Source organism: Candidatus Planktophila versatilis (assembly GCF_002288105.1).
GTDB classification, from domain to species: Bacteria; Actinomycetota; Actinomycetes; order Nanopelagicales; family Nanopelagicaceae; genus Planktophila; species Planktophila versatilis.
The window spans coordinates 572,200-629,870 of the sequence record NZ_CP016774.1 but is presented as its reverse complement, the minus strand read 5'-3'; the positions used below and the strand labels follow the sequence as shown (position 1 = coordinate 629,870).

General features: G+C 49.5%; 58 protein-coding genes and 3 rRNA genes (2 of these 61 only partly in view). 7 read left to right on the top strand and 54 right to left on the bottom strand.

Features of this window, described 5'->3' with window-relative positions; genetic code table 11:
- The 13 genes from gcvP to A1sIA79_RS03135 form a co-directional block, all read right to left on the bottom strand.
- Positions 1-1,929 carry the 5' portion of an aminomethyl-transferring glycine dehydrogenase gene (gene gcvP, locus A1sIA79_RS03195; protein ID WP_095674789.1) on the bottom strand. It extends 930 nt beyond the left edge of the window, so 1,929 of the gene's 2,859 nt are visible here — the first part of the coding sequence; it begins with the start codon at positions 1,927-1,929; the stop codon falls past the left edge of the window.
- Positions 1,930-1,983: 54 nt separating this feature from the next.
- Entirely contained in the window at positions 1,984-2,484 is a 501-nt protein-coding gene (locus A1sIA79_RS03190) for a MerR family transcriptional regulator (RefSeq protein ID WP_095674788.1), read from the bottom strand.
- A 110-nt stretch (positions 2,485-2,594) separates the two neighbouring features.
- Entirely contained in the window at positions 2,595-3,098 is a 504-nt protein-coding gene (locus A1sIA79_RS03185; RefSeq protein ID WP_095674787.1) for a bifunctional nuclease family protein, read from the bottom strand.
- Positions 3,099-3,118: 20 nt separating this feature from the next.
- Positions 3,119-3,841, bottom strand: a complete 723-nt coding sequence (ftsR, locus tag A1sIA79_RS03180; RefSeq protein WP_095674786.1) for a transcriptional regulator FtsR — start codon at positions 3,839-3,841, stop codon at positions 3,119-3,121.
- A gap of 44 nt (positions 3,842-3,885) precedes the next feature.
- Entirely contained in the window at positions 3,886-4,341 is a 456-nt protein-coding gene (locus tag A1sIA79_RS03175; RefSeq protein ID WP_095674785.1) for an FHA domain-containing protein, read from the bottom strand.
- Between the two features lie 70 nt (positions 4,342-4,411).
- Positions 4,412-4,792 carry a glycine cleavage system protein GcvH gene (gene gcvH, locus A1sIA79_RS03170; RefSeq protein ID WP_095674784.1) on the bottom strand — a complete coding sequence of 127 codons (381 nt, stop codon included), beginning with the start codon at positions 4,790-4,792 and terminating at the stop codon, positions 4,412-4,414.
- A gap of 19 nt (positions 4,793-4,811) precedes the next feature.
- On the bottom strand, positions 4,812-5,369 hold the full coding sequence (locus A1sIA79_RS03165; RefSeq protein WP_095674783.1) for a CDP-alcohol phosphatidyltransferase family protein: 558 nt from the start codon (positions 5,367-5,369) through the stop codon (positions 4,812-4,814).
- A 2-nt stretch (positions 5,370-5,371) separates the two neighbouring features.
- Positions 5,372-7,342: a ribosome biogenesis GTPase Der gene (gene der, locus A1sIA79_RS03160; protein ID WP_095674782.1), complete on the bottom strand. Its 1,971-nt coding sequence runs from the start codon at positions 7,340-7,342 to the stop codon at positions 5,372-5,374.
- 58 nt (positions 7,343-7,400) lie between these two features.
- Positions 7,401-8,471: a prephenate dehydrogenase gene (locus tag A1sIA79_RS03155; protein ID WP_095674781.1), complete on the bottom strand. Its 1,071-nt coding sequence runs from the start codon at positions 8,469-8,471 to the stop codon at positions 7,401-7,403.
- Between the two features lie 3 nt (positions 8,472-8,474).
- Positions 8,475-8,837: a chorismate mutase gene (aroH, locus tag A1sIA79_RS03150; protein WP_095674780.1), complete on the bottom strand. Its 363-nt coding sequence runs from the start codon at positions 8,835-8,837 to the stop codon at positions 8,475-8,477.
- Between the two features lie 264 nt (positions 8,838-9,101).
- A complete protein-coding gene (locus A1sIA79_RS03145; protein ID WP_095674779.1) occupies positions 9,102-9,821 on the bottom strand; it encodes a pseudouridine synthase in 720 nt (239 codons plus the stop codon).
- A 93-nt stretch (positions 9,822-9,914) separates the two neighbouring features.
- Positions 9,915-10,481: an SMC-Scp complex subunit ScpB gene (scpB, locus tag A1sIA79_RS03140; protein WP_095674778.1), complete on the bottom strand. Its 567-nt coding sequence runs from the start codon at positions 10,479-10,481 to the stop codon at positions 9,915-9,917.
- Positions 10,474-11,385: a segregation and condensation protein A gene (locus A1sIA79_RS03135; RefSeq protein ID WP_223298380.1), complete on the bottom strand. Its 912-nt coding sequence runs from the start codon at positions 11,383-11,385 to the stop codon at positions 10,474-10,476. The genes scpB and A1sIA79_RS03135 overlap by 8 nt, the downstream gene beginning before the upstream one ends.
- Positions 11,386-11,424: 39 nt before the next feature.
- Here A1sIA79_RS03135 and A1sIA79_RS03130 point away from each other — a divergent pair, with 39 nt between their 5' ends.
- Together A1sIA79_RS03130 and A1sIA79_RS03125 are read left to right on the top strand one after the other, a co-directional pair.
- On the top strand, positions 11,425-12,309 hold the full coding sequence (locus A1sIA79_RS03130) for a ParA family protein (RefSeq protein ID WP_095674777.1): 885 nt from the start codon (positions 11,425-11,427) through the stop codon (positions 12,307-12,309).
- Entirely contained in the window at positions 12,306-12,719 is a 414-nt protein-coding gene (locus A1sIA79_RS03125) for a hypothetical protein (protein WP_095674776.1), read from the top strand. Before A1sIA79_RS03130 ends, A1sIA79_RS03125 begins: the two co-directional genes overlap by 4 nt.
- Here A1sIA79_RS03125 and A1sIA79_RS03120 read toward each other — a convergent pair whose 3' ends face one another.
- The 26 genes from A1sIA79_RS03120 to fabG all read right to left on the bottom strand — a co-directional run bounded on the left by A1sIA79_RS03120 (position 12,720) and on the right by fabG (position 39,559).
- A complete protein-coding gene (locus A1sIA79_RS03120) occupies positions 12,720-13,637 on the bottom strand; it encodes a site-specific tyrosine recombinase (RefSeq protein ID WP_095674775.1) in 918 nt (305 codons plus the stop codon).
- Between the two features lie 18 nt (positions 13,638-13,655).
- Positions 13,656-15,290, bottom strand: coding sequence for a CTP synthase (locus tag A1sIA79_RS03115; RefSeq protein WP_095674774.1), 1,635 nt, complete (start codon positions 15,288-15,290; stop codon positions 13,656-13,658).
- Positions 15,291-15,319: 29 nt separating this feature from the next.
- Positions 15,320-17,041, bottom strand: a complete 1,722-nt coding sequence (gene recN, locus A1sIA79_RS03110) for a DNA repair protein RecN (protein WP_095674773.1) — start codon at positions 17,039-17,041, stop codon at positions 15,320-15,322.
- A complete protein-coding gene (locus tag A1sIA79_RS03105) occupies positions 17,034-17,891 on the bottom strand; it encodes an NAD kinase (protein ID WP_095674772.1) in 858 nt (285 codons plus the stop codon). The genes recN and A1sIA79_RS03105 overlap by 8 nt, the downstream gene beginning before the upstream one ends.
- Positions 17,891-18,679 carry a TlyA family RNA methyltransferase gene (locus A1sIA79_RS03100; protein WP_095674771.1) on the bottom strand — a complete coding sequence of 263 codons (789 nt, stop codon included), beginning with the start codon at positions 18,677-18,679 and terminating at the stop codon, positions 17,891-17,893. The genes A1sIA79_RS03105 and A1sIA79_RS03100 overlap by 1 nt, the downstream gene beginning before the upstream one ends.
- Positions 18,680-18,688: 9 nt before the next feature.
- Positions 18,689-18,835, bottom strand: a complete 147-nt coding sequence (locus A1sIA79_RS06940) for a hypothetical protein (RefSeq protein ID WP_190277083.1) — start codon at positions 18,833-18,835, stop codon at positions 18,689-18,691.
- A complete protein-coding gene (locus A1sIA79_RS03095; RefSeq protein WP_095674770.1) occupies positions 18,832-19,134 on the bottom strand; it encodes a hypothetical protein in 303 nt (100 codons plus the stop codon). The genes A1sIA79_RS06940 and A1sIA79_RS03095 overlap by 4 nt, the downstream gene beginning before the upstream one ends.
- 40 nt (positions 19,135-19,174) lie before the next feature.
- Positions 19,175-19,546 (bottom strand): single-stranded DNA-binding protein, encoded by a 372-nt coding sequence (locus A1sIA79_RS03090; protein WP_223298379.1) that lies wholly within the window; start codon positions 19,544-19,546, stop codon positions 19,175-19,177.
- Positions 19,547-19,632: 86 nt separating this feature from the next.
- Positions 19,633-20,478: a hypothetical protein gene (locus tag A1sIA79_RS03085; RefSeq protein ID WP_095674769.1), complete on the bottom strand. Its 846-nt coding sequence runs from the start codon at positions 20,476-20,478 to the stop codon at positions 19,633-19,635.
- Between the two features lie 91 nt (positions 20,479-20,569).
- A 5S ribosomal RNA gene (gene rrf, locus A1sIA79_RS03080) occupies positions 20,570-20,686 on the bottom strand.
- 122 nt (positions 20,687-20,808) lie between these two features.
- Positions 20,809-23,900: ribosomal RNA gene (locus tag A1sIA79_RS03075) — 23S ribosomal RNA — on the bottom strand.
- A 314-nt stretch (positions 23,901-24,214) separates the two neighbouring features.
- A 16S ribosomal RNA gene (locus A1sIA79_RS03070) occupies positions 24,215-25,727 on the bottom strand.
- Together the 16S, 23S and 5S rRNA genes form the textbook arrangement of a ribosomal RNA operon.
- Positions 25,728-26,208: 481 nt before the next feature.
- Positions 26,209-27,480: a tyrosine--tRNA ligase gene (gene tyrS / locus A1sIA79_RS03065; RefSeq protein WP_095674768.1), complete on the bottom strand. Its 1,272-nt coding sequence runs from the start codon at positions 27,478-27,480 to the stop codon at positions 26,209-26,211.
- A 5-nt stretch (positions 27,481-27,485) separates the two neighbouring features.
- Entirely contained in the window at positions 27,486-28,913 is a 1,428-nt protein-coding gene (gene argH, locus A1sIA79_RS03060; RefSeq protein ID WP_095674767.1) for an argininosuccinate lyase, read from the bottom strand.
- Positions 28,913-29,389, bottom strand: coding sequence for an arginine repressor (argR, locus tag A1sIA79_RS03055; RefSeq protein ID WP_095674766.1), 477 nt, complete (start codon positions 29,387-29,389; stop codon positions 28,913-28,915). The genes argH and argR overlap by 1 nt, the downstream gene beginning before the upstream one ends.
- Positions 29,382-30,539 carry an acetylornithine transaminase gene (locus A1sIA79_RS03050; RefSeq protein WP_095674765.1) on the bottom strand — a complete coding sequence of 386 codons (1,158 nt, stop codon included), beginning with the start codon at positions 30,537-30,539 and terminating at the stop codon, positions 29,382-29,384. Before A1sIA79_RS03050 ends, argR begins: the two co-directional genes overlap by 8 nt.
- Positions 30,536-31,321 carry an acetylglutamate kinase gene (gene argB / locus A1sIA79_RS03045; protein WP_095674764.1) on the bottom strand — a complete coding sequence of 262 codons (786 nt, stop codon included), beginning with the start codon at positions 31,319-31,321 and terminating at the stop codon, positions 30,536-30,538. The genes A1sIA79_RS03050 and argB overlap by 4 nt, the downstream gene beginning before the upstream one ends.
- Complete coding sequence (argC, locus tag A1sIA79_RS03040; protein ID WP_095674763.1) at positions 31,318-32,337, bottom strand: N-acetyl-gamma-glutamyl-phosphate reductase; 1,020 nt, start codon at positions 32,335-32,337, stop codon at positions 31,318-31,320. Before argC ends, argB begins: the two co-directional genes overlap by 4 nt.
- Positions 32,338-32,375: 38 nt before the next feature.
- Positions 32,376-34,832 carry a phenylalanine--tRNA ligase subunit beta gene (gene pheT / locus A1sIA79_RS03035; protein WP_095674762.1) on the bottom strand — a complete coding sequence of 819 codons (2,457 nt, stop codon included), beginning with the start codon at positions 34,830-34,832 and terminating at the stop codon, positions 32,376-32,378.
- On the bottom strand, positions 34,833-35,840 hold the full coding sequence (gene pheS / locus A1sIA79_RS03030; RefSeq protein ID WP_095674761.1) for a phenylalanine--tRNA ligase subunit alpha: 1,008 nt from the start codon (positions 35,838-35,840) through the stop codon (positions 34,833-34,835).
- Between the two features lie 10 nt (positions 35,841-35,850).
- Complete coding sequence (locus tag A1sIA79_RS03025; protein WP_095674760.1) at positions 35,851-36,636, bottom strand: TrmH family RNA methyltransferase; 786 nt, start codon at positions 36,634-36,636, stop codon at positions 35,851-35,853.
- A 28-nt stretch (positions 36,637-36,664) separates the two neighbouring features.
- Complete coding sequence (gene rplT / locus A1sIA79_RS03020) at positions 36,665-37,024, bottom strand: 50S ribosomal protein L20 (protein WP_095674759.1); 360 nt, start codon at positions 37,022-37,024, stop codon at positions 36,665-36,667.
- Positions 37,025-37,038: 14 nt separating this feature from the next.
- Positions 37,039-37,236, bottom strand: coding sequence for a 50S ribosomal protein L35 (gene rpmI / locus A1sIA79_RS03015; RefSeq protein WP_095674758.1), 198 nt, complete (start codon positions 37,234-37,236; stop codon positions 37,039-37,041).
- A gap of 33 nt (positions 37,237-37,269) precedes the next feature.
- A complete protein-coding gene (gene infC, locus A1sIA79_RS03010) occupies positions 37,270-37,899 on the bottom strand; it encodes a translation initiation factor IF-3 (RefSeq protein WP_223298193.1) in 630 nt (209 codons plus the stop codon).
- A gap of 180 nt (positions 37,900-38,079) precedes the next feature.
- Entirely contained in the window at positions 38,080-38,871 is a 792-nt protein-coding gene (gene fabI, locus A1sIA79_RS03005; RefSeq protein ID WP_095674757.1) for an enoyl-ACP reductase FabI, read from the bottom strand.
- The gene (gene fabG, locus A1sIA79_RS03000) at positions 38,846-39,559 is read right to left on the bottom strand and encodes a 3-oxoacyl-ACP reductase FabG (protein WP_095674756.1); all 714 of its coding nucleotides are present in this window, start codon (positions 39,557-39,559) and stop codon (positions 38,846-38,848) included. The genes fabI and fabG overlap by 26 nt, the downstream gene beginning before the upstream one ends.
- Before the next feature lie 27 nt (positions 39,560-39,586).
- Here fabG and A1sIA79_RS02995 point away from each other — a divergent pair, with 27 nt between their 5' ends.
- Entirely contained in the window at positions 39,587-39,859 is a 273-nt protein-coding gene (locus tag A1sIA79_RS02995; protein ID WP_095674755.1) for a DUF3099 domain-containing protein, read from the top strand.
- Entirely contained in the window at positions 39,852-40,568 is a 717-nt protein-coding gene (locus A1sIA79_RS02990; RefSeq protein ID WP_095674754.1) for an SURF1 family protein, read from the top strand. Before A1sIA79_RS02995 ends, A1sIA79_RS02990 begins: the two co-directional genes overlap by 8 nt.
- Here the strand turns inward: A1sIA79_RS02990 and A1sIA79_RS02985 are convergent.
- From A1sIA79_RS02985 to A1sIA79_RS02945, 9 genes are read right to left on the bottom strand one after another with little or no spacing between them, the layout of a single operon-like run.
- Positions 40,515-42,401, bottom strand: coding sequence for an ABC transporter ATP-binding protein (locus tag A1sIA79_RS02985; protein WP_095674753.1), 1,887 nt, complete (start codon positions 42,399-42,401; stop codon positions 40,515-40,517). The two genes, A1sIA79_RS02990 and A1sIA79_RS02985, sit on opposite strands and share 54 nt — an antisense overlap.
- A 6-nt stretch (positions 42,402-42,407) precedes the next feature.
- Positions 42,408-42,719, bottom strand: coding sequence for a metal-sulfur cluster assembly factor (locus A1sIA79_RS02980; RefSeq protein WP_095674752.1), 312 nt, complete (start codon positions 42,717-42,719; stop codon positions 42,408-42,410).
- A gap of 20 nt (positions 42,720-42,739) precedes the next feature.
- Positions 42,740-43,183, bottom strand: coding sequence for a Fe-S cluster assembly sulfur transfer protein SufU (gene sufU / locus A1sIA79_RS02975; protein WP_095674751.1), 444 nt, complete (start codon positions 43,181-43,183; stop codon positions 42,740-42,742).
- 2 nt (positions 43,184-43,185) lie between these two features.
- Positions 43,186-44,430 carry a cysteine desulfurase gene (locus A1sIA79_RS02970; RefSeq protein WP_095674750.1) on the bottom strand — a complete coding sequence of 415 codons (1,245 nt, stop codon included), beginning with the start codon at positions 44,428-44,430 and terminating at the stop codon, positions 43,186-43,188.
- A 1-nt stretch (position 44,431) separates the two neighbouring features.
- On the bottom strand, positions 44,432-45,184 hold the full coding sequence (gene sufC, locus A1sIA79_RS02965; protein WP_095674749.1) for a Fe-S cluster assembly ATPase SufC: 753 nt from the start codon (positions 45,182-45,184) through the stop codon (positions 44,432-44,434).
- Between the two features lie 11 nt (positions 45,185-45,195).
- Positions 45,196-45,492: a non-heme iron oxygenase ferredoxin subunit gene (locus tag A1sIA79_RS02960; protein WP_095674748.1), complete on the bottom strand. Its 297-nt coding sequence runs from the start codon at positions 45,490-45,492 to the stop codon at positions 45,196-45,198.
- Position 45,493: 1 nt separating this feature from the next.
- On the bottom strand, positions 45,494-46,585 hold the full coding sequence (sufD, locus tag A1sIA79_RS02955; RefSeq protein ID WP_095674747.1) for a Fe-S cluster assembly protein SufD: 1,092 nt from the start codon (positions 46,583-46,585) through the stop codon (positions 45,494-45,496).
- A complete protein-coding gene (gene sufB, locus A1sIA79_RS02950; RefSeq protein ID WP_095674746.1) occupies positions 46,585-47,994 on the bottom strand; it encodes a Fe-S cluster assembly protein SufB in 1,410 nt (469 codons plus the stop codon). The genes sufD and sufB overlap by 1 nt, the downstream gene beginning before the upstream one ends.
- On the bottom strand, positions 47,991-48,665 hold the full coding sequence (locus A1sIA79_RS02945) for a helix-turn-helix transcriptional regulator (RefSeq protein ID WP_223298378.1): 675 nt from the start codon (positions 48,663-48,665) through the stop codon (positions 47,991-47,993). The genes sufB and A1sIA79_RS02945 overlap by 4 nt, the downstream gene beginning before the upstream one ends.
- Before the next feature lie 82 nt (positions 48,666-48,747).
- Between A1sIA79_RS02945 and A1sIA79_RS02940 the strand changes: the two genes are divergently transcribed.
- From A1sIA79_RS02940 to A1sIA79_RS02930, 3 genes are read left to right on the top strand one after another with little or no spacing between them, the layout of a single operon-like run.
- Positions 48,748-49,626 (top strand): COX15/CtaA family protein, encoded by an 879-nt coding sequence (locus tag A1sIA79_RS02940; protein ID WP_223298377.1) that lies wholly within the window; start codon positions 48,748-48,750, stop codon positions 49,624-49,626.
- An 11-nt stretch (positions 49,627-49,637) separates the two neighbouring features.
- Positions 49,638-51,686, top strand: a complete 2,049-nt coding sequence (gene tkt, locus A1sIA79_RS02935; protein WP_095674744.1) for a transketolase — start codon at positions 49,638-49,640, stop codon at positions 51,684-51,686.
- Complete coding sequence (locus A1sIA79_RS02930; RefSeq protein ID WP_095674743.1) at positions 51,687-53,222, top strand: hypothetical protein; 1,536 nt, start codon at positions 51,687-51,689, stop codon at positions 53,220-53,222.
- A 9-nt stretch (positions 53,223-53,231) separates the two neighbouring features.
- Here A1sIA79_RS02930 and A1sIA79_RS02925 read toward each other — a convergent pair whose 3' ends face one another.
- The 6 genes from A1sIA79_RS02925 to whiA all read right to left on the bottom strand — a co-directional run.
- Positions 53,232-53,573 carry an RNA polymerase-binding protein RbpA gene (locus A1sIA79_RS02925; protein WP_095674742.1) on the bottom strand — a complete coding sequence of 114 codons (342 nt, stop codon included), beginning with the start codon at positions 53,571-53,573 and terminating at the stop codon, positions 53,232-53,234.
- A 3-nt stretch (positions 53,574-53,576) separates the two neighbouring features.
- On the bottom strand, positions 53,577-53,807 hold the full coding sequence (gene secG, locus A1sIA79_RS02920; RefSeq protein WP_095674741.1) for a preprotein translocase subunit SecG: 231 nt from the start codon (positions 53,805-53,807) through the stop codon (positions 53,577-53,579).
- Positions 53,808-53,866: 59 nt separating this feature from the next.
- Positions 53,867-54,640 carry a triose-phosphate isomerase gene (gene tpiA / locus A1sIA79_RS02915; RefSeq protein ID WP_095674740.1) on the bottom strand — a complete coding sequence of 258 codons (774 nt, stop codon included), beginning with the start codon at positions 54,638-54,640 and terminating at the stop codon, positions 53,867-53,869.
- Positions 54,641-54,664: 24 nt separating this feature from the next.
- Entirely contained in the window at positions 54,665-55,852 is a 1,188-nt protein-coding gene (locus A1sIA79_RS02910) for a phosphoglycerate kinase (RefSeq protein ID WP_095674739.1), read from the bottom strand.
- Positions 55,852-56,850, bottom strand: coding sequence for a type I glyceraldehyde-3-phosphate dehydrogenase (gene gap / locus A1sIA79_RS02905; protein ID WP_095674738.1), 999 nt, complete (start codon positions 56,848-56,850; stop codon positions 55,852-55,854). Before gap ends, A1sIA79_RS02910 begins: the two co-directional genes overlap by 1 nt.
- Positions 56,851-56,994: 144 nt before the next feature.
- On the bottom strand, positions 56,995-57,671 hold the 3' portion of the coding sequence (gene whiA, locus A1sIA79_RS02900; RefSeq protein WP_095674737.1) for a DNA-binding protein WhiA. 304 nt of this gene lie beyond the right edge of the window; the window shows 677 of its 981 coding nt (coding positions 305-981); the start codon falls outside the window, past its right edge — the gene reads right to left on this strand; it ends in the stop codon at positions 56,995-56,997.

Here is a 57,671-nt window from a genome sequence, read left to right as displayed (position 1 = left end):
GAAAACTCCGTGAGTTGATGGATAGGTGACCATGAGCGCCGCCAACTTTCCTGCGTGTTCGCTGATCTTTAACTTCAAATCATCAAGGCTCACATTGCCCGCTTCATCACAAGTGATGACTACGACCTTCATTCCAGCCATCACCGCACTGGCTGCATTCGTGCCATGAGCGCTGGAAGGAATTAAACAGATATCGCGTTCTTGTTCAGAGCGAGAATCGTGATAATTTCGAATAGCGAGCAGGCCAGCGAACTCCCCTTGGCTGCCAGCATTAGGCTGCAGCGAAACTGCGTCATAGCCAGTGATTTCAACAAGCCACTTGGAAAGTTGAGCAATCAGTTTGCGCGATCCCTTGCTCTGATCTGCTGGTGCGAAAGGATGCAGCGATGCAAACTCCGGCCAGGTGACAGCTTCCATCTCAGTGACGGAATTGAGCTTCATGGTGCAAGAACCCAACGGAATCATTGTTCTATCAAGTGCCAAATCGCGATCTGCAAGAGTGCGCAAGTAACGCATCATGGAAGTTTCTGAATGGTAGGTGTTAAAAACTGGGTGTTGTAAGAAGGTGGAGGTTCTCTTGATCGCTGGCGAGATGCCACTCCCCTGGGCTGAGACGACCTTCGCGCCAAAGATACTAACAATCTCGGCAAACTTACTTGCAGTGACAGTTTCATCTATAGAAATGCGAACATGCTTTGCATCAACTATCCCAAGATTGATTCGTAATGAAGCTGCCATTTTATGAACCACTGCTGCATCAGCCACCTTGATAGTTAAAGTGTCAAAGTAACTTTTGTTAACACTCTCCACGACCGTTGCCAGAGCTGCGGTGTATCCATGAACACGCTCGGCAATTTCAATCAAACCTTTTGGTCCGTGCCACATTGAATAGAATGCACTCATATTGGCAAGTAATACTTGAGCAGTACAGATATTACTTGTCGCCTTATCGCGTCTAATGTGTTGCTCACGCGTTTGAAGAGCTAAACGAAATGCTGGATTGCCGTGCGCATCAACACTCTGGCCAATCAGGCGACCAGGTAGTGCGCGCTCTAGCCCCGAACGTACCGCCATAAATCCTGCGTGTGGTCCGCCAAATCCCATCGGTACTCCGAAGCGTTGGGCTGAACCCACTGCAATATCGGCGCCCCACTCCCCTGGCGCTGTGATCAAGGTAAGTGCAAGCAGATCTGTAGCTGCGATTAATAGCGCGTCTTTGGAGTGTGCCTGCGTTGCCAAATCGCTGAAATCATCCATCGCACCAGTTGTATCCGGGTACTGAACCAAAACTCCAAAGAAATTCAGAAAAGGATCTACAGCGAGAACATCCACCTCAAGCACCTTGATTCCAAGTGGCTTCGCTCGAGTAATTACTACCGCTTTGGTTTGAGGATGCACATTGTGATCAATCAGAAATACCGCGTCATCACCGGCTTTAGAGGTGCGTCTAGCCAAGGTCATTGCTTCAGCAGCTGCTGTTGATTCATCGAGCATAGAAGCGTTAGAGATCGCAAGACCAGTCATATCGGTAATCACGGTTTGAAATGCAAAGAGTGCCTCCAGGCGACCTTGCGAAATCTCTGGTTGATATGGAGTGTATGCGGTATACCAAGCCGGATTTTCTAGAACATTTCGTTTGATAACCGGTGGTGTGATGGTGCCGTAATAGCCAGTGCCAATAAGTGAGGTAAAGATTTCGTTCTCTGAAGCTAAAGTGCGAAGTTCATCAATGACTTCAACTTCACTCTTCGCGTTATCCAGGACTTGCGCGAGTTTCTTTTCTATGACGATATTTTCAGGAACTACATCGGCGATAAAATCTTTGAGATTTGAGTATCCAAGGACAGAGAGCATCTCCTCTTCTTGTGCACCAGAGGGGCCGATATGTCGATCTTGAAAACCTTTACCGCCGCCCACGTGACCACCCATTCAACTCATCTATGGCCCTATCGCCCTAAATTAGATGAGCGAAATATATGAGTATTAGGCGCCTTTCGCCTTTCGACGCAGTGAGAGTTCATCACTATTTTGAGAAACGACAGTCTCACCGTTTACTTCACCCGCAAGGGTGGCAAGAGATCCCTCAACCTCAGACCAAACCTTGCCCACAGCGATTCCAAAAACTCCTTGACCGCCAGCAAGTAGATCGATAATTTCATCAGGGCTGGCACACTCATAGATAGATGCTCCATCGCTCATCAGAGTGATTCGCTCTAAATCTGTAACACCGCGTTCGCGCAAGTGAGTTACTGCGGTGCGAATATTCTGTAGAGAAACACCGGCATCAAGTAAACGTTTAACAATTTTCAGCACCAAGATGTCGCGGAAACCATATAGACGTGCACTACCCGAACCCGTAGCTGTGCGAATTGATGGTTCAACCAGACCAGTACGCGCCCAATAATCTAATTGGCGATATGAAATTCCAGCAGCGGAACAAGCTGTCGCACCGCGATAACCGATTTCGAATTCTTGCTCAGTCACGAGAGGGGGCTCGCTTTCGTCTAGGGGGTTGCCTCAAGGGTACGCTTGAGAATCCTAGAAAGTCAGTACCGACACGAAACAAACCTCTACTTGAGGTTGAGACTTCTGAGCTAGCCGGCAAAGTCCTCCGGATTGATCTGATCTAGGAATTCCCGGAATGCTTCAAGCTCCTGGTCCCCCGCAGCCGAAACCTCTGATGCCACCTGCTCTGGGATATCGATTCCCACCTGATCGAGCAAATCGTTATCCACCAAGATGTTTGACTTGGTACGTAGCGCAATTGCAATCGCATCTGATGGCCTGGCAGACAGTGCCGGCAGCGCGCCTTTGTCATTTCTTAGGTTTAACTCTGCGTAGAAGACCCCATCAACGATGGCGGTAATGTGGACAGATGCCAGTGAGATGTCTACTCGCTCTAATACATCTCGAATCAAATCATGTGTGAGCGGACGAGGCGCTGCCAACCCTTGTTGGGCAAAAGCTATGGAAGTTGCTTCCACTGCGCCCACCCAGATGGGAAGAAATCTGGAGCCTTCAATCTCTTTAAGCAAAACGATGGGTTGATTCGAGGGCATCTCAATTCGCACTCCCACGACTTCAACCGGAATAAACATCAAAGAAAATTCTTATGCGATTAACGAGGACGATTTAAGCCGCCACGTACCAAGGCAGCATGGAGTCGAACAGATAGGGATGCAATCTCTTTCTGAACTTCCTCGGCGCGAGCTTTTGCCTCCGTGCTCTTCTGCCTAGTAAAGGGAGTGATCACTTGTTCAATCAATCCAATCTCGCGATCAGCTGCTGACTTAAAGGAGCGAAGGTGGCGCGGTTCAATTCCAAATCCAGCCATCTCAGCAACTGCGCGGGCAACAGAGAGGGCATCTCCGTCATAGTGACGACCACGGATTTGAATAAGTCCATATGACTCGAGTTCGACCAACTGGGCATCATCTAACGCCGATGCCGCAAGCAGCTCCTCGCGAGATAAACGCATCTCGGATTGTTCGCCAAATGCTGCCGGTGCGAATTCACCATCGACTGTGGCAAGGCCAAGAGTTGGGCGTGGAGCGGGGATTCCTCCGGCTGGTGCTGGCTGCAGACCACGGTCTAGCGCGTCTAGATTTTCCTTAATAACTTTAAGTGGCAAGTACTGATCTCGTTGGGCTAGCAGGACGTAACGAAGTCGCTCTAGGTCAGTTGTCGTGAATTTACGGTATCCAGAGGGTGTTCGCTGGGGCTCAATCAGACCTTCCGACTCTAAAAAACGAATCTTTGAGATCGTGATGTCGGCAAAATCGCCGCGCAACTTAGTGAGTACTTCACCGATACTTAAGTAGGCCCGTGCTGGAACGCTCAACTGACTTCTCCCCTAGTAGATCTCGAATTGTCTTGTAAAACTATTCACTTTTGAGCTGTAATGAATAAAAGATGGAACTTGCCGACCTGAATCTCATCCCCCACAGATAACTGCTTCTCGGTGGTTGGCTCGTTATTGATATATGAGCCATTGAGACTTCCAGTATCTCTAAAGATGAACCCTGAATCTGATTTTTCAATTGCTGCGTGCTTTCTAGAGACTGTTACGTCATCTAGAAATATCGCACTTTCTTGTGACCTGCCAATAGTTGCTCCCTGGTCTGTCACCAGAAATCTGGCACCTCGTCCGGGACCGCGATGAATGAGAACCATTGCAGATTTACCATCACCAGCCAAAGTCGATTCAAGAACAGAACGCTCTTCCGCCGACGATGTTGCTAGATAATCCTTAATGAGCTCTGAGGAAGAGTCACCAACCACGGGACGAAGTCCCAGGTGGAGAGTGCTGGTTAGCTCAGGCTTTGAATCTGCCTCTGCCATGAACTCACCCCCTTCGATGTCAACTTAAGGGTGACACTAGAGAGTTGCGGCAGAGAAATCAAGCGGAGATTTATGCGGTAATTGCACCATATTGCGCTGCCGAAAGCAGTCCTGCTGGCTCTGCTCCTACTTCAATTTCAACCAACCATCCCAAACCGTAGGGATCGGAGTTAATCAGCTCTGGTGTGGCGCTAAGGGTTTCATTAATTGCAACAACGGTTCCAGTAAGGGGTGCGAAGATTTCGGAAACGCTCTTTGTTGATTCAACTTCTCCGCAGACCGCATCAGCGATGACCTTTTCACCAATTTTCGGCATCTGCACATAGACAATGTCACCGAGCGCGCCCTGGGCGAAATCAGTAATGCCCATGCGATAGCGAAGTGCAGTTTCGGTAGGTGCTACCCACTCATGTTCTTTTGTGTACTGCAATTCTGCTGGAATTACCGACATCGTGCGCCTCTACTATCCGCTAGATAACTTCTGGGCGCACTCTAATGCTATTTATCCCGGTCCGGAAATACCCGATGGCCGTGGCTACATAGAGAGCCACTCCCCAGCCGGTAAAGGCCCAGCCGAAAATGAAGGCAATGGTGCCATACCAATTCGGGTTAAGCGCCAGAAGAAGAAATGGGAAGGCATAGAGCAGATTAAATGTTGCCGCTTTACCCAGATATGTCACTTGCAGAGTCGGAAGTCCTCGCATCTGGATGACTAGGGCAAGAATTGCCATCGCAACATCGCGGGCTACCAAGACAAGTATGACCCAGAGTGGAATCGCATCTCTGATGTATAAGACGATGATGGTGGCTGCAATATAGAGTCGATCAATCGTGGGATCTGCGATCTCGCCAAAACGTGATTCCTGATGAAGTGCGCGAGCTAACTTTCCATCGAAATAATCTGTAGCCCCACCGATCATGAGGACCAAGATGGCCCAACCATCTGCGCGTTGATCTAAGGCGAGCCAGATGAAGAGCGGAATCCCTAGGAATCGCAGGAATGTGAGCGCATTAGGAATCGTCAACATTGCTACGCCTCCTTATCTCGTTCCTTCACGCGGATAGCCACCTGAACCGGAGTTCCTGGGAATTTGAACTCTTCGCGCAGGCGCCGTTCGATAAATCTACGATAAGAAGCTTCAATCCAGCCAGATGAGAAGACCACGAACTTGGGTGGTGCGATGCCGGCCTGTGTTGCGTAGTACACCTTTGGCTGCTTACCACCGCGAACAGGTGGCGGCGTCGCACCAATGAGGGCGCCCAAGAAAGAGTTGAGTTTGGAAGTTGGAACGCGACGTTCCCAGGAATCTATTGCTGTGCGAAGTGCCGGCGCTAGTCGATCACGGTGCCATCCGGTCTTGGCTGCAACGTTCACAATCTGCGCCCATTCGACCTGATCTAGATGTCGTTCAATTTCTTTATCTAGCTGAGTGCGTCGGTCATCGTCTACCAAATCCCATTTATTCATGACGATTACCATCGCCTTGCCCGCCTCTTCGACCATCGTGATAACTCGCAGGTCCTGCTCGGAGATAGGAACCGATGCATCAAGGATGACTACTGCACATTCACAGCGTTCCAAGGCAGTTTGTGTTCGCAAGGTCGCGTAATAATCTGTTCCGCTAGCTTGGTTGGCGCGCTTTTTAAGCCCAGCGGTATCTACAAATCTCCAGATACTTCCGCCGAATTCAATGAGCTCATCAACTGGATCGCGAGTTGTGCCCGCAACATCATCAACGATAGAACGATTCTCGCCAGCGAGAGCGTTGAGCAAACTGGATTTACCCACATTTGGACGACCAATGAGGGCTATCCGGCGATAGCCATCTTGTACCTGTGCCGCACCTACTTCAGGCAGGAGCTTGGTAATTGAATCCAGCAAATCTCCGCTACCGCGACCATGCAAAGCCGATACAAAGTGCGGTTCACCTAAGCCGATGTTCCACAACGCATGCGCATCAGATTCATCGTTATCACCGTCAACTTTGTTAGCAACCAGAATTGTTGGCTTCTTCACTTTACGTAACTCTTGAACCAATACATCATCTTCATCGAGTGCGCCCACTTGGGCATCGACGACAAAGCAGAGAACATCTGCCTCGCCCATCGCTAACTCAGCACTTGCACTCACCTGAACTGAAATTCCATCTGGCTTAGATTCCCAGCCACCAGTATCCATAATGATGAAGCGCCGACCGCCCCATTCACATTCGTATTGCACGCGATCGCGCGTCACACCCGGAGTGTCCTCAACGATTGCTTCCCGACGACCAATAAATCGGTTGATCAACGTTGATTTCCCAACGTTCGGACGTCCAAGAATGGCAACAATCGGAAGTCCTAAGAGCGAACGTTGCGATAGTAGTTCCCAAATTCGTTCCACAGTTTCATCGAGCGTAAGTTCAGTTGAATCTATATGTACCGCATCCGTGGCCATTGATAACGGTGAAATCGTGCGATTTGTATCAATCTCATCGCGGGTTGAAAGTGATTGCGCAACAGCGTCAACACCCCCTGCCGCACCGTCTTGTTCAGCATCTCGTCTTGCTGCTCGTGCTGAAATCTCAGCGGTGAGATAAATCTTGAGCGCAGCATCAGGACACACGACTGTTCCAATGTCGCGACCTTCAACCACAATCCCACGGTCTGCTTTAGCAATGATTGATCTCTGCAAAGTGAGTAGCTCTGCGCGAACCTGTGGCAGAGCACTAATAATTGAAACTTTCTCTGTTACTTCTTGACTGCGAATCTCTTCACTGACATTCGTTGAACCAACAAAGACTTTTGGATCTCTGGGATCGGAATTGAAAGTGATAGGTGCATCAATGACGGCAGCGATAATTTCATTTGCGTTATCACTCTTTATCGATAAAGCAATGAATGTGATTGCGCGGTATAAAGCACCGGTATCTAAATAACTCCACCCAGCTCGAATGGCAATGTTCTTCGATGTGCTGGATTTACCAGAGCCGCTAGGGCCATCTAGTGCAACAACAATCATCTTCACAGCCCATCTATAAGTGATTACATTCTAAGGCGCAGTTGCCTAATACAGTGAATTACGAACGTGGAGCGTGAACGTCCCAGCCTTCACTCTCTAAATGCGCTTTTAAAATGGCAGCATCTGAATGTGAAACGGCCAAAGTAATCAATCCTGTCTCTTGACCTGGAGAGTGCTCGATGGAGAGATCTTCGATATTGGCTGAAACCTTTGCGCACTCATCAAATATCGCAGCCAACTGACCTGGTTTATCTTCAATGACTATCGGCAGATAGGTGTATTCACGAGCTTTTCCACCATGTTTTCCAGGAATGAGCGCTATACCCGCTTGCCCATCTTTGATTACACCCGCAACGAAGCTTTCACTTTCAATATTAGAGACCAGAGAGTTGAGATCTGAGGCCAAGGATTTGAGAAGTGGTGCGATAGCCGAACTATTGGCAGCGATAATCTCCTTCCACAGAGTCGGATCAGAGGCTGCTATGCGCGTGGTATCGCGCAACCCTCCCCCAGATAGTTCTAGCCAGCTGGCTGGTTTTCCAGTCAACTGCTTGGCCAGAAGTGAAGAGATGAGTTGCGGAAGATGTGAGACCAGCGCTACCGCTTGATCGTGATCGGCCGCCGGCATATCAATGACCTGAGCACCTAGTGACTCGATAAGAGCCTTACCCCAGGCAAGTGCCTGCTGCTCAACGCCTGTGGAATCAATCATCCAAGGTCGACCTTCAAAGAGATCTGCTCGAGCTGACTCAACTCCTGAGAACTCACGCCCTGCCATGGGATGTGTCGGCAGGAATTGCGAGCTACTTAAAGAAGATTTTGATACCTCAAGTACAGGTTTGATCTTGATAGATGTAACATCTATCAATACACTCTTGAAGGTTGCTCTTTCGAGAGTAGTAATGACCATTGGGAAAGCCGAAACAGGAACGGCCGCGATAACGAGTTCGGCGCCGGAGATCTCCTCGCCCTGATTTCCCATAAGTGCCTGGGCTATGCCCTGGGTGCGCGAATCTTGATCAAGCATGGTCACCGAGACGCCCTTTTTGGAGAGGGCAAGCCCAATAGAGGTGCCGATCAGGCCAGAGCCGATAATGCCCACGCTCGAAAAGGGAAGTTTCGCGCTCATGAGCTACTGGGCAATGTCTCGGCGCAGGGATTTAGCCCCATGCAGGTAGATATGTGAGATTGAGTCAGCGCTCGCAGCGGTTTCTACGTGCGCCATCACGCGAATCGTGCGCTCAAGGGCCCCTGGAACGTCGATCTCTACGGCGCAGATCAATGGAACTGATGCAAAACCGACCTCACGCGCACCAGCGGCCGGAAATGCAGCATTGAGATCAGGGCTCGAAGTGAAGAGCACGGAAATCACATCTTGAGGGGTGAGCGCGTTGGCGCTGAGAATTTCAGAGAGCAGCTCAACTACACCTGCGTAGATACTCTCAGCCGTATTGGCCTCTACTTGGGTTGCTCCCCTGATTGCACGCACTGACATTAGGCAAGTGTAGCCGTAACTCATTTTCTAAGAGATTGATTGCAAATGGTTTTGCACTTTAAACGTTTTATCGACTAAACGCTAACAAGTGGAGAGAAAATCAAGGTCAACACAAGCGAGCCGATCTATCGAATTACAAACTATCAATTTATCGATATTTTGTGGTCGTGATTGAGCGTATTATTATCGATATATCTATACTTGAAAGTCTGAGGCCAAGAGTATCTATTTATCTACTTACCTATTAAACGATTCTATATAGACTTAAGGTTTTATATCTAAAGCAGTTTGTAGGCTTACTAATTCACCGCTATTGAGATCTCGCCACCGTCCCTCGAGAGTCTCCCCCAGAGAGATGGGTCCAAACTTGGTTCTAATCAACCGAAGGACCTCCACTCCTACCGCCTCCATCAGACGGCGGATGATGTGGTAGCGACCCTCGTGAATGACGACTTCGATCCATTGTGGCGATAGGTGATTAAAGCTTAAGACTCGGCCCATTCCATCTTCGAGCTCGACCCCCTTCAAAAGGGTCTTTTCGACTCCCACGGGAAGTTTTCCATCGAATTCAATGATGTAGGTCTTCTCAAGGCCAAAGGAAGGATGGGTCGCTCTAAAGGTCAAGTCCCCATCGTTTGTGAGCAGAATTAGCCCTTCAGAGTCCTTGTCCAGGCGTCCCACGTGAAAAAGGCGTTCGGTTCGAAGGTTGATAAAGTCAGATAGTGAAGGGCGACCTTCCGGGTCAAACATTGTTGACAAAACACCTCTAGGCTTATGAAGTGCTAAATAAGTCTTAGACAAAGAACGGGTAATTGTCTCACCATCAATCGATACTTTGACCTTTTCGGGGTCAAATTTTGCTCCGAGCTCTCTAATCTGGTGACCGTCAACGGTGACTCGACCATCCATGATGAGTTCATCGGCACCGCGGCGGCTAGTAATTCCCGCGTCGGCAATAATCTTATTAAGGCGCATTTCGGCCATGTGGCTATCCGTTCTCGACAGTCAACTCCCCGCACTACCCTCGATAATCGAGGTTTTTGCTAAGGGGTGGAAGTAAGAAGTGTAGAGCGTTAGCTAGTCAGTAAGCGAATCGAGTATCTCATCCAGGCTATCGATATCCGGCAGATGAGGAGCAAGCGGAGGCAGGTCAGTCAGGGCATTTAGGCCTAGCCGCTCTAGGAAGTAGCTCGTAGTCTTATAGAGGATCGCTCCAGTTTCGTTCTCAACCCCGTACTCCTCCACCAGGCCACGGGTGATCAGGGTCTTCATCACCGCTTCGACATTCACCCCGCGGATAGCTGAGACTCGAGCGCGCGAAACCGGCTGTCGATAGGCAATAACAGCCAGGGTTTCCAAGGCGGCTTGGGTAAGGCGGTTCTGCTGGCCATCTAGAACGAATTTTTCCACCGCTGGACTAAAGTCCGGGTGGCTATAGAAGCGCCAGCCACCATTGATGGCCTTCAAGGCGAATCCGCGATCAGAGTAGCTCGGCACAAGGGCCTCTAGCGCTGAGATGATCTGCTCAACCGGGACTTCAAGGACAGTGGCAAGGGTCAATTCAGTGACCGGCTCATCGACGACCATCAAAATCGCTTCGATGGAACGGGCAAGCTCAGGACTATGAAGCTCGGGATTAGACATTTTCGCCCTCTTCTGTCTCGTTTTCAATCTCTGGCTGGACATCAAACTCATTGGTCGCTAGAACTTCTCCTTCATCAGAGCCGACCCAGGTAACCTGAAGCTCGCCCAGGGCCATTACTTGCTCAAAACGTAAGGCCCCCTGTCGGTAGAGGTCAAGCAGGGCAAGGAATCTGGCCACAACAACGAGGGTGGAATCCGCGCCTTGAATGAGATTTCTAAAGGATAGCGTTCGCGACTTTCGCAGCGCCTCAACAACTGAGCGAGACTCCTCCGCCACACTCACGAGGGCGCTGTGGAGGTGCTCCACGGCCACGACTGGTGGCGCCTTAGGTGTGAGCACACGCTCAGCTATCGCGGCAAAGCGCTGGGCTCCCACCCCAATCAGGACTTCAGGAAGTAGTGATGCTAGAGCGGGATCGAGGGCTACCACACGTGGGAAGGACTTGTCAGCGGCCAAAATCGCTTCCTGGAAGGAGGCGGCAATCTCTTTAAAGGCGCGGTATTGCAGCAATCGGGCGAAGAGAATGTCTCTGGCCTCAAGGATGGCAAGGTCTTCCTCATCCTCAATCTCACCGCTAGGCAGCAGACGAGCTGCTTTGAGATCTAGAAGGGTTGCGGCGATAACTAGAAATTCGGTCGCCTGGTCAAGGCGCCAGCCCTCGCCCGATTCTTCCAATTTGCGAATAAATGAGATGAATTCATCGGTGACAAGGCTTAAGGAGACCTCGGTGATATCTAGCTTGTGGCGAGAAATCAGCTGGAGCAGAAGATCAAAGGGGCCATCGAAGTTGGACAGGTGGACGTTAAAACCGGTTTCTGCCGGGATTGCCTCCGGTGATGGAACCGGAATCAGGGTATTTTCCACGTGCGAACAGTACTTCGTTACTTGCATATCGCAGCGCATTACGCGTAGAGTCGCGACAAATGAAAAGAGGTTTCTCGCTTGAACGCTAAATCGACATTTGACGATGATGTGGCAACTACAGCCAACCTACTTGGACGTGAACCAAAGAATTTTAAGATCCCCGCGCCTTTAACAGAGCATGGGCATGCAAAAGTCATTTCAATCTTTAACCAAAAAGGCGGTGTGGGCAAAACTACCTCCACAATCAACCTAGGCGCTGCCCTTGCAGAACTAGGTCGTCGAGTTCTGCTGGTCGACTTTGACCCACAAGGTGGTCTCTCCCTTGGTCTCGGTGTCAACGCTCATAGCCTTCCACTTGAAAACACTGTTTATTACGCGCTTATGACACCTGATGCCAATATCGATGAGATCGTACTTAAGTCATCAGTTGCAAATTTAGATTTCTTGCCAGCTAACCGCGATCTTGGTACCGCTGAAACAACACTTGGCGCTGAAATCGGTGGCCAGCAATATCTCAAGCGTGCGCTAGCAAGACTGAGTTCTGAATACGATGTCATTCTCATTGATTGCCAGCCAACGATGGGTCAGCTCACTATTAACGCACTCGTTGCTTCAGATGAAGTAATTGTTCCGTTGCAATGTGAGTATTTCGCGCTCCACGGATTCATCGAGCTTAAGGGAAATATCGATAAGGTGAGAAGTTTCCTAAATCCTGATCTTAAACTCATTGGGATTTTGGCAACTATGTATGACCGCAAGACCCTTCATAATCGCGAGGTTCTCACTGCAATCCTTGAGAAATATCCAGAGGATGTCTTTGAAACAATCATCGCAAAAACTATTCGATTCTCAGAGACAACCGTTGCGGGTGAACCCATCACCGCCTACGCATCATCTTCAGGTGGCGCACAGTCTTATCGCCGCCTAGCCCGAGAACTAATCGCCAGAGGAGGCGCCCGATGACACGCAGAGCAAGCTTGCCCGGAGCAGATGAATTATTCCGCGCTAATACCCCAGCACTGAGCGCCGTTCGACAAGTAGTTGAAGCCGCACCTGCTGCACCCACTTCCCCACAACCGGTTGGCACGTCACAAACAAAGACCAAGAAGGGTGTTCGCACAATTTCTCGCAGACGAGTTACCGCGGCCGAGAAATCTCCATCAGGTCGCGAACTTCATGAAGAGAAAATCACCGTCTACTTGTCAACCGATGAGCTCTTCGATCTGGATCAAGCACGTTTAATGCTTCGTGGTGATTTGGGTCTTGCTGTTGACCGCGGTCGCATTGTTCGCGAATCAATAGCTGTCATCATTGCTGATCTAGAAGCTAAGGGTGATCAAAGCATTCTTGCTCGACGTCTTCGCGGACTGTAATCACTTCGCTCTCGGGTGAGCTGAACTGTAGCTCTCACGCACTTTATCAATAGTAATCAGGGTGTAAATCTGGGTTGTCGTCACCGATGAATGCCCAAGTAGTTCTTGCACCACTCGAATATCTGCCCCACCATCGAGTAAATGTGTTGCATATGAGTGCCTAAATACGTGCGGTGACACCTTGCCCTCAAGGCCAGTAGCAACAGCGGCATCTAGAACTATCTGCCATGCACTCTGGCGTGAGAGTCTCTTCCCGCGAGAGTTAAGAAAGAGCGCACTCTCACTTTTTGCATTCTTAGCTGCTAGCAACGGCCTCGTGCGCACTAGATAATCATCCAACGCCACAAAGGCGAATTTACCCAGCGGGACTATTCGCTCCTTGGAACCTTTGCCTCGCAATTTCACCACTGAAATTCGTTCGCCTTCTAAATCTTGTGTTGCCACGTCCGCAAAGTTAATGCCGATGACTTCACTTACCCGGGCGCCGGTGGAGTATAAAATTTCCAAGATTGCAATATCTCGGAGCGAGATTGGATCTCCCTCTCGCTTAGCTGATTCAATGAGCGAGGTGATTTCGCTGATTGATAATGCCTTAGGCAAACGTCGTGGGGTCTTGAGCGTCGTTGATCCAGTCATAGGATTTGAAATCTCATACTCAAGGGCGCAGTATCGATAAAAACCTTTGAGTGCGGAAATACACCTGTTGATGCTCGATCCACTCATTTTGGTATCTTTCAGGAAAACTTCAAAAGCTTCAATGTGTGTTGGTGATAGATGTGAAAAATCCTCGTTGCCAGCGATAAGAAAAAGTGCAAACTTACCTAAGTCTCGTTGATATGACTCAATGGTGTTTGTGGCTAATGCTCGCTCAATGCGTAAATGGTTGAGATAGTTGGTACTGGCGGTGTGAAAGTTCATCAATCCCCCGCGCTATACCTACTTCTTCTGCGCAAGTGCTGCAGCAATGAGACCGACAAATAATGGATGCGGTCTTGTTGGACGTGATCGAAGCTCGGGATGAGCTTGCGTTCCAACATAGTATGGATGGACTTCGCGAAGAAGTTCAACGAACTCCACTAAATCACGCTCTTTAAACATCCCAGAGAAAACCAAGCCTGCGGCTGCAATTTGATCGCGATACTTATTATTGACTTCATATCTGTGGCGATGACGTTCAGAAATCTCAGTACTTCCATAAACCCCAGCAACGATGGAACCTGGTACTAGCGCTGCCTGATAGAGACCTAGTCTCATGGAGCCGCCCATATCGGCCTCACCCGCAACAATATTCTTTTGGTCATCCATCGTTGCAATCACATGGGTGCCACTCTCTGGCGTGAACTCTGCTGAATTGGCATCGGCTATTCCAGCTAGGTTTCTAGCCGCTTCAATGACCATGCACTGCAGACCTAAACAAAGACCCAGTGTTGGAATCTTCTTTTCCCGGGCAAATTTGAGTGCACCAAGCTTTCCTTCGATTCCACGGATACCGAAGCCACCGGGAACACAGATCGCATCGACTCCACCAAGTGCCTTCTTTGCACCGGCTTCGCTCTCACAATCATCGCTAGGAATCCAGACGAGTTCAACCTTTGCGCTATTTGCAAACCCACCAGCACGAAGTGCTTCCGAAACCGATAAATACGCATCTGGTAAATCAATATATTTTCCAACGAGGGCAACCTTTACCGTGTGCAAAGGATGATGAACTTTCTGTAAGAGCGCATCCCACTCGCCCCACTGAACTTCATGACCACCTAAGGACAATCTGCGGACGATATAAGAATCAAGACCTTCACTGTTGAGAACCTTTGGGATGTCATAAATTGAGGGAGCATCTACGGCGGCAACAACGGCCTCAACATCAACGTCGCACATCAAGGAAATCTTCTTCTTTATCCCAGCCGGTATCGGACGATCACAACGCAGAACAACGGCGTCAGGTGCAATACCGATACTACGAAGGGCCGCGATACTGTGCTGTGTTGGTTTTGTCTTGAGTTCACCGGCCGGGCCAATATACGGAACCAGTGAAATGTGAAGGTAAAAGACATTGTCACGACCCACATCTTGGCGAAGCTGACGCGCAGCTTCGAGAAATGGCTGAGACTCAATATCTCCGACAGTTCCACCGATTTCAGTGATGACAACATCTACTTCATCTGAATCATTAGCCAACATACGTTCTTTAATCTCGTTGGTGATATGCGGAATCACTTGTACGGTCTCACCTAGATACTCACCACGTCGCTCGCGCGCAATTACTCGCGAATAAATCTGACCTGTGGTGACATTTGCCGAACCTTCGAGGTTGCGATCGAGGAAACGCTCATAATGACCAATATCTAAATCTGTCTCGGCGCCATCATCTGTAACAAAGACTTCACCGTGTTGGAAAGGATTCATGGTGCCTGGGTCCACATTCAGGTATGGATCGAGCTTTTGCATTGTTACGCGGATGCCGCGGGCTACTAGCAGGCGACCTAAAGATGATGCTGTGAGGCCTTTACCAAGACTTGAGACGACTCCGCCAGTTACGAAAATATGTTTAGTCACATGCGGCTGGCTCATGGAAGACCAACCTATCATCAAATTGCGCTCTATCCGCGCAGCGCCAAAAGTTCACTCGCGTGTTCGCGCGCACTAGTCGATTCTTCAAGCCCAGCAAGCATTCTGGCTATCTCTTCCACGCGATCAGCATCCTGAACCTTGGCCACACCTGATGCGACTACAGAACCATCACTGCTCTTCTTCACCACAAAATGGGTATCTGCCCACGCAGCCACCTGCGGCAAATGTGTAACCACAATAACTTGGGCTTGCTTCGAAAGTTGATGCAGCCGCTTTCCCACTTCGATCGCAGCCTTACCGCCCACACCAGCGTCAACTTCATCAAAAATATATGTCCCCACTGGGTGCGTTTGGGCGATGACTACTTCTAGACCCAACATGATGCGAGACATTTCACCACCACTTGCACCTTTACCCAGGGCTACCTTCGGACCATCGGTGTGAGCACGAATTAACATTGAAACTTCATCACAACCCAGCTGAGTGAAATCAGACTCTTTCAAGTTCGCCGAATAATCAGGAGATGAAACCTCAACAAAGAACTGGGTATGTGGCATGGCAAGTGCATGTATTTCAGTCGTCACCAAATCAGAGAGCTTCTCCGCTTGCTTGCCTCGGGCTTCTGTCAACGACTTCGCATTCTTCAGGAGATCTTTCTTAGCAACTGTTAGTGAGCCTTCAAGCTCGGCGATTCGATCATCTCCACCTTCTAGGTCGGCTATTACTTCCTTACCGCTCTTAGCTTTCGCAGCCAGTAATACAAGCTCTTCATCACCACTACCCGCCCCACCCCACTTCTTAATAAATGCATTCAATTGCGATTTACGTTCATTGAGTACATCAAGTCTTCGGGGATCTGCTTCAAGTCCAGTGGCATAGGAAGCAAGGTCTGTTGCGGCATCATCTAAGATAAAGACTGCTTCACTCACCCGCTCGGCGATAGATTCAAGCCGGGAATCCTTTGATTTAACTGAATCGAGTGCTCGTCTTGCTGAATGCAAAAGTGTGAGAGCACCCGATTCTTCTGTCTCCAAAGCCTCTTTGGCACTTTGACTTGCAATGCGAAGGTCTTCGACACTGGATAGTCGATTGATTTCATCTTCAGTTGCAGTGCACTCATTACGAACTGCCTTTAAGGATGCCCAGGCGGTGATGAATTCTCGAAGTTGTGCGATGTCAGAGTCTCGCTTGCTGGAAGAACTCTTCAAATCTGCTAAGCGGGCCTTTATCTCTAAATAGTTCGCGTAACTGAGTTGGTAGGCACTTAGAACGGATGCAATTGCTGCGCCCCCAAAGCGATCTAGTAACTCTCGCTGGGTTGAAGTTTTAGTGATTTGGGCATTAGCTGACTGGCCATGAATCTCAATGAGGTTCTGGGAGATAGTGGCCAACGTTCCAGCCGGAACCGTGACTCCCCCACAGACTGCTTTGCTTTTCCCATCCGCATTTACAGTGCGCGAGATGATCAGTGAGTTGTCATCAAGTTGGGCACCTAACTCCTCTAACCCCTGAACCTGCGATGAAGCGATAGAGAAGGTTGCTGATGCACTGAGTCGATCCGCACCGTGTCTTACTAGTGCGCTATCACTCTTTCCACCAAGGACTAATGACAGTGCGGTCAGAATCATTGTCTTGCCGGCGCCAGTTTCACCGGTGAGGACATTTAGCCCTGGACCTAATTCCAGTTCTGATTGTTCGATAACTCCGAGATTTCGAATTGATATCTCTTCTAGGAAGGAGCGTTCACTCACCGCGCCAACCTTCAATGGGAAGCTTGAACTTTGCAACCAGGCGGTCGGTGAAGAGCGTTGATGACACGTGCGATAACATAATAGTGCGCTCATCACGAGTGATGATTACTCGATCACCTAACTGCAATGGTGTCTTACGAAGAGCGTCAGCTGATAACAAAGCAGCTGATGACTCCACGGTAATGATGATCTCTGACTTCGGAGAAACAACCATCGGTCTTGCAAAGAGTGCGTGAGCCGATATTGGTAATAGCACCAAAGCTTCAATCTCAGGCCATAAAACTGGACCACCGGCGCTAAATGCGTAGGCAGTTGAGCCAGTTGGGGTTGAGCAAATGACTCCATCGCAGCCCCAGTGCGATAAAGGGCGACGATCAATTTCAACGAAGAGTTCAACCATTGTGGTGGCATCTCGTTCAACAGTTACTTCATTGAGCGCCCAGCCAGTTGAAACAACTTTGCCGCCACGTTCAATCTCGAATTGAAGAACCATCCGGTTCTCACTGACATAACTCTTATCAATAATGCTCTGTGCTATCGCTTTAATTGTTGGGCGATCTACTTCAGCCAGGAATCCAACATTTCCCAAGTTAATACCAAGCAGCGGAATCTTGCGGGTAAGGGTTACCTCAGCCGCGCGAAGAATTGTTCCATCGCCACCCAGTACTACTGCTAATTCAATCTCGGGTAGATCTTCCGCGGCAACCTTCTTAATCCCTTCGATATCAATATCGGAAATTGTGTAAAGTGAAAATCCAGCTGAGAAAAGAAGCGGGGCTAACTCACCAGCAGCGCTAATCGCTTCCGGGCGAGATGGATTGACAAGAAATGCGACGTTACGAATACTCATTATTCCGGACCTGCAGCAATCGCATCGTCCAGTGCTGTTTCATTAATTTCAGGTGCACCACGTCGTAACCATAGGAAATATTCAACATTGCCAGCAGGGCCTGGAAGTGGACTTGCGGCGATTCCTAACGTTCCGAGTCCAACATCGTAGGCAGACTCTGCAACATCTAGAACTGCAGCTCTCCGCAAAGCAGGATCTCGCACAACACCACCAGCACCCAACTTTTCACGACCCACCTCAAACTGAGGTTTCACCATTAATACAAAATCGGCATCGGGCTTTGAGACTGCAGCCAGCGCTGGCAAGACCAAGGAAAGTGAAATGAAGGAAAGGTCTGCAACCACGAGATCGATATCTTCAGCGATTTGATCACCGGTAAGGTGGCGAATATTTGTGCGATCAAGGATTTTCACTCGCGGATCTTGTCGTAGCCCCCATGCCAGCTGGCCATAACCGACATCAACGGCAACTACGAGTTTTGCCCCGCGTCGCAATAAGACATCTGTGAATCCACCAGTTGAAGCCCCCGCATCAAGACATGTGCGCCCATCGATCTCTACCCCGGTAAAGACATCCAAGGCGCCGGCTAACTTGTGGCCACCGCGCGAGACAAAATCATCTCGATCACCTTGTAGAACTATGGAGGTCTCGGCATCAACTTGCGAAGCTGGTTTTGTTGCTGGAATTCCACCGACTAGAACAGAACGAGACTCAATTAGATCTGCCGCATGCTCACGCGAGCGTGCTAGTTCGCGACGAACGAGTTCGGCATCTAAACGAGTTTTCATGGCTGTTTACTAGAGATTATCGATTGACTTAAGTGACTCTTGCAATTTTTCATGGAGTGCTTCAAAACGAGCAGAGTGCTCTGAGATATCACTGACTTCAATCTCTTCAAGTTCTTCCCGAACCTTTTGCACTAAATCTAACTCTTCTTCGCTCATTTTCTACTTTCCTTCTTCTTCGTCGCCGATTTCTTGCCATCAGATTTCTTTGATTGCGCCTTCTTCAAACGTTTTACCTCTTTAGCAAGTTCATCGAACTCTTCGCGCTTAACAAAGCCCATCTTCAAAACCGCGGCCTCGACCTCATCATGGATTCGACCCTTCACTGAATCGGCGCTCTCCTTGGCCCAGTCATTGAGCGCTGCGGCTACTTCGGCCGGCGTGCGCTCTCCATCGGAAAGCTTCTGGGCGTAACTCTTTAAGGTGGAAAAGAATTCCGACGGTTGGGTCTTAGCCATAGCCTTAGCGTAGCGATTTTACCTGCCCACCGCGCTCAAGCTAAAGACGCAGGATTTCATCGGCCTCAATCTGCCAACGGCTAGCAACGCCGGTAGGGCTCTGCCAAAACCGTCTGTGAATCGAACCTGAGACTTCAATCCACTCATCGCCTTGCAGTGTCAGGGCAATCTTGCGACTCTTGGCACTCCATGCGGCAATATCAAGAGTGTCGACACCCTCTCGTTCGGATCGAGTAATGATGAGCCTAAATTCAACGACTTTATCGCCACTGGGCAATTCTTTACTCGTGGCTTGCGCCGATACCCGACCTCGAAGCAAGAGATCGTTGAGCGAGTAATCAATCTCAATATCATCTGAGACTACTTTTTTAACTGACTTCTTTTTGGTGGCAGCTTTAGCAACTGGTGACATCGTGAGCCCTTCATGCGAATTGTTAAGACGCGATGATGATTGATGGCTATGTCACTTTCTTGCCGATTACTTGCTGATGTGGATAATTATTTCGCTGCCCGCTCTTGTGCATCAGTAGATTCCTCATGATCGATAGCTGCGCACTTGCTAAACCATTCGGAAGCTTCCGCTAACCTTCCGGCAGCTTCCAGCGCATCGGCATAGGCATAACGCAAGCGCACCGCCCACTCATCACTTTCATTCTTGAGTTCCTTACATTGCAAAGTGACAACGGCGGCATCTACTTCACCCAAATCACGACGAGCACCGGATGCCACAATGCGCATCTCAATCTCTTCTGCCTTATCAAGTCGTTTCACCTCTGGCGAACCAGCCAAACTCAACGCTTTCAGTGGGTTACCAAGGCCTCGTTCGCAATCGGCCATGACCGGCCACATCGAGACATCACCAGAAATTCGGTTGGCAGCCCGTAATTCTTTTAGTGCAATTTCATAATGGCCCGCGCGATAGGCGGCATAACCGGCTGTCTCGCGGACAACTGCTAAACGCCCGGCGTGATGGGCCGCGGCAACAGCGTGCTTATGTGCTAATTCCGGATCAGCATCCATATAAAGATTGACACAGACCATATGTCGCGCAACAACCTTGGCATTTTCTGCTGACAAACTTAATAGTTCGGCGCGAACACTTTTTTCTAACTCTTCACCGGTGACATCTTCTGGAATATCTGGTTCAAAAATTCGGGGGCGAATACGTGATTGGTCTCGTTCTTGGGGAGGGGCCCGAAACCCGCGTGGATCGCTGACTTCACGACCTTCAGAGACCTTTCGGGGAGCCCCTGGACGCTCTGTGCGACCACCACGAGCTGGGCGGTCAGAAGATGGACGACCGGAAGATGGACGACCGCTGTTATTACGTGGACGCTCTTCCATAGCTAAATCTCCTTAATTATCTGAATCATTCTAACTTCTTGAGAAATAAAAAAGGGGCGCTTACGAATAAGCGCCCCTTTTTATAAAAGAAGTCCGGCAACGTTCTACTCTCCCACAAGGTCACCCGTGCAGTACCATCGACGCTGTAAGGCTTAACTTCCGGGTTCGGAATGGGACCGGGTGTTTCCCTCACGCTATGGTTGCCGAAACGCTATTGAGTTTTGGACATGAACTCACAACTAAGAAGTCTGATCTTCATTGAAGAAGATCTCCTTATTTGTGGTTCTCGACCGTATCTCGAGAACCACACAGTGGACGCGTAGCAACTTTGTAGTTAAATCCTCGGCCTATTAGTAGTGGTCAGCTCCAAGTCTTACGACTCTTCCACTTCCACCCTATCAACCCAGTAGTCTCCTGGGGGCCTTACTTGGTAAACCAATGAGAAACCTAATCTTGAAGCGAGCTTCCCGCTTAGATGCTTTCAGCGGTTATCCCTTCCGAACGTAGCTAATCGGCGGTGCTCCTGGCGGAACAACCGACACACCAGAGGTTCGTCCGACCCGGTCCTCTCGTACTAGGGTCAGCCCTTCTCAAGTTTCTTACGCGCACAGAAGATAGGGACCGAACTGTCTCACGACGTTCTGAACCCAGCTCGCGTGCCTCTTTAATGGGCGAACAGCCCAACCCTTGGGACCTACTCCAGCCCCAGGATGAGACGAGCCGACATCGAGGTGCCAAACCTTGCCGTCGATATGGACTCTTGGGCAAGATCAGCCTGTTATCCCCGGGGTACCTTTTATCCGTTGAGCGACGGCGCTTCCACAAGCCACCGCCGGATCACTAGTTCCTGCTTTCGCACCTGCTCGACATGTCTGTCTCACAGTTAAGCTCCCTTGTGCACTTACACTCGACACCTGATTACCAACCAGGTTGAGGGAACCTTTGAGCGCCTCCGTTACTTTTTAGGAGGCGACCGCCCCAGTCAAACTACCCACCAGACACTGTCCCTGATCCGGATTACGGACCGAGGTTAGAAGTTCAAAACGATCAGAGTGGTATTTCAACGATGACTCCACAAACACTGGCGTGCCCGCTTCAAAGTCTCCCACCTATGCTACACAAACCGTTCCGAACACCAATATCAAGATATAGTAAAGGTCCCGGGGTCTTTCCGTCTTTCTGCGCGTAACGAGCATCTTTACTCGTAATGCAATTTCGCCGAGTTTACGGATGAGACAGCGCTCAAGTCGTTACGCCATTCGTGCAGGTCGGAACTTACCCGACAAGGAATTTCGCTACCTTAGGATGGTTATAGTTACCACCGCCGTTTACTGGGGCTTAAGTTCTCAGCTTCGCCTTGCGGCTAACCAGTCCCCTTAACCTTCCAGCACCGGGCAGGCGTCAGTCCGTATACATCGTATTGCTACTTCGCACGGACCTGTGTTTTTGGTAAACAGTCGCTTGAGCCTGGTCTCTGCGGCCTTCCAACGCTTCGGAGGAAAACTCCTACACGTCAAAGGGCCCCCCTTCTCCCGAAGTTACGGGGGCATTTTGCCGAGTTCCTTATCCATAATTATCTCGATCGCCTTGGTATTCTCTACCTGACCACCTGTGTCGGTTTCGGGTACGGGTCACTTATTTTCTCGCTAGATGCTTTTCTTGACAGCATAGGATTATCCACTTCACCTTACGGCTCGGCATCAGCTCTCAGGCATGTGTTACGCGGATTTGCCTACGTAACGCCCTACGACCTTACCCCGGGACAACCATCGCCCGGGCTGGACTACCTTCCTGTGTCACACCATTGCTGAACTACTACAACACCGGGTCAGCGGTTCCATCAATCTGACAAAAGCCAGATCAACTTCACGGCCTTAGCATTAGTTGATTCGTCCTGGGCGAAAATAAGCGAGTACTGGAATATCAACCAGTTGTCCATCGACTACGCCTGACGGCCTCGCCTTAGGTCCCGACTTACCCTGGGCGGATTAGCCTGGCCCAGGAACCCTTGGTCTTTCGGCGGAGGGGTTTCTCACCCCTCTCTCGCTACTCATGTCTACATTCTCACTTGTGTGACTTCCACGGCTAGATTCCTCTGCCGCTTCACCAGTCACACAACGCTCTCCTACCCATCCAAGCTCCTGGATCTTGCGACCGGGATAGTGCTTGAATGATAGAACTTCGGTGCTGTGCTTGAGCCCCGTTACATTGTCGGCGCGAAATCACTTGACCAGTGAGCTATTACGCACTCTTTTAAGGGTGGCTGCTTCTAAGCCAACCTCCTGGTTGTCTATGCGACTTCACATCCTTTTCCACTTAGCACAGGCTTTGGGACCTTAGTTGCTATTCTGGGTTGTTTCCCTCTCGACCATGAAGCTTATCCCCCACAGTCTCACTGCTGCGCTCTCACTTACCGGCATTCGGAGTTTGGCTGATGTTGGTAATCTTGTAGGACCCCTCGACCATCCAGTAGCTCTACCTCCGGTAAGAAACACGCAACGCTGCACCTAAATGCATTTCGGAGAGAACCAGCTATCACGAAGTTTGATTGGCCTTTCACCCCTACACACAGCTCATCCCCTAATTTTTCAACATTAGTGGGTTCGGTCCTCCACGCGGTCTTACCCGCGCTTCAACCTGGCCATGCGTAGATCACCTCGCTTCGGGTCTAGATCGTGCTACTCAAACGCCCTATTCAGACTCGCTTTCGCTACGGCTTCCCCTCGACGGGTTAACCTTGCAACACGACACTAACTCGTAGACTCATTCTTCAAAAGGCACGCTGTCACAACTTACGTCGCTCCAACGGCTTGTACGCACACGGTTTCAGATTCTATTTCACTCCCCTTACGGGGTTCTTTTCACCTTTCCCTCACGGTACTAGTCCGCTATCGGTCATCAGAGAGTATTTAGGCTTAGCGGGTGGTCCCGCCAGATTCATACCGAATTCCTCGAGTTCGGTATTACTTGGGATACCAATAAAGAGTTAACTAAGTTTCGACTACGGGGTTCTCACCCTCTATGACTGGCTTTCCCACGCCATTCATCTACTTAATTAATTTCTGACTCTTTGATTGAACGGCAGTCCAATCTAACTGGTCCCACAACACCGATACTGCAACGCCTGCCGGCTTGGCACAGTATTGGTTTGGCCTCTTCCGTTTTCGCTCGCCACTACTAACGGAATCACGGTTGTTTTCTCTTCCTGTGGGTACTGAGATGTTTCACTTCCCCACGTTCCCTTTATCTACCCTATATATTCAGATAGAAATAACTGGACATTACTCCAGCTGGGTTTCCCCATTCGGAAATCCTCGGATCAAAGTTCGTTTGACAACTCCCCGAGGCTTATCGCAGCCTACTACGTCCTTCATCGGCTTCTGATGCCAAGGCATCCGCCATGTGCGCTTAATAATTTTTCCACAAAGATGCTCGCGTCCACTGTGTAGTTCTCAAAATACGGGCGGTACTCAATAAGAGTTGAGACTTCCTTAACATCTGTAATTAAACAGAAGTGTTAAGCAGTATCTCTTCTTATTAAGTCCAGAGGTTTGGCGCTAGCCGTCCCCTCAGGACCCAACAACGTGCCTAGTTGAAATTTGATAAACGCTAATTTTCCACTCCCCAAAGGGCTGTACTAATTGCGAAATCTTAAATAAACCTAAGTCAATGCTCCACAATGAGCCGAGTAGTTAAATGAAGTTAACTATTAACTTCGCTACTCGATGCTCCTTAGAAAGGAGGTGATCCAGCCGCACCTTCCGGTACGGCTACCTTGTTACGACTTCATCCCAATCACCGATCCCACCTTTGGCAGCTCCCTCCTTACGGTTGGGCCACTGACTTTGGGTGTTACCGACTTTCGTGATGTGACGGGCGGTGTGTACAAGCCCCGGGAACGTATTCACCGTAGCGTTGCTGATCTACGATTACTAGCAACTCCGACTTCATGGGGTCGAGTTGCAGACCCCAATCCGAACTGAGACTGGCTTTATCGGATTCGCTCCACCTTGCGGTATCGCAGCCGTTTGTACCAGCCATTGTAGCATGCGTGCAGCCCAAGACATAAGGGGCATGATGATTTGACGTCATCCCCACCTTCCTCCGAGTTAACCCCGGCAGTCTCCTGTGAGTCCCCAACTAAATGCTGGCAACACAGAACGAGGGTTGCGCTCGTTGCGGGACTTAACCCAACATCTCACGACACGAGCTGACGACAACCATGCACCACCTGTATACAGACCTTGCGGCTACGACATCTCTGCCGTATTCCTGTATATGTCAAGCCTTGGTAAGGTTCTTCGCGTTGCGTCGAATTAAGCCGCATGCTCCGCTGCTTGTGCGGGGCCCCGTCAATTCCTTTGAGTTTTAATCTTGCGATCGTACTCCCCAGGCGGGGCGCTTAATGCGTTAGCTGCGTCGCACAAACCGTGGAAGGTTCGCACAACTAGCGCCCACCGTTTACGGCGTGGACTACCAGGGTATCTAATCCTGTTCGCTCCCCACGCTTTCGCTCCTCAGTGTCAGTATTGGCCCAGAGACCTGCCTTCGCCATCGGTGTTCCTCCTGATATCTGCGCATTCCACCGCTACACCAGGAATTCCAGTCTCCCCTACCAAACTCCAGCTCGACCGTATCGGATGCAGGTCAGGGGTTGAGCCCCTGATTTTCACATCCGACGTATCGAACCACCTACGAGCTCTTTACGCCCAATAATTCCGGACAACGCTTGCACCCTATGTATTACCGCGGCTGCTGGCACATAGTTAGCCGGTGCTTCTTCTGTAGGTACCGTCACTTTCGCTTCTTCCCTACTGAAAGAGGTTTACAACCCGAAGGCCTTCATCCCTCACGCGGCGTCGCTGGGTCAGAGTTTCCTCCATTGCCCAATATTCCCCACTGCTGCCTCCCGTAGGAGTCTGGGCCGTGTCTCAGTCCCAGTGTGGCCGGTCGCCCTCTCAGGCCGGCTACCCGTCGTCGCCTTGGTGAGCCATTACCTCACCAACAAGCTGATAGGCCGCGAAGTCATCTTCAACCGAAAAACTTTCCAGCCCCGATCATGCGATCAAGGCTCATATCCGGTATTAGCCCCGGTTTCCCGGAGTTATCCCAGAGTTGAAGGCAGATTCTTCACGTGTTCCTCACCCGTTCGCCGCTAATTCACACCCGAAGGTGTTTCATCGCTCGACTTGCATGTGTTAAGCACGCCGCCAGCGTTCGTCCTGAGCCAGGATCAAACTCTCCATAGAAAGTTTTTTTCATGGCTTACGAGACAAACAAACTGTCGTTTATTTTGTCTTTACCAAAGGAATTCAACGAGTATTCCAGAAGCTATAAATAGCATCTGGTACATACTTCATTGAAGTATTTATTTAGAGAATGGCGAATTAACACCATTCTCTGGCATTGACTTATGGCACGCTGTTGAGTTCTCAAGGTACGGATGCGCACTGCATCGCTGGATTTCTCCGGCTTTTCAGGGCAGACCGCCAAATCTAGTCCATGGCTTCGCACGCGTCAAAACGGGCAAAATGGCCTAGATTTGGGGAAATGCTGTACGACCTCGTTTGAGTCCGTTCCACAGCAAGGAGCGTAACTATAGGGGGCGCTCCCCTAGGGGTCAAATCCGTCTAATTGGCCGAAAATATACATAATCGCTTAGTTAAAAACAGTGAAAAATTGCAGCATTTATGCGTAAAAAGTGGCGTTTTTGAGATTTCACCCAAACGGCTATCCGAGCTCTACCGCCGCCAGGTCTCGCTTGCCTTTCCGCAAAACTGCATATTTTCCGCATAAAAAGTCAGTTTTTTGAAGACGGAAATCTTCGCCAACCACCTTCTCATTATTGAGATATGCGCCACCTTCTTTAACGATCCGACGAGCAGCAGATTTTGAATCAACCACACCGGTGGCCACCAACAAATCCACCCAAGTGGGTATCTCGGCTCCCTTTTCAATTCGCGTATGTGGAAGTTCCGCCAAAGCTGATGCCAGCGTTGATTCATCCAGTGTTGCAAGATCACCTTGACCAAAGAGTGCGCGGGCAGCTTCTTCAACACGTGCTGCAATCTCGGGGCTATGAACAAGTGAGGTGAGTTCTCTAGCAAGTTCTCGATGAGCTTCGCGTGCACCAGGGTTTGCGGTGTGTGCTGATTCGAGTGCTTCTATCTCGGTGCGTGATTTAAATGAAAACACCTTAAGGAAATTGATGACATCATTATCATCAGAGTTCAACCAATACTGGAAGAAGGCGTATGGCGAGGTCATCTCTGGATCGAGCCACACACTTCCGCCGGCTGTCTTACCAAATTTAGTTCCATCCGCTTTTGTCAGTAGTGGCACGGTCAGTGCATGCGCACTTGCACTTTCAACACGTCGAATCAGATCTAGACCAGCGGTGATATTTCCCCATTGATCAGAGCCACCTATTTGCAGTGTGCAGTTATAGCGCTTGTAAAGTTCTAAGTAATCCATCGACTGGAGAACTTGATATGAAAACTCAGTGTAAGAAATGCCATCTTTTTCAAGTCGAGATGAAACCGCATCCTTATTCAGCATTTGATTAACGCTAAAGTGCTTTCCAATGTCGCGTAAGAACTCAATGGCCGACATGGGCGCAGTCCAGTCCAGGTTATTGACCATCACTGCCGGATTCTTGCTCGACTCAAAGTCCATGAACTTTGAAAGCTGCCCCTTTATACGATCGACCCACTGCCCTACAACTTCAGTTGTATTCAGCGTGCGTTCTTCATTTTTACCGCTGGGATCACCCACCAAGCCAGTGGCTCCCCCAACCAGCGGAAGCGGGTTGTGGCCAGCTAGTTGAAAGCGGCGTAGAACAAAGAGAACAACGAGGTTTCCCACATGGATGCTCGGCGCCGTCGGATCAAAGCCCACATAGAGCGTAATTGGCTTGGCTAGCGCCTTACGCAGCTCGACCTCGTCTGTTGTCTGAGCAATAAGCCCACGCCACTTAAGGTCATCTAACAAATCGTAAGTCACTGTTCTCACGCACCCATCATGGTCGAAAATGCTTTGGCTGCGGCAGTGAATTCGCTGCGAGTCTTTTCCAGAGAACTTTTTGCCTCACTCAATTGTTGCGCTAGCGCAGAGGGTGCGGTGCCACCACGTGTCGTACGAGATGCAAGTGCGCCCTGCACAGTGAGCACATCTCGAACATCGCCTTTGAGCGCTGGATGAATCTTTGCAAACTCATCATCGGTGAGCTGGTGAAGTTGGCGGCCAGATGATTCACAGAGTGCAACACATTTGCCAGCAGCTTCATGTGCTTGCGAAAATGGGATGTGTGCCCTGACCAAGTAATCAGCAATTTCAGTTGCAAGTGAAAAACCAAGAGGTGCGGCAAGTGCCATCTTCTCGCGATCGAATTCAGTAGTTGCCACCATCCCGGTCACTGCCGGAAGAACGAGCAAGACGGTATCAATGGAATCAAAGAGTGGCTCTTTATCTTCTTGCAGATCGCGGTTATATGCAAAGGGCAGACCTTTGAGCATGGCAAGAACGCCAGTGAGATTTCCAATCAGACGACCTGACTTGCCACGTGCAAGCTCTGCCATATCCGGGTTTTTCTTCTGCGGCATGATGGAGGAACCAGTGGAGTAAGCATCTGATACTCGTGCCCAACCAAATTCAGTGGTCGACCAGATGCACCATTCTTCACCGATTCGTGAGAGATGAACTCCCACCATGGAGAGAATGAATAGCGCTTCGGCAACAAAATCACGATCAGATACGGCATCAATTGAATTAGCGGCACTGGATGTAAAACCAAGTACTTTCGCAGTGACCTCCGGTGCTAACGGCAAGGATGATCCAGCCAGTGCACCTGAGCCAAGTGGGCTGACAGATGTGCGAGTGAGCCAATCTTGAATACGATCTAGATCTCGCGCAAATGCGTGCACATGCTTTGCAATCTCATGCCCAAAGAGCACGGGCTGTGCATGTTGCAGGTGAGTAAATCCGGGAGCCGGAGCATCCGAGTATTCGGTTGCTTTTGCTATCAGGGCTTCTTGCAGTTCGGCTATTGATAAAGCAATCGAAATCATCGCATCCATGGCATAAAGTCGCAGATCTGTTGCCACCTGATCATTACGTGATCTACCGGCGCGTAGTGCGCCTCCGATTTCACCAAGTTTTTTAGTAAGACCGCGTTCTAAGGCGCTATGAACATCTTCATCAGTTGCAAGATAGGTGAACTTTCCGGAAGCCACTTCCGCAACTAGCTCTTCTAAAGCCTTTCGAATTGCTGCAGCCACCTTCTTATCAAGAAGCCCACTGCTTTCTAGTACCGACAGATGGGCAAGTGATGAACGAAGATCATAAGGAGCCAAACGCCAATCAAATTGCACACTTTGTGAGAGCGCAAATACAGCCTCCGCCGGAGACTGCGAAAACCTTCCGCCCCAGAGCGCCATTATTTTCTCCCTCTAACCTTCTTGACTTGCCCGTATGAGAGTAATTCTTTCGCTAGTTGCGCCCCACCGCTTGCTTTTCTAGCGACAACTAAGACCGTGTCGTCACCTGCGATTGTTCCAATAATGGAAGATATTCCAGAGTGATCGAGTGAACTTGCAAGCAATTGTGCTCCCCCGGGTGGAGTGTGAATAACCGCTAGATTTCCACTCGATTCGACAGAGAGAATTAGTTCGGAAGGCAGCGGCATAGAACGCGAAAGTGAAGCCTCACCTGAAGACGAGATCGTGTAGACCGAATCGCCCGTGGCTGATCTGCCCCGTACAGCGCCGATCTCTTCCAGGTCACGGCTAGCGGTGGCTTGGGTAACTGCAAAGCCAGCCTTTTTCAGCTCTTTCACTAGATCAGATTGGGAATGAATGAGCCCGCCCTTAATCAGCGAAATCGCCTTTGCTCTCCGTGCGCTCACACTAGCCATGACGCACCTGCGCTAGGGCTGCAGTGAATATCGTTACAAACTTCTTTGCATCACGTAATGAAATATTCAGAGCTGGCGCAATACGAATAATTGATTCACTCGGTGCATTAATCAGTAGCCCCAGCTCTTGGCTCTTCTTCACAAGCTCCTTCGCACATCCCTGATCCAGGGTAAGTCCAATCAGTAGCCCTGCTCCTCGTACCTCGGTAACACCCGGAACAAGAGCGAGTTCGGCAAAAAGATAGGAACTCACTTCATTAACATGGATGAGAATCTTTTCTTTTTCGATTGCGGAAATCACGGCAAGTGCTGCCGCCGTTGCAATCGGATTTCCACCAAAAGTTGAACCGTGATCGCCGGCTTTAAAAAGATGAGAGGCAGGACCAAGTGCGATCATCGCTCCAAGTGGGAGTCCTCCTCCTAAGCCTTTAGCCAAGGTAATCACATCGGGCTTAACACCTGAATACTCATAGCCAAACCAGTCACCGGTGCGACCCATCCCTGTCTGCACGCAGTCGAAGACGAGGAGAGCACCGTTCTCATCGCAATATCTACGAACATCTTGTAAGTAATTAGCAGGCGGGACAATGACCCCGGCTTCGCCCATGATGGGTTCGACAATTACCATGGCAGTTCTCTTATTGATCTTTCGCTTCATCGCACGTGAATCACCGAAGGTGACGTGGGAGATCCCGCGAAGTAACGGCTTAAATGGATTTCGTTTTGATGGCTGACCGGTGAGTGATAGCGCGCCCATCGTTCTACCGTGGAAAGATTCCTTCGTTGCAACAACGCTAGTTCTACCCGTGCGACGACTTAGCTTCAGGGCCGCCTCATTTGCTTCCGCGCCAGAATTGCAGAAGAAGACTCGTGCTGACTTATCACCGGTGAACTTCTGTAGTTTCTCAGCCAATTGCAGCACATTAGGGTGGGCATAGAAATTACTCACATGACCCAATGTAGAAACCTGTTTTGTCACAGCTTTCACAATTGCAGGATGGCCATGGCCCAAAACATTAGTGGCGATGCCAGCCAAAAAATCTAGGTACAGCTTGCCTTGGGCATCTTTGACATATGAACCTTTTCCAGAGACTAACTCGATGGAAGGAGTTCCGTAATTATCTTGAAGTGAATTTATCCAACGCTTCATGCGAAGACCAACGTTCCGCCAACGCCAAGGAGTGCGCTCTTCAGGGCCTCGGGGTTTCTGCCATCAATAATCCGCACCGCATGTGCACCTGCGCCAATGGCATCTAAGCAAGATTGCACCTTGGGGGCCATCCCATCTGCAAATGTAGATTTAATCCCTTGCAACTCTTCCACAGAAATCTCTGAGATTAATGAATCCTTATCCGGCCAATTCCGATAGATTCCCTCGACATCAGTCATGATGATCAGCCATTGGGCTTCTAACGCACCTGCGATTGCCGCCGCTGCGATATCAGCATTGACGTTAAATCCATGTGTGCCAAGTGCATCCGTTGCTACGGGTGAAATGACTGGCACGCTTCCTTGTGTCACTAGTGTTTGAATCTTTTCGGGGTTCACTTCAATAACAGTTCCGACAAGACCTAAATCAGCTCTTGTTCCATCTACTAAAGTGGTCAACTTCTCTGCAATCAGCGTTTTAGAATCCCGACCAGAGATAGCAACCGCTTTGATTCCGTGGCTGCATAGGGACTGTGCAACGGCAGGACCAATCTCTTTTGCTAACACTCTCTCAACGATCTGGAAAACCTCAGGGGTGGTGACGCGAAATCCGCCGATAAATTCCGTTGTAATCCCAGCTGATTCAAGTGCCGAACCAATTTGTGGCCCACCACCATGAACAATCACGATCTCGACCCCCTGAGAGATGGCATCTGCAATAGCTTGCGCAAATTCACCATGTGAATCCGACATCGCATGGCCACCGAACTTCACGATAATCACGCGCCAATCCCATCGAAATCGAGTCCGGCAGTCTCAGCAAAACCACACATGATGTTGGCGTTTTGAATAGCTTGCCCCGCGGCGCCCTTACCTAGATTATCTATCGCTACTGAAACAACAAGTCTTGAGGTGTGAGCGTCAACTGCAACCTGCATCTGCACATTATTGGATCCCAAAACAGCTGATGTCTTTGGCATGACTACAAATTCAAGCACTGAAACAAATGCTGAATCTGCAAAATAATCGCTATAAAGCTGATGTGCCTCTTCAGAGGTAATCTTCTTGGTCAGCTTGGCAGTAACCGTTGCCAGGATTCCTCTTGGCATCGGAGCCAAGACTGGAGTGAAAGAAATCTTCACATCTTGCCCACTAATTTTGCTCAACGTCTCTTCGATTTCAGGGGTGTGTTGATGTGTTCCACCGAATTTGTAGGAACTCAGAGACCCTGAAACCTCACTGGCGAGTAGATTTACCTTTGCATTTCTGCCGGCGCCAGTTGTTCCTGATGCAGCCACGACCACGCAATCAGAGAGATCAGCGATACTAGAAGCCGGTGCGGCTCCCAGTGCGATAGCTGTCGCATAGCATCCTGGGTTTGCAACGTATTGCGCCTGTGCAATTGCGCTCTTGTACTGCGCGATATCAGCTAGCCCATAGCTCCAGGTCCCGGCGTGTGTGCCACCGTAATACTTCTCCCACTGCTGGGCATCGCTTAATCTGTAATCCGCACCTAAATCAACAATCTTTGCTCCCTTAGGAAGTTGCGAAATTATCTTCGAAGATTCTCCATGTGGCAGTGCAAGAAAGATCAGCTGGCAATCGGTAAATGCTTCGGCTGAGAAGGCAATGAACTTCTGATTTTCATAACTTCTAAGTTGTGGATGAATCGAAGTAATCAACTCCCCCGCATTGGAATGAGCCGCAACAGCGGCTACCTGAAAATGTGGGTGCCCAGCTAGCAGCCGCAGGAGTTCTCCTCCTGCATATCCACTGCCGCCGATAATCCCAGTTTTCATAATCTCACTATAGCATATTTATGCACGGATGTGCATATTTATGCAGTACGCAGAACTGCGCCAGTAGCTTTCTCCGCTGATTTCACCGCTGAATCTCGCAGCGCGCTGACTTCTGCCCCCGTGAGGGTGCGGTCCGCAGCTCGGAAAACTAAGGAGAAGGCCAAAGAAATCTTGCCGTCACCTATTTTGTCGTAGCGGTCAAAGAGCGAGATTGATTCTAGGAGCTCGCCCGCACCTGCCCGCAGCGCCTGCTCGACCTCTAGCGCTGAGACCGATGCATCGATAATCAGCGCCACATCTTGGAGCGCAGCCGGCATAGTGCCCACGGTAGAGGGACGGACCAAAGGTGAATCTGGCAACGCATTGAGTGCAACTGCAAAAGCTGAGGAACGTTCAGGAAGACCATACATCTCTACGATCCTTGGATGAAGTTCGCCCGCATGGGCAACAGGTTTGCCGTCAATGAGTAATTCAGCGCAACGGCCAGGATGCCACGGCGCAATATCCGAACGCTTTATTGTCCAAGAGTGATTGCACAGCTGCAGGACTTCCTGCGCAAATGCGATTGCGTCCTGCCAGGTGTAAGAACGTGGTTTACCTTGCCAGTCCTCGTTCTCCACTTTTCCAACCAGTAGCCCCGCAACGTGGAAAGCCTGTGGTGGCAAACTGGCGTAAATAGATGCAATCTCCTCCGAACTCGGTTTTTGACCTAGCACTGGTGAGATCATCGGCACCAGTTTTTGGACCCCTCGGAAAATAGATCCCATCTCAAAGATTGCAAAGTCTTTTGCACCTCTGCTGATATTGCGCTGCGCGACTTCCAACAATCCTGGGACCATGTGTACTCGCAGCAACGGTAACTCTTCCGACATCGGATTTGCAATGCGATATGTCGATGCGCGCTCACCCAGGAAGCCCAACGCCTCAATTGTTTCTTGGTTGGTGAAGGGAAAAGTTTGAACTTCAGCCAAACCCCGACTAGCTAGCATCATCGAAACTGCGCGACGACGCTTCTGGGAATGAGTGAGTGATGCGTGCTTTGGTCGTGGCGGAAGAATCGACGGAATCTTGTCAAAGCCAACCATGCGAGCAATTTCTTCCGTGAAATCTGCTTGGCCGAGTAAATCAGCACGCCAAGATGGAGGATTTACTTCGAAAGTCTTTTCGTTCACTTCACATCCAATGGTGCGAAGAATCTTGACTATTTCAGCAGGGGCCACATCTACACCCATAATGCGAGAGATATATGTCGGATCCACTTCGACCATGGGGCTAAATCGAGGTTCGCCAGCAATCACAGTTGCTACGTGTTGCGCTGGGCTATTTTCAGTCAATAACTGCACGAAACGAGCGGATGCAAATTGTGCAAGGGAGGGATCCACACTTCGTTCCAAACGACGTGAGGCCTCCGAAGAAAGCTTGTGCCGCCGTGAATTCTTAGCAACGCAGGTTGGATCAAATCGAACCGCTTCGAGTGCTATCTCGGTCGTTGTCTCTGAAATTTCTGAGAACGCTCCACCCATTGTTCCAGCTAGTGCAAGTGGTTGCTCGTCATCGCAGACCATAAGGTCATCAGGATCTAATTGGCGCACCTGACCATCGAGAGTGGTAAATGGTTGCGCCTTGCCCGCCCGCTTAATGGTGAGGCCACCCTTTATCTTTGATTTATCGAAGGCGTGAAGTGGCTGACCCAATTCCAGCATCACATAGTTAGTGACATCTACAACCAAGGAGATAGAGCGCATGCCCATCTTTTCAATCCTTCTGCGCATCCAGATTGGAGTTGTGGCCTTGGCATCAAAGTGTGAAAGGGTTCGTAAGTAAAACACCGAGGCAGTTGCTGGGTCGGCAATCTTTGCACTCACACCCTTGCCTGTGTCAGTAAATTTAAGTGTGCGAAGTGCATCAACTGGGTCGGTATATGAAAGACCTAGCGAGCCAGCAACCTCACGTGCAATGCCGCGGATACTCAAGGCATAGCCACGGTCCGGATTGACGGCGACATCGAATATGACATCATTGATTAATAGCGCTTCAATTGCATCGGCTCCGATCGCAACTGATCCCTCTGTAAATGTCATGATTCCGGAGTGGTCATCTCCAATCCCAAGTTCGCGGGCCGAACAGATCATTCCGTTGGAAACTTTGCCGTATGTTTCACGAGCACCGATTTTGAAATCTCCTGGCAGTACTGCACCCGGCAGAGCTGCGACTACCAAATCTCCAACCGCAAAATTTGTTGCCCCACAAATGACATAACGGGTCTGCTTCTCGCCACAATCAAGACCCACATATCGAATGGCTTTCTTAAACTCGGTAATCTCTTCAATGCTTAATACCTTGGCAAATACCAAGGGGCCTGTCAGGTCTGCGCCCTGATGAATAATCTCTTCCACTTCAAAACCAACGCGGATCAGGGCATCAGAGATTTGTTCTGCGGTAATGGAGGCCGGGATCTCAACAAATTCCTTGATCCACGATAACGGTGCGCGCATTTAGAGTCCGACCCCAAACTGGCGAGTGAATCTCAAGTCGCCTTCCACAATGTCGTGCATGTCAGTAATTCCATGTCGAACCATCAGCGTGCGCTCGAGTCCCATTCCAAATGCGAATCCAGTGTAGACATCTGTATCAATGCCACACGTTGCCAGAACTTTAGGGTTGACCATTCCGCATCCGCCCCATTCGATCCATCGATTGTTGAAGAAGATATCGACTTCAGCGCTCGGTTCGGTGAATGGGAAGAATGACGGACGCAAACGTGTCGTGACATCGGGACCAAACATGTGTCGCGCAAAATTATCAAGGGTTCCTTTCAGGTGGGCCATCGTGATTCCCTTATCAACTACGAGGCCTTCAACCTGGTGGAAAACTGGGCTGTGAGTAGCATCTAGTTCATCAGCACGAAATGTGCGACCAGGACAAATGACATAGATAGGCGGTTCTTGAGCCAACATCGTACGAATCTGCACTGGTGATGTGTGCGTGCGAAGAACTAGCCCTGACTCGATTGGCTCAATAAAGAAAGTGTCTTGCATTGTGCGCGCAGGATGATCAGCCGGAATATTCAGGGCATCAAAGTTAAGCCAACCCGATTCAAGTTCTGGCCCTTCTTCAACTGAGAAACCTTGCTCGATAAAGAAATCTGAAATCTCATTCTTAATGATTGAGATGGGATGTAGTCCCCCGCGGTGCGCACGACGAACCGGCAAAGTGATATCGACAATTTCTTCAAGTAAAACTCTGGAGTCGCGCTCTTGCTCAAGTTTTGCCGTCTGTTGCGCTAACGCTTTTGCTATCTCTGCTTTAGCTTCCCCAATAATCTTTCCAACGGAAGCTTTCTGATCGGCTGAGAGCGTGCCGAGAGCTCTGCTAGCAAGTGCTATCGGTGACTTATCGCCAGCGTGTGCCAGGCGAGCTGATTTAAGTTGTTCTAAATCCGTGGCGGCGGTAAAGGCGCTCTGCGCATCGCTTATCCACGATGCTACATCTGCCGGATTCATGGGCGTGATTCTATCCTGCGACCTTTGCCGAAAGGGTGAACATAACGATTGATGCCGCTGCAGATAAATTAAGGCTTTCGGCATTGCCAGCCATTGGAATAGTCACTTCCGTCACAGCCGCGCCAAGGGCTGCTGCATCTACTCCCCTGGCTTCATTGCCGAAGACTGCAATGCAATCCCCCGCAATCTTCAGATCCAGAATCGATGTCGATGCATGAGATGAAAGGAGAATCTTCTGGGTGTCAGGGAAGATGGAAGCTAGCGCTTGAAAAGTCACTCCCTCGTATACGGGGATGTTCCACAGTGAACCCGCGGTTGAACGAACCACTTTTGGTGAATACATATCGACAGAATCAGGAGAAGTAACAACAGCAGTGACTCCCATTGCATCTGCGGTGCGAAGAATCGTTCCGGCATTTCCAGGATCTTGGATCTCATGGAGATAGATAACAGTAGAGCTACCCGTAAGTGCGAGTTCGGAAATACTGTTCTCAGGGGTATGACAAAGTGAGATGAGACCTTGTGGTGAGACGGTATCTGACATCGCCTTGAGAACAGGCTCGGAGACTTCAACAATTTCAACAGCACCTAGGTCAAGTTCTGCAATCTTTGAGAGTCCTTGCTCTGTTGCGTAAATAATTTTTATCTCTGGACCCCCAGCAGAAGTAAGTGCCTCGCGTGTGCATTGCACGCCCTCTGCCACAAAGAGTCCTTGTTCGCGGCGTTCTTTCGCCCCTTTAGAACCAATAAGAGCCTTCACTCGCGCGATATGCGGCGAGTGAAGGCTCTCAATCATTGGCTCTACAACCTAGTTTCTAGATAACTTAGGCTGCTGGAAGGTTCTTGCGAGCAACGTCGACAAGAACCTTAAATGCTGCTGGATCATTCGTTGCGATATCTGAAAGAACGCGACGATCTACTTCAAGTCCGGAAGCCTTAAGACCCTGGATGAAGCGGTTGTATGTCATTCCGTTCTCGCGGGATGCAGCATTGATGCGCTGAATCCAGAGCTGACGGAAATCACCCTTCTTATCTTTACGATCGTTGAAGGCATAAACCATTGAGTGCGTAACTTGCTCCTTCGCCTTTGTGAAAAGACGTGAACGTTGTCCGCGATATCCGCTGGCACGTTCAAGGGTTGTGCGACGCTTCTTTGCTGCGTGTACTCCGCGCTTGACTCTCATTTAGTGGCGCTCCCTTACTTCAAACCAAGCATGCGCTTGGCTGTCATTGTGACGGTTGACTTAGCTGATGACTCTTGGCTCAAACGACGAGTAACGCGTGATGACTTGTGCTCCAAAAGGTGGCGCTTGCCTGCACGCTCGTGCATGATCTTTCCGGTACCTGTGACGCGGAAGGTCTTCTTCGCACCACTGTGGGTTTTCATCTTTGGCATTTCTTATCTCCTGTTACGTCGTCGTGAGTAAAACTATTTAGCAGCTTCTTCGGCTGCTTTTTCCTTCGCAGCTTTCGCTGCCTTCTGCTCTGCTACTACTTCTGTCTTCTTCTTCGTCGGACCCAACACCATCGTCATCTGTCGACCCTCTTGCTTAGGGGCGAATTCAACGAAAGCAATATCTTTCACATCTTCTGCAAGACGTTGCAAGAGTTTGAATCCGAGCTCTGGACGTGTTTGTTCACGGCCACGAAACTTCATCGTTATCTTCACCTTGTCGCCACCTTTGAGAAACTTTTCAACTGACGAGCGTTTAGTCTCGTAGTCGTGATTCTCAATCTTTGGCGTCAATCGCACTTCCTTCACCACAATGTGGGTCTGGTTCTGACGTGCTTCGCGAGCTTTTTGTGCGATCTCGTACTTGTACTTTCCAAAGTCCATGATCTTACAAACTGGCGGATTAGCTTCCGGTGCAATCTCTACGAGATCGAGTCCGATTTCATCTGCCATAGCTAGCGCTGCTTCGATATCTACAACTCCAACTTGCTCACCTGTGTAATTGATGAGGCGAATTTGGGGTGTGCGGATACGGTCATTAATGCGGGGCTCTGTTGTGATTTCTGCTCCTATGTTCGGTTCACTTGTGTATCCAAGTTGCCGCAAAATTCGCGCACCGCATAGGCAGATAAATCTAGAATCCTAGATTTAAATCCGACAAACCAATCCGCCGAAGCAGTAGAGGTGGGAGCGGTGAGCTCCTCTTGCAGCAGCCGTGGGCTACTGGTCTGAGGCAAAGGCTACCCGAGTGCGGGCAAATAGAAAAATCCTCGCTTGAAAGGGGCTTTAGCCCATCGCGTGCAGGCCACCATCGACGTGAATAATCTCGCCCGTCGTTTTTGGAAACCAATCACTGAGTAGCGCAACTGCGCCTTGCGCTGCCGGCACTGGATCTGCAACATCCCACTTCAATGGACTGCGCTCATTCCAGACATTTTCAAATTCATTAAATCCAGGAATCGACTTTGCTGCGATGGTTCTAATCGGACCTGCTGCAATGAGGTTGATGCGGACATTATCTTTTCCAAGATCGCGAGCGAGATAGCGAGATGTGGATTCAAGGGCTGCTTTGGCAACTCCCATCCAGTCATACTTTGGCCAGGCAACTTGGGCATCAAAATCAAGTCCGACAACAGATGCCCCATCTTTAAATAGCGGATGGCATGCCATTGTCAGTGATTTCAAAGAGTAGGCAGAGACCTGCACCGCCGTTGCCACATCTTCCCAAGCAGTATTGAGAAAGTTGCCACCTAGTGCTGCTTCAGGTGCAAAGCCAATCGAGTGAACAACGCCATCAAGGTGTGGAAGATGCTTCTTTACCTCTGTTGCTAACGCATCAAGATGTTCCTGATTGGTAACGTCTAGTTCAATAATCGGAGCGGGCTTTGGCAGGCGTCCTGCGATACGAGTTGTCAGACTAAGGCCGCGACCAAAACCTGTAAGAACAACTTGCGCACCTTCTTCTTGTGCCAAGCGAGCGATATGAAAAGCGATCGAGCCATCAGTGAGAACACCGGTTACCAAAATATTCTTGCCCTCTAAAATTCCCACTTCAGTGCCCCATTCCAAGTCCGCCATCTACCGGAATGATGGCACCAGTGATATAGCTAGCTTTGGCAGATGCAATAAATGTCACCACATCTGCAATCTCCTGTGCTGAACAGAATCGACCGAGCGGAACCTGTGCTGCGATTTCACTCCGGCGCTTCTCATCAAGTTCGGCCGTCATATCTGTCTCTACAAATCCAGGGGCAACAACGTTGGCAGTGATGCCACGTGAACCGAGTTCTCTTGAAAAAGATCTAGCCATTCCAACTAGCCCAGACTTAGAAGCGGAATAGTTCACTTGTCCGGCAGCTCCTACCCCACCGACAACTGAACCGATAAAAATCAGACGACCACGCTTTAACTTCAGAAGACCTTTGGTGGCGCGCTTAGCAACGCGAAAAGCGCCGGTGAGGTTAGCATCAATCACACTTTCGAAATCTTCGTCAGTCATACGTAAGACCAGAGTGTCTTTAGTAATTCCAGCATTTGCCACGATAATTTCTGGCTGTCCTATCTCACTTTCAATCTTTGTAAAAGCTAATTCAACACTTTCTGAGTTAGTGACATCCATCTGGACTGCATCAAAACCTGTAGGTGGGGTGCCGCTGCGGTAAGTGATGACAACGCGATGACCCGCTTCTTTGAGAGCGGTCGCAATAGCTAAGCCAATTCCGCGATTGCCACCGGTAACTAATGCGATGGAAGTCGGCTCGCTCATGAGAGAAAACTACCCTACTGTTGGGCTATGGCTAAAGAAGATGCTGCTTTCGATATCACAAGCGCGTCAACAGGCCTTTCCAAAGACCAGAGTGCGCGGCAACGTCGATATTTTCTTTCCATGATGGTGCGAACAGCCTGCTTTATTTTGACTGTGATACTGCCCAGTCCGTATCGATGGTTTGCACTCGTGGGCGCTGTGATCCTGCCCTATATTGCAGTAGTTGTAGCAAATGCTGGCCGTGAGACAGTAATTCCTGGAGAAGCGATACTCAAGAAGAGGCCGCGAGGAATTGAGTAGTACAAAAAAGCGTGAACATTTTTCAATTCTGAAGTCTCTGATTGCACTAGTTCTCATTGCAGGTTGTCTCTGGGCGGCGCAGTGGCAATACGATCGCGGTGTTGCCCGGCACGACCGTAATTTCATTATCGAAAAACATTCAACAATGTCCCCGGTCTCACTAGCCTCAGTACAAGATCAACCAGCGAACCACGAATGGCAGCCTGTAACAACGCGCGGGCGCTTTGATCCTGACACCCAGATACTTCTCAGAAATAGATACTTCGAGGGCAAATATGGTTTTGAACTTCTCACTAAATTTAATGACACAGGTGGAAGAAGTTACTGGGTTGATTGCGGCTGGGTCCAGGCAGGAAAGAACGCACAAACCAGACCTACATTGCCGAAACTTCCATCAGGTGATGTAGAGATAGTTGGACGCCTGCGATTAGATAGTTCGTTACCTCGGGGATCATTTTTTGCAATACCGACTAACTCAGATACTGGATTGGTTTCGAAGGCAAATGCCCAAGGTGGAACTACAAGTGAAGATTTCTATCTTGACTTAGTTTCTGGCTCAGATCCGGCCTTGTCACCGGCTGCACCTGCCGAACTTCCTGAACTCTCCGATGGACCCCATATGGCTTATGCGTTGCAATGGGTCTTCTTTGGTGGATTAATCGGTTACGGAAGGTTTCTCATTCGTCGTGAGGTCTTGACGCGCAAATAGTTCGGAGTAGAGACCCGCTCCTTGAATAAGCTCTTCGTGTCTCCCTCGTTCAACAATCTGACCCTTTTCCAGAACCAGAATCTGATCTGCCTGCATCACTGTGCTTAATCTGTGTGCGATGACGATCGAAGTTCTACCTTTCAACGCATGACGCAGTGCCTCTTGCACAAGATCCTCGTTTTCAGAGTCCAAGTGCGCCGTTGCTTCATCGAGAATGACGATTGATGGCGCTTTAAGTAATAGCCGTGCAATAGCTAAACGCTGCTTCTCGCCACCGGAAAGTCGATGACCACGCTCTCCCACCATGGTCTCAAAGCCATTGGGAAGTGTAGATATTAGATCCCATATTTGAGCCGACTTACACGCCTGAATCATCTCTTCCTCGGTAGCGTCTTCCTTGGCATACCGTAAATTCTCAGCGATTGTTTCGTGAAAGAGATGTGCATCCTGCATAACAACACCGATGCTATCTCTGAGTGATTGCACTGTGTAGTCGCGGATATCGCTGCCACCGATAAGAATTGCGCCATCTGTCACATCATAAAGTCTGGGTAAGAGTGCACTCATCGTGGTTTTTCCAGCACCTGATGGTCCCACTATCGCCGTCAGTGTTCCCTTTGGCGCAGTAAATGAAATTGACTTCAATATCTGTCCGCTATCTACCGTCTCTGGTTTTGAGACTGATTCCAGGGAAGCAAGAGAGACTTCTTCTGCTTTTGGATAGGAAAATGACACATTTCTAAATTCAATGCTCAGTTCCTGTTGCTTTAGTTGCTGGGCTCCGGGGCGATCAATAATCATCGGATGAAGGTCTAGCACTTCAAATACGCGTTCAAAGGATACGAGTGCGGTCATGACATCGATGCGCACATTAGAGAGTGCAGTCAGTGGTCCGTATAGACGCGCCAATAATGCGGTGATAGCTAGAAGTGTTCCCACCGTAATTGAGCCATCAATAGCTAGATGGCCACCAATTCCGTATGCAAAGGCAGTGGCAACAGCTGCAACGCTGGTGATGCCGACAAAGAAGATGCGATTGAGCATTGCTGTTTGAATTCCAATATCAGCCACTTTACGTGCGCGTGTGCGGAAGAAGTTCTCTTCCTTGGCCGGCTTTCCATAAAGGGAGACCAAGAGCGCACCGGAAACATTGAATCGTTCAGTCATGGTGCTCGACATCGTTGCATTGAGATTAAAGGCATCGCGAGTTAGCGCCTGAATACGCTTACCAACCCACTTAGTGGGCAGTAGAAAGACCGGCAGAAGTAGCAATGAAACAACTGTGATCTGCCAAGAAAGAATGAGCATCGCCGTAACAACAAGTACCAGTGAAACAACGTTGCTTACAACGCCTGAAAGGGTGCCCGTGAATGCTTGCTGGGCCCCCATGACATCTGAGTTAATTCTGGAGATGAGCGCGCCAGTTTGGGTGCGGGTAAAGAAAGCAATGGATTGCCTCTGCACATGTGCAAAAACTTGAGAGCGTAAGTCATATATTAAGCCCTCACCAATGCGCGCAGAAAACCAACGGCCAAAGATATTAAATAGCGCATCCACAACTGCCAGTAGTCCCACCAGAAGAGCGAGCTTGGTCACCAAGGCGGGATCTTTCGGAATTACTCCTTTATCAATCAATTCACGCAGTAAGAGTGGCGTGCTAATTATTAAGAGCGCTTCAATCACAACGGTTGCAAGAAAGATAAGAATCTGTGATTTATAGGGAGCCCCATAGGTGAAAATCCGCTTAATCGTCCCAGGCTTTAACTTCTGAGATTTCACTGACGGATCAGCGGTCATGGAGCGAAAGGTCATCCAGACTGCATGTTGGGACATAAAAAACTAAACAGTAAAGCCGAGAGCGCGCAGCTGTTCTCTGCCGTCGTCGGTAATTTTATCTGGGCCCCATGGCGGCATCCACACCCAGTTGATTTTCACATCATCGGTAAATGGCTTAAGCGCCTCGCGGGTCTGATCTTCAATAACATCTTGGAGTGGACAAGCAGCTGATGTGAGAGTCATGTTCAGCACGGCAATGTTGTTCTCATCCACCATGATGTCGTAAATCAGTCCAAGATCTACTACGTTGATTCCTAGTTCTGGGTCGACAACATCTTTCATCGCCTCGTTTACATCTTCGATCTTTGCAACCATATCCGTATCCTACTTTCTTTTTATGAATTCTTTGCTATTGCTTGCACGGAAGCGTCTTTAAATGCCATCCAGCCCAAGAGCGCACATTTAATGCGAGCCGGGTATTGCGAAACTCCAGCCAGAGCTACCGCATCCTCCAGGAGTTCGGCATCACCGGTTTCAGTCCCTTTGCTCTGCATCAGGTGCATAAATGCATCAGAGATTTCTTGCGCCCGATCAAGGCTCTTGCCAATGAGTAAATCAGTGAGAATCGATGCACTTGCTTGTGAAATAGAACAGCCAACTCCATCCCAAGAAACTTCTTTTACCAGGCCCGCATCGAGAGTGACATTGAGCGTGATTTCATCGCCACAACTCGGATTAATGTGATGAACTTGAGCATCAAAGGTTGGATTTAACTTCTTATGCTGTGGATTCTTATAGTGATCAAGAATCACTTCCTGGTAGAGATTATCTAATTGCATGGTTATCCAAAATACTTCTGTGCGCCACGAATGCCAGCGACTAAGGCGTCGAGATCATCTTTTGTGTTATACAGATAGAACGAAGCTCGAGTAGTAGCTGGAACGCCCAACTTACGAGTCAATGGCCATGCGCAATGGTGACCAGTACGCACTGCTATCCCCTGGCTATCAAGATATTGTCCTAAATCATGCGGGTGAATCTCCCCCACTGAGAACGAGACAATTCCGCCCCGCATATTCATATCTTGTGGGCCAATTACCTTTAAATCATCGATCGTTGAAAACTCATTAAGAAGATATTCAGTCAGAGCACGTTCGTGTTCGTGAATCTGATTCATGCCAATCTTTGTCAGATAGGTAAGCGCTGCTCCTAGTCCAACAGCTTGCGCCATATTGGGAACACCCGCCTCAAATTTACGTGGCGCCGGTGCCCAGGTTGCAGAGGTCATCGTGACGTTTTCAATCATGGAGCCACCGGTCAGAAACGGTGGTAGTTCTGCAAGCAGCTCACTTCGTCCCCAGAAGATTCCAATGCCGGTAGGGCCGACCGTTTTATGTCCAGAAAAAGCTAGAAAATCGATACCGAGTGCTTTTACATCCACGGCCATATGTGGAACAGATTGACATGCATCGAGCACAACAACTGCACCAACTTCATGTGCTCGCTTAACAATCTCTTCCAGCGGAATGATTGTGCCTAAAACATTTGATTGCTGAGTCAGTGCAACGACTTTCGTCTTTTCCGTAATGACCGATGCAAGATTGGAGAGATCAAGGCGTCCATCAGGGGTTACTTCAAACCACGACAGTGAAGCGCCAGTACGCGCAGCTAATTGTTGCCATGGGATGAGGTTGGCGTGGTGCTCCATCTCAGTGACGACAATTCCATCGCCGGCTGAGAGGTGAAATCTATTGCCCTTTTGCGCGTTGCCCATCGCATAAGAAACTAGGTTTAGCGCTTCGGTAGCACTCTTTGTGAAAACTACCTCATCAAGATCTGCGTTGATAAAGCTAGCCACGGTCTGACGCGCACCTTCAAGTGCGTCCGTTGCTTCTTCGGCGAGCTGATGCGCACCTCGATGCGCTGCTGCATTATGAAGTCGATAAAAATCACTTTGAGCTTCAATAACAACATTTGGTTTCTGACTCGTCGCACCTGAATCGAGGTAGACAAGGCGTTTGCCATCGCGAATTTTCCGAGAAAGAATTGGAAAATCCTGTGCGATGACAGATGCATTGAAGGACATATTAAGCGCTTACGTACTCGGCATATCCATTCGCTTCGAGTTTATCTGCTAGCTCTGGGCCACCTTCTTCAACGATGCGGCCATTTGCAAACACATGTACGAAATCTGGCTTGATGTACTTCAAGATTCTTGTGTAGTGCGTAATGAGCAAGATGCCGTGGTTGTTGGCTTCTTTGGCACGAACAACACCCTCTGAAACGATACGAAGCGCATCGACATCGAGCCCAGAATCTGTCTCATCAAGAATTGCAAACTTTGGCTTGAGCAGTTCAAGCTGCATGATTTCATGGCGCTTCTTCTCGCCACCTGAGAATCCTTCGTTAACGTTGCGTTGTGCAAATGAAGGATCCATCTTGAGTGTCTCCATCGCTGCTTTAACTTCTCCGACCCATTCACGAAGCTTTGGTGCTTCACCACGCAAGGCAGTTGCTGCAGTACGTAGGAAGTTGGAGACTGAAACTCCAGGAACTTCTACCGGGTATTGCATAGCTAAGAAAAGTCCAGCTTTCGCACGCTCATCAACAGTCATCTCTAGAACATCTGCGCCATCGAGTGTCACAGTGCCGCCGGTGATTGTGTATTTAGGGTGTCCAGCAATCGAGTAAGCAAGTGTTGACTTACCTGAACCGTTAGGGCCCATAATTGCGTGAGTTTCACCTGACTTGATGGTCAGATCTACCCCTTTAAGAATTTCAATTGCGCCTTGTTCGGTCTCGACAGATACTTTCAGGCCGCGAATTTCTAGAGTACTCATATCTATCTCCGTTACATCTCTACCGTGACGGAGTCTCCGTCGATGGTTACTGGGTATGACTTCACTGGCGCTACAGCTGGTGGCGTAAGGGCTTCACCCGTACGAACATCAAACTCTGCGCCATGGAGCCAGCATTCAATCTTGAATCCTTCAATATCGCCTTCAGAAAGCGAGGCTTCTGAATGACTGCATGTATCAGATATTGCAAAAACTTCAGAGCCCACTCGCGTAACGCAAATCGACTCGCCATTTTTTTCAATACGTAGCGGTTTTCCCTCTGTCAGAGAGGCTAGTGAGAGATCAGACATTTCACTTGCCTGCCTTTGCTAATTCGTTATCGATTCGAGTCATGATGCGATCTTGAAACTCATCGATTCCGATCTCCGAAACGATTTCATTGAAAAATCCACGAACAACAAGACGACGAGCATCCTCCATATTGATTCCGCGAGACATGAGATAAAAGAGCTGCTCATCATCAAAACGACCGGTTGTAGATGCGTGTCCGGCGCCAACAATTTCTCCGGTTTCAATTTCAAGATTAGGAACAGAGTCAGCGCGTGCGCCATCTGATAACAAGAGATTGCGATTAAGTTCGTAGGTATCTGTACCTTCAGCTGCGGCGCGAATGAAGACATCACCGATCCACACTGTATGTGCCTTATCGCCTGCGAGTGCTCCCTTGTAATTAACGCGAGATTTCGCATTTGGTACCTTGTGATCTACAAACATGCGATGCTCAAAGAATTGACCGGCAGTTGCAAAATACACTCCTGAGAGATCACATGATGCACCTGGTGCGATGAAATCAACTGTCGGCAGCAGACGAACCAGGTTGCCACCGACGGTGACAACGATTGATTTAAATGTTGCATCGCGATCCACGATTGCGTGATGTCGACCTGCATGAATTGTCTGTGTGCCCCACTCTTGCAAGCTGATCAAAGTTAGATGGGCCCCTGGGCCTACCTGGATCTCTAAATCTTCTGCCAGATGAGTATCGCCGGTGTTTTCAATGATGACCGTTGCTTTGGCGTGGGTACCAACTTTGATAAGTACTCGAGCAAATTCAGCCGTATCCAGAGCACCTGGTGTGCGGCCTAGAAAGATTGGACTCGCAACTTCAGCGTTGGATGCAATCTCAAGAATCGTTCCCTGATCTGTGAATTCACGAATTCGATTAACAATCGCATCATCAGTCTCGGTCACTGCCGTGATTGTTGTGCGGGTTAAAGTGACTCCCGAAGGTAGGTCACCTTTTGCGATGAGTGAATTACGCAGAACAGGTGTAGCTGTTCCATCGTGCATTCCACCTAATCGTTTCAGGGGGGTAAAGCGCCACGCCTCTTCCCGACCGGAAGGGGTGTGCTTTTCCAGAATATTTGATTGCAGTGTTGTCATTATCCGACAGCACCTTCCATCTGCAATTCAATCAGGCGGTTAAGTTCAAGTGCGTACTCCATTGGAAGTTCGCGGGCGATTGGTTCGATAAATCCACGAACAATCATTGCCATCGCTTCATCTTCATTGAGTCCACGTGACATGAGATAGAAGAGCTGATCATCTGAAATCTTTGAGACGGTCGCTTCGTGACCCATAGAAACATCATCTTCGCGAATATCTACATACGGATATGTGTCAGAACGTGAAATGGTATCTACCAGCAGTGCATCACATTTAACTGTGCTTGCTGAATGGTGAGCGCCTTCTTGCACCTGAACGAGTCCGCGATAAGAAGTACGGCCTCCCCCGCGGGCAACTGATTTAGAGATTACTGAAGACGATGTATATGGCGCAGCGTGAACCATCTTTGCACCAGAATCTTGGTGTTGGCCAGGACCTGCAAATGCAAGCGAGAGAGTCTCACCCTTTGCATGAGGACCCATCAACATTACAGCTGGATACTTCATCGTGACCTTTGAGCCAATATTGCCATCGACCCATTCCATCGTTGCACCTTCGGCACATGTGGCGCGCTTTGTTACCAAGTTATAAACGTTATTCGACCAGTTCTGAATCGTTGTGTAACGAACGCGCGCACCCTTCTTAACGATGATTTCAACAACTGCTGAGTGAAGCGAATCTGATTTGTAGATAGGTGCGGTGCAACCTTCAACATAGTGAATGTATGAATCTTCATCAGCGATAATCAGTGTGCGCTCGAATTGACCCATGTTCTCAGTGTTAATGCGGAAATATGCCTGTAAAGGAATATCAACATGGACACCCTTAGGAACATAAATAAATGAACCACCAGACCAGACAGAAGTGTTGAGAGCTGCAAACTTATTATCCCCAACCGGAATAACGCTTCCGAAATACTCTTTGAAGAGTTCTGGGTGCTGCCTTAGGCCGCTATCGGTATCAAGGAAGATCACACCCTGCTTCTCAAGGTCATCCCGGATTGAGTGATAGACAACTTCAGATTCATACTGGGCTGCAACACCAGAAACTAGGCGTTGCTTTTCTGCCTCTGGGATACCAAGGCGATCGTATGTGTTCTTAATATCATCTGGAAGGTCATCCCAGGTTGCTGCCTGCTTTTCAGTAGAGCGCACGAAGTACTTAATGGTGTCGAAGAAAATTCCGGAGAGATCTGATCCCCATGATGGCATTGGCTTCTTGTAGAAGAGATCAAGGCCTTTAAGGCGCAGGTCTAGCATCCACTGTGGCTCTGATTTCTTAGAGCTAATGTCACGAACTACCTCTTCACTCAGACCACGCTTTGCATTAGATCCGGCATCGTTGCTGTCTGACCAGCCGTACTCGTAATTTCCGAGACCTTCGAGTTCTGGATGTGCTGTTGTCATTTGTGTGCCTTTCCATCGGTAGTTGTAACTTTCTTATTATTGACAGTCTTTGGAATATAAGTAGTGCACACGCCATCACCATGGGCAATCGTTGCCAGTCGTTGCACGTGAGTTCCTAGAATCTTGGAGAAGATTTCGGTCTCGGTCTCGCATAGTTGGGGGAATTCAGCGGCCACGTGTGCGATTGGGCAGTGGTGCTGACAGAGTTGTTCACCATTGGCATGGACTTCAATGCTTGCCGCATAACCTTGCTCGGTTAAGAAAGTTGCCAGCGCTTCTGTTTTATTCGGCGACTTAGCCAGGGCCACAGTTGCTTTGCGTTCAATGTCATCTGCGCGAGATTGGGCAAAGGCATAGACCTGATGTTCTCCGGATTGCGATGACATGAATTTCAAAGCGGCAACCGCTAAGTCATCGTAGGAATGCTCAAACTGTTCCCGACCAGCATCGGTCATCACGAAAACTTTTGAAGGCCGACCGCGTCCCCTCGTAAGAGCCACATGCGGATCGCGCGCTTCCAAAATTCCATCGGCGACGAGAATTTCAAGATGGCGGCGAATGCCTGGAGGCGTAAGTCTGAGTCTGGCGCCAAGGATTACCGCAGTGGAGGGGCCATTTTCTAGAACCGAGCGCGCTACAGCATCACGTGTACTGAGGTCATCGATTTTCACAACACTATTGTGTCGTAATTCCCTCGCCCTTGCCACTCGAGCCGGCGCGTCCTACTGATGTGTAGGTCATAGGCTACGCAGCGTGAGTAAATCCGGGACGATTGCAAATCGCCTACTGCCAACCCTCACCGGCCTCCTGCTCTTTCTTCAGTCAGCCTTAGTAGTGACCGGAGGAGCGGTGCGCGTGACCGGCTCGGGTTTGGGATGTCCCACCTGGCCAGAGTGCGTGCCCGGCTCTTATCTACCGGTTGAAGGGCAAGCCGAAGGCGCACTACACGCATGGATTGAATTTGGAAATCGCTTACTCACATTCGCACTGCTCTTTGCTGCCCTTGCAACTTTTATTGCAGTATTTCGCAGCAGACGTCGCGACCTAAGAATTTTGGCTGCCACTCAAATTTTGGGAATTTTAGGACAAGGAGTCCTGGGCGGAATTACAGTATTAACTGATCTGAACCCACTCGCTGTGGCATCGCACTTCATTCTTTCAATAGCACTGATTGCCGCAGCTACATCACTGCATTCCAGGCGACATCATCCGCAAGTACGAACATCTGCATCTCAGGTGAGAATTTCACGCTTTTCTTTACTTCACCTAACTCTGGCATTCGTAGCAATTGCGATTGGCACGCTAGTCACGGGATCTGGTCCGCATGCCGGTGATGTCGATGCCCCGCGGCTAGATTTCGGTATCACTACCATCACTCGTTTTCATAGCGCCGCAGTCTGGCTCTTAATTGTTGTTACCGTTCTCTTCTTCCTCTCCCCCAATCTTCGTTTTGAGACCAAACGTTGGATTAAGATATTTTTTATTCTGACACTACTTCAAGGCCTCCTTGGGTATATTCAGTACTTCCTAGGAGTGCCAGAAGGCTTAGTGATGCTGCACTTACTTGGTTCCGTTCTCGTCTGGATTGCGGCATGGCGAATCCGTCTTTCAGTTGTACGTAAACACGCATAAGGAGAAGAAAGATGACACAGATAGCTGGTTGGACCGAACTCGATGATCGCGCGGTTGCATATGCTCGCGCCCTCGCGATGGATGCGGTACAAAAAGTCGGAAATGGCCATCCCGGAACCGCGATGGCACTCGCACCAGTGGCATATAACTTATTTCAACGACATCTCGTGCATGATCCGGCCAACCCGCATTGGTTAGGTCGCGATCGCTTCATTCTCTCTTGCGGTCATTCATCACTAACTCTTTACACCCAACTCTTCTTCAGCGGATACGGGCTTGAGATGCAGGATATGCAATCATTTAGAACTTTTGATTCATTGACACCCGGACATCCGGAATACGGCCACACAGTGGGAGTTGAAATGACAACCGGTCCACTCGGCGCTGGAGTTGCAACCGCTGTCGGCTTTGCCATGGCTGCGCGCTATGAACGTGGACTTCTGGACCCTGAAGCATCTGCTGGCCAATCTCTCTTTGATCACTCCATCTGGGTTATCTGTTCTGATGGTGATCTACAAGAAGGTGTATCAGGTGAAGCATCATCACTTGCCGGAACGCAAGCTTTAGGTAATCTCAATATTATTTATGATGATAATCGCATCTCTATTGAAGGCGATACTCACGTTGCCTTTACCGAAGATGTTGCTGCGCGCTATCGCGCATATGGCTGGGATGTGCACGAGGTCGCAGCACTACCTGATGGCAACATTAATCTCGGTGAACTAGATAAAGCGATGATTGCTGCGAAAAGCAACTCGGCCAAGCCCTCTCTGATTCGCATGCACTCTGTGATCGCTTGGCCTGCCCCTAAGTTGCGTGGCACTGCCAAGTCTCACGGTTCAGCTCTCGGAGATGAAGAGATTGCCGCAACTAAGGTTGAGTTGGGGCTTAATCCAGAGGAAAAGTTTGCAATGCCGGCAGAAGTCTTTGCCCATGTTCGCGCTGTGAAAGATCGTGGCGCAGCGGCGCATGCCACTTGGAGTAAGAAATTCACCGAGTGGAAGTCAGCCCATCCAGCACGCGCAGAACTGCTTGCCCGCCTTGTCACAAAAGAACTGCCGAAGGGCTGGGGTAAAGATCTTCCTGTCTTTGAAAGTGGAAAAGAGGTGGCCACGCGCGCCGCATCCGGACAAGTCATCAACGCCATTGCAAAGGTGCTTCCTGAATTCTGGGGCGGATCTGCAGACTTAGCAGATAGTAATAACACCACTATTGAAGGTGGGAATTCATTCCTGCCTGCAACAAGTGCGATGAAGAACGCCGACCCTTATGGTCGAATTATTCACTTCGGTATTCGCGAGCATGCGATGGGCTCCATCCTTAACGGAATAACTCTGCATGGTCTTACTCGATCCTTCGGTGGAACATTTGCAGTCTTTAGCGACTATATGAGACCCGCCGTGCGACTTGCAGCACTGATGGATATTCCCAGCACATTTATCTGGACACATGATTCGATTGGCTTAGGCGAAGATGGCCCTACACATCAACCGATAGAACATTTTGCAGCGCTGCGCGCTATTCCAAACTTTGCCGTCATTCGTCCGGCAGATGCTAATGAAGTTACCGAAGCGTGGCGCTCAATCCTCACACGACAAGAGCCAGCGGGCATCCTCCTATCTCGTCAAAATTTACGTACGGTTGATCGCACGACCCATGGCGCCGCAACCGGTGTCGATATGGGCGCCTATATTTTGAAGGAAGCATCCTCTGCACCAAAAATTGTCATCATCGCAACCGGCTCGGAGGTCGGCATCGCACTCGACGTTCAGATCGCACTGGAAAAGGATGGTCACTCCACTCGCGTTGTGAGTGCGCCCTGCCTGGAATGGTTTAACGAGCAGACCCCTGCATATCGAGAATCTGTGCTGCCAATGAAATCACTGCGCGTGAGTATTGAGGCAGGAATAGCTCAGGGTTGGCGGGAATATGTCGGCGATAACGGCGTGATTATCTCGCTCGACCACTTCGGTGCATCAGCTTCGGGCAATAAGCTCTTTACCGAATTTGGTTTTACACCCGATGCAATTGTCAGTACGGTCAAGAAGGCACTGGGCTAAATGAAGTTATCTGGGCGCGCGCTTTCTAAAGTCGATCGCCAGTCTGAACTCTATAAATCTTTAGCGAAAGCGCATGTAAAGATTGCGGCGAAGGATGCAAACACATGGGGCGCAGCTGCCGCCGCAGAAGCTGCCATTCGTTTGAACTGGGTTGATTTACCTACAACTTCCGCCGCCTTACTCCCCCAGCTAGATGCTCTAGCTAAGAAATTTTCCTCACTCTCCCGCATCATTCTCTGCGGAATGGGTGGCTCTTCACTTGGCCCTGAGGTCATCGCTCAGACTTACAAAAATGATGTTTTTATCTTCGACTCAACTGATCCCAACTATGCCGTGCACGCACTCAACGGTGATTTGAGTAAGACGCTGGTGATTGTGAGTTCTAAATCTGGTTCCACAATTGAAACAGCTTCACAACGCGCTCTCTTGGCCCAGAAGTTTGAAGACGCTGGACTCAAGCCCGTCGACCATTTCCTTTTTGTGACTGACCCTGGCTCTCCACTAGATGTTGATGCGCGCGCGCAAGGCTTCACAGTTCTCAATGCCGACCCTCAGGTCGGTGGAAGATTTAGTGTGCTTGGCGCCTTCGGCCTGGCACCTTCTGCGCTATCTGGTTCACCCGTGAAATCACTGCTGGATGATTCACGTATTGAAAAGGAGTCTTTCATCGCTAATGCCCAACCGGTGCTAGATACCGCTTATCTCCTTGCAACCCAGAGCGCTCAATACATCGGCTTCACTGATGCACAATCAGATATGCCTGGCTTATCAGATTGGATTGAGCAACTGATTGCAGAATCAACTGGGAAGAATTCAGTTGGGCGCCTGCCAATAGCTACAGAGAACGCTGTTAACGCCGCAATCGGCGGTGCCTTGACAGTGAGCTATTGCGGTAACGAAACAGATTTAGTTGTCGAAGGCGCACTCGGTGCTCACTTTATTTTCTGGGAATGGGTCACAGCACTCCTCGGCCTCGCTCTTAAAATTGATCCCTTCAACCAACCCAATGTCACCGAAGCTAAAGAACAGACATCTGCCTGTTTAGCAGAATGGAAGAACGAACTTCCAGAGCTAAAGCCTAGGCAAGTAGATGCCGGTGTTGAGATCTTTGGGGAAGGCCAATCACTCACAGATGCGCTGGCAACTTTTATCGAAGATGTAAAAGAAGGTGGCTACATCGCGATCATGGCCTACCTAGATCGCCGAGATGATAAGAAGATTGCAGAGCTGCGATCAATTCTGGCAGCCAAATCAGCACGACCAACATCTTTTGGTTGGGGTCCACGATTCCTGCACTCAACGGGACAGTTTCATAAAGGTGGACAGCAAAATGGTTCTTTCTTACAGATTACTGGTGTGACACACACTGACTACCAAATTCCAGGTCAATCATTCTCACTACGCACGCTATTGATGGCGCAAGCGATAGGTGATAACCGCGCACTTGCGGCAAGAAAATACCCACTCTTACGTCTGCATCTGCAGAACCGCAAAGTGGGTATTGATCAGATTCTCGCAGCCGCGAAAAATCTTTAATCTAAATTTTTATTCGATATCGTCGCCGCGAAGTTTGCGCAAAGCATCTTCTAAAATCTTTTCGCCCTCTTTATCTGTGCGTCTTTCCTTCACATAAGCAAGGTGAGTCTTATAAGGAACATTGACAACCGCTGATGGTGGATTCGCTTTATCGCGACCTGCTGGAAGGCCGCACTTAGGGCAATCCCATTGGTCCGGAATGACGACCGTCTCTTCAACTGCAAACGAAGGTCTTACTTCATGGGCATTTGCACACCAATACGAAACGGTGGCGCGTTCAATCTGATCTCCGCGCTCGGCCTCGCCCATTGGGCCAGCACCGACACGACTGCCGCGAATTGCACTTGCCATGAATTAACCTTTCAAAACAAGAGAGAGAGCTACGACACCGGCGAACCAGAGGCCACCAACGACAATGGTGATGCGATCAAGATTTTTTTCAACTACAGAAGAGCCTCCGTAGTTGGAAGAGATTCCGCCGCCGAAGAGATCTGAGAGTCCTGATCCTTTGCCCTTATGGAGTAAAACCAAGAGAATCATCAAGAAACTGGTGATGACGAGAAAGATTGAAAGCGCTAAAGCCACGGTGAAACTCCTCTAGAGGTAGGGGAACAGGATACCCGAATGAATGGAAAACTCTTGAATCACGCCCGGGCGTGGAACTTGGCAATCTTTGCCAGCTCTTCTGGGTCAAGGCTTGCTCCCCCAATGAGGGCGCCATCGACATCGGCCTGCTTCATGATCTCTGCAATGTTGGAAGATTTCACTGAACCGCCATAGAGGATTCTCATATTTGCCGCAATTTCTGCAGAACCAATCTGCTCAATCTCTTCCCGGATTGCGGCACATACTTCTTGTGCATCTTCTGGTGTGGCACTCTTGCCGGTTCCAATTGCCCATACTGGTTCGTAGGCAATCACAATTTTCTTCAGCTCTGGCTTATGAAATCCCTCTAGACCTGCCCGCACTTGGCGGATGACATGTGAAACGTGAGCACCTGATTCACGCACTGGTAGATCTTCTCCGACACAGAAGATTGGCGTGAGCTCATGGGTAAGTGCCGCTCTGATTTTGCGATTAATAAGTGCATCATCTTCATGATGGATGGCGCGTCGTTCCGAGTGACCAATCACAACAAAGGTGCAGCCTAATTTGGCAAGCATCGAGCCAGAGATATCACCGGTGAATGCTCCAGATGCTTCCGGAGAGAGATCTTGCGCGCCGTATTGCAGACGAAGACGATCACCATCGACCATGGTCTGAATGGAACGGATATCGGTAAAGGGAGGAATAATTGCAACATCGACTTCGTCGTAATCTTTATCGGCAAGTGAGTAGACGAGTTTCTGAGCAACTGCAATCGCCTCAAGGTGATTGAGGTTCATCTTCCAGTTGCCCGCCATTAACGGTTTGCGCATTTGGTTCTCCTTTGGTGTCGAATGCTACAGATCAAGTGCGGTCAGACCAGGGAGCTCTTTACCTTCAAGGTATTCAAGTGATGCTCCGCCGCCGGTTGAGATATAGCCAAATTGGAAATCATCGAATCCAAGTGCTCGAACTGCCGCCGCGGAATCGCCACCACCAACTACTGAAATTCCAGAGACTTCAGTCAGCGCCTGTGCGATGACTTTGGTTCCGGCTGCAAATTTAGGAAATTCAAAGACGCCCATCGGACCGTTCCAAAAAACTGTTTTGCAACCTTTAATCGCTGCAGCAAAAGCTGCTGCTGACTCCGGACCGATATCAAGTCCCATCTGATTATTCGGAATCGCATCCGAGCTGACTAACGTCGGTGTTGCATCGGCTGAAAATGTGGGAGCAATAACGATATCTGTGGGGATTAACAACTTAACTCCGGAGTCTTCGGCCTGCTTGATCAGACCCTTGACGGTATCGATCAGTTCTACTTCAACGAGTGAAGTTCCAATTTCCTTGCCTTGTGCAGCCAAGAAGGTGAAGAGCATTCCGCCACCAATAGCCATCACATCTACTTTTCCAAGCAGGTTAGCGATGACACCAATCTTGTCTGAGACCTTCGACCCACCAAGGACAACTCCATAAGGGCGCACCGGATCAACAGTGAGTTTTTTCAATACCTCAACTTCGGCAGCTACCAAGGTTCCTGCTGCATGAGGCAGCAACTTGGGAAGATCAAATACCGAAGCATGTTTACGGTGCACCGCGCCAAAGCCATCGCCCACATAGATATCAGCTAAATTCGCTAGCTCTGTGGCTAAAGCTAAACGTTCGCTCTCATCTTTAGATGTCTCAGCTGATGCGAAGCGAATGTTTTCCAGAAGCAGAATCTCTCCGGGTGCCAGGGCTTGCGCCTTTGCTGTGACATCGGCTCCCGTAATTGCTGGGATAAATTGCACTGGTTTTCCAAGCAATTCAGCTAAACGCACAGCTACTGGAGCTAGTGAAAGTTCTGGTTTTACTTCACCCTTGGGACGACCTAGATGCGCCGCGATAACAATGCTCGCACCTTTTTCAAGAAGTGCGTTAATTGTTGGTAGCGATGCGCGGATACGACCGTCATCTGTGATCTTTGATTCCTTTAAAGGAACGTTGAGATCGCACCGGAGAAATACCCGCTTACCAGCAACATCTAGATCGACCAATGAAGTCATTAGAGAGATTTACCAACATATCCCACTAGGTCAACTAGTCGGTTTGAGTAACCCCATTCGTTGTCATACCAACCAACAACTTTGACTTGATTTCCGATTACCTTAGTCAGGCCGGAATCGAAGATGCAAGAAGATGGATCGGTGACGATATCTGAAGAGACGATTGGATCTTCCGTGTATGAAAGAAATCCCTTGAGTGCTCCGTTTGAAGCTGCCTTCATTGCCGCATTAATCTCGGCAACGCTTGCCTCTTTTGCAAGTTCTACTGTGAGGTCGGTCGCAGACCCTGTTGGAACTGGAACGCGCATCGCATAACCATCGAGCTTGCCCTTGAGCTCTGGCAGAACGAGAGAGATGGCTTTAGCGGCGCCAGTAGATGTAGGAATCATATTTGTGGCAGCTGCGCGGGAACGACGGAGATCCTTATGTGGGAAATCAAGGATTACCTGATCGTTGGTATAGGCGTGAATAGTGGTCATCAAGCCCTTAACAATTCCCCAGTTATCGTGAAGAACTTTAGCCATCGGAGCTAGGCAGTTTGTTGTGCACGATGCATTTGAAATCACATGATGGTTAGCTGGGTCATACTTATCGTGGTTCACACCCATCACGATGGTGATGTCTTCATCTGAAGCTGGCGCTGAGATAATTACCTTTTTAGCACCGGCTGTGATGTGCTTCTTGGCATCTGCTGCCTTGGTGAAGTGGCCGGTTGATTCAATAACGATATCTGCCTTAACCGAAGCCCATGGAAGATTTGCTGGGTCACGATCTGCAAATACGGCGAATGTTTTTCCGCCGACGCTCATGCTGTCATCGGTATATGTGACATCAAGACCAAGGCGACCCAAGATTGAGTCGTACTTGAGCAGATGTGCCAGTGTTGCATTATCAGTCAGGTCATTAATACCTACGATATTGATATTCGGGTTGGTGAGCGCCGCACGGAAAAAGTTACGTCCAATGCGTCCAAAACCATTAATTCCGACATTAATCATGTGAAACCTCTTTTATATTCTTTATTGCCCCAGATAAAGGTGGCTATTTTTAACGCCACAACGCTGGGGGCTTAGTGCGCACTCTACCAGTGCTCTAGGTGCTACTCCCCGGTTGCTTGCACGCAACCACGTATCTTTAACCTGTTATTCACCCAATAAGTCAGGTGATAATCCAGCTTCGGTGTCCGGGATACCTAACTCACCGGCACGTTTATCGGCCATAGCCAGCAACCGACGAATACGCCCAGCAATTGCATCCTTGGTCATCGGCGGTGTTGCAAGTGATCCAAGTTCTTCCAAGCTTGCCTGTCCATGTGAAATACGGAGTTCGCCAGCTTCTTTGAGATGGTCAGGTATTTCACTTCCAAGTATCTCCATCGCGCGTTGCACGCGAGCTGCGGCCGCAACGGCTGCGCGCGCAGAGCGCCGTAGATTGGCATCATCAAAATTTGCAAGTCTGTTGGCTGTCGCGCGAACTTCCCGGCGCATACGTCGCTCTTCCCAAGCAAGCACACTTTCATGCGCACCTAAGCGAGTAAGCAAAACACCGATGGCATCGCCATCTCGAATAACAACACGATCGACTCCGCGCACTTCTCGAGCTTTGGCCACGATATTCAGCCGGCGAGCTGCGCCAACAAGGGCAAGTGCTGCCTCTGGTCCGGGACAGGTTATTTCAAGTGATGAGGAACGACCAGGTTCAGTCAGTGACCCATGAGCGATAAAGGCGCCACGCCAGGCCGCTTCGGCATCACAGACATTTGCCGCAACTACTTGGGGTGGAAGTCCGCGCACTGGACGACCATTGGCATCAATCAAAC

Coding starts and splice junctions, on each gene's coding strand:
- A1sIA79_RS02980 (WP_095674752.1), bottom strand. CDS start 42,719: ATGGTTGCAAAGATCGAAGATGTAAACGAGGCGATGAAAGATGTTGTC.
- A1sIA79_RS03185 (WP_095674787.1), bottom strand. CDS start 3,098: ATGTTTATTCCGGTTGAAGTCGTGGGAGTGCGAATTGAGATGCCCTCG.
- gap (WP_095674738.1), bottom strand. CDS start 56,850: ATGATTAATGTCGGAATTAATGGTTTTGGACGCATTGGACGTAACTTT.
- sufD (WP_095674747.1), bottom strand. CDS start 46,585: ATGACAACACTGCAATCAAATATTCTGGAAAAGCACACCCCTTCCGGT.
- A1sIA79_RS03115 (WP_095674774.1), bottom strand. CDS start 15,290: ATGAGCCAGCCGCATGTGACTAAACATATTTTCGTAACTGGCGGAGTC.
- A1sIA79_RS03090 (WP_223298379.1), bottom strand. CDS start 19,546: ATGTCACCAGTTGCTAAAGCTGCCACCAAAAAGAAGTCAGTTAAAAAA.
- argH (WP_095674767.1), bottom strand. CDS start 28,913: ATGGCGCTCTGGGGCGGAAGGTTTTCGCAGTCTCCGGCGGAGGCTGTA.
- A1sIA79_RS03095 (WP_095674770.1), bottom strand. CDS start 19,134: ATGGCTAAGACCCAACCGTCGGAATTCTTTTCCACCTTAAAGAGTTAC.
- A1sIA79_RS02960 (WP_095674748.1), bottom strand. CDS start 45,492: ATGTCTGATCTCTCACTAGCCTCTCTGACAGAGGGAAAACCGCTACGT.
- A1sIA79_RS02925 (WP_095674742.1), bottom strand. CDS start 53,573: ATGGCAAGTGCAATTCGCGGCAGTCGTGTCGGTGCTGGCCCAATGGGC.
- rplT (WP_095674759.1), bottom strand. CDS start 37,024: ATGAGAGTCAAGCGCGGAGTACACGCAGCAAAGAAGCGTCGCACAACC.
- sufC (WP_095674749.1), bottom strand. CDS start 45,184: ATGAGTACTCTAGAAATTCGCGGCCTGAAAGTATCTGTCGAGACCGAA.
- A1sIA79_RS02970 (WP_095674750.1), bottom strand. CDS start 44,430: ATGTCCTTCAATGCATCTGTCATCGCACAGGATTTTCCAATTCTTTCT.
- A1sIA79_RS03145 (WP_095674779.1), bottom strand. CDS start 9,821: ATGGCCGAAATGCGCCTTAATAAGATTATTGCCGACGCGGGAATTACT.
- rpmI (WP_095674758.1), bottom strand. CDS start 37,236: ATGCCAAAGATGAAAACCCACAGTGGTGCGAAGAAGACCTTCCGCGTC.
- scpB (WP_095674778.1), bottom strand. CDS start 10,481: ATGTCTAATCCCGAGCTTCATAGTCCTGAGCTTGCCCGTTCCATCGAA.
- pheS (WP_095674761.1), bottom strand. CDS start 35,840: ATGAATCCGGCAGATGTAGCATCGTGGATAAGCGATGCGCAGAGCGCC.
- A1sIA79_RS06940 (WP_190277083.1), bottom strand. CDS start 18,835: ATGAGCGAAGAAGAGTTAGATTTAGTGCAAAAGGTTCGGGAAGAACTT.
- A1sIA79_RS03025 (WP_095674760.1), bottom strand. CDS start 36,636: ATGATTGAGAGCCTTCACTCGCCGCATATCGCGCGAGTGAAGGCTCTT.
- A1sIA79_RS03175 (WP_095674785.1), bottom strand. CDS start 4,341: ATGGCAGAGGCAGATTCAAAGCCTGAGCTAACCAGCACTCTCCACCTG.
- sufB (WP_095674746.1), bottom strand. CDS start 47,994: ATGACAACAGCACATCCAGAACTCGAAGGTCTCGGAAATTACGAGTAC.
- fabI (WP_095674757.1), bottom strand. CDS start 38,871: ATGGCGGACTTGGAATGGGGCACTGAAGTGGGAATTTTAGAGGGCAAG.
- A1sIA79_RS02985 (WP_095674753.1), bottom strand. CDS start 42,401: ATGTCCCAACATGCAGTCTGGATGACCTTTCGCTCCATGACCGCTGAT.
- argC (WP_095674763.1), bottom strand. CDS start 32,337: ATGAAAACTGGGATTATCGGCGGCAGTGGATATGCAGGAGGAGAACTC.
- A1sIA79_RS03105 (WP_095674772.1), bottom strand. CDS start 17,891: ATGAGTATTCGTAACGTCGCATTTCTTGTCAATCCATCTCGCCCGGAA.
- gcvH (WP_095674784.1), bottom strand. CDS start 4,792: ATGTCGGTAATTCCAGCAGAATTGCAGTACACAAAAGAACATGAGTGG.
- A1sIA79_RS03135 (WP_223298380.1), bottom strand. CDS start 11,385: ATGCGCTGCGATATGCAAGTAACGAAGTACTGTTCGCACGTGGAAAAT.
- sufU (WP_095674751.1), bottom strand. CDS start 43,183: ATGCAATTAGATAATCTCTACCAGGAAGTGATTCTTGATCACTATAAG.
- aroH (WP_095674780.1), bottom strand. CDS start 8,837: ATGTCAGTGCGTGCAATCAGGGGAGCAACCCAAGTAGAGGCCAATACG.
- tpiA (WP_095674740.1), bottom strand. CDS start 54,640: ATGCGCAAACCGTTAATGGCGGGCAACTGGAAGATGAACCTCAATCAC.
- A1sIA79_RS03155 (WP_095674781.1), bottom strand. CDS start 8,471: ATGAGCGCGAAACTTCCCTTTTCGAGCGTGGGCATTATCGGCTCTGGC.
- A1sIA79_RS03100 (WP_095674771.1), bottom strand. CDS start 18,679: ATGAAAACTCGTTTAGATGCCGAACTCGTTCGTCGCGAACTAGCACGC.
- A1sIA79_RS02930 (WP_095674743.1), top strand. CDS start 51,687: ATGAAGTTATCTGGGCGCGCGCTTTCTAAAGTCGATCGCCAGTCTGAA.
- A1sIA79_RS03120 (WP_095674775.1), bottom strand. CDS start 13,637: ATGAACTTTCACACCGCCAGTACCAACTATCTCAACCATTTACGCATT.
- A1sIA79_RS02995 (WP_095674755.1), top strand. CDS start 39,587: ATGGCTAAAGAAGATGCTGCTTTCGATATCACAAGCGCGTCAACAGGC.
- fabG (WP_095674756.1), bottom strand. CDS start 39,559: ATGAGCGAGCCGACTTCCATCGCATTAGTTACCGGTGGCAATCGCGGA.
- A1sIA79_RS03085 (WP_095674769.1), bottom strand. CDS start 20,478: ATGGAAGAGCGTCCACGTAATAACAGCGGTCGTCCATCTTCCGGTCGT.
- pheT (WP_095674762.1), bottom strand. CDS start 34,832: ATGCGCGCACCGTTATCGTGGATCAAGGAATTTGTTGAGATCCCGGCC.
- A1sIA79_RS03125 (WP_095674776.1), top strand. CDS start 12,306: ATGACACGCAGAGCAAGCTTGCCCGGAGCAGATGAATTATTCCGCGCT.
- A1sIA79_RS03050 (WP_095674765.1), bottom strand. CDS start 30,539: ATGAAGCGTTGGATAAATTCACTTCAAGATAATTACGGAACTCCTTCC.
- der (WP_095674782.1), bottom strand. CDS start 7,342: ATGATTGTTGTTGCACTAGATGGCCCTAGCGGCTCTGGTAAATCCAGC.
- argR (WP_095674766.1), bottom strand. CDS start 29,389: ATGGCTAGTGTGAGCGCACGGAGAGCAAAGGCGATTTCGCTGATTAAG.
- A1sIA79_RS03165 (WP_095674783.1), bottom strand. CDS start 5,369: ATGTTGACGATTCCTAATGCGCTCACATTCCTGCGATTCCTAGGGATT.
- tkt (WP_095674744.1), top strand. CDS start 49,638: ATGACACAGATAGCTGGTTGGACCGAACTCGATGATCGCGCGGTTGCA.
- A1sIA79_RS02910 (WP_095674739.1), bottom strand. CDS start 55,852: ATGACTTCATTGGTCGATCTAGATGTTGCTGGTAAGCGGGTATTTCTC.